General features: G+C 59.5%; 52 protein-coding genes and 2 pseudogenes. 40 read left to right on the top strand and 14 right to left on the bottom strand.

Going from position 1 to position 54,004, the window contains the following annotated elements; all coding sequences use genetic code 11:
- Window positions 1-281: pseudogene (locus tag ASD54_RS06110) on the bottom strand (alpha/beta hydrolase); the annotation flags it as partial.
- Between the two features lie 149 nt (window positions 282-430).
- On the opposite strand from ASD54_RS06110, the gene ASD54_RS06105 reads away from it, so the two are divergent.
- Window positions 431-1,444, top strand: a complete 1,014-nt coding sequence (locus ASD54_RS06105; RefSeq protein WP_062553735.1) for a GlxA family transcriptional regulator — start codon at window positions 431-433, stop codon at window positions 1,442-1,444.
- A 437-nt stretch (window positions 1,445-1,881) separates the two neighbouring features.
- Here the strand turns inward: ASD54_RS06105 and ASD54_RS06100 are convergent, their stop codons facing one another.
- The 3 genes and pseudogenes from ASD54_RS06100 to ASD54_RS06090 form a co-directional block, all read right to left on the bottom strand.
- Entirely contained in the window at window positions 1,882-2,229 is a 348-nt protein-coding gene (locus ASD54_RS06100) for a type II toxin-antitoxin system VapC family toxin (protein WP_062553734.1), read from the bottom strand.
- A gap of 372 nt (window positions 2,230-2,601) precedes the next feature.
- Window positions 2,602-2,778: pseudogene (locus ASD54_RS27220) on the bottom strand (beta-ketoacyl-[acyl-carrier-protein] synthase II); the annotation flags it as partial.
- A 206-nt stretch (window positions 2,779-2,984) separates the two neighbouring features.
- Entirely contained in the window at window positions 2,985-3,575 is a 591-nt protein-coding gene (locus ASD54_RS06090) for a TetR/AcrR family transcriptional regulator (RefSeq protein WP_062553732.1), read from the bottom strand.
- A gap of 97 nt (window positions 3,576-3,672) precedes the next feature.
- Between ASD54_RS06090 and ASD54_RS06085 the strand changes: the two genes are divergently transcribed.
- From ASD54_RS06085 to ASD54_RS06075, 3 genes are all read left to right on the top strand, one after another.
- Complete coding sequence (locus ASD54_RS06085; protein WP_062553731.1) at window positions 3,673-4,782, top strand: efflux RND transporter periplasmic adaptor subunit; 1,110 nt, start codon at window positions 3,673-3,675, stop codon at window positions 4,780-4,782.
- Window positions 4,782-7,895 carry an efflux RND transporter permease subunit gene (locus ASD54_RS06080; RefSeq protein ID WP_062553730.1) on the top strand — a complete coding sequence of 1,038 codons (3,114 nt, stop codon included), beginning with the start codon at window positions 4,782-4,784 and terminating at the stop codon, window positions 7,893-7,895. The genes ASD54_RS06085 and ASD54_RS06080 overlap by 1 nt, the downstream gene beginning before the upstream one ends.
- 95 nt (window positions 7,896-7,990) lie before the next feature.
- Window positions 7,991-8,626, top strand: coding sequence for a TetR/AcrR family transcriptional regulator (locus ASD54_RS06075; protein ID WP_162249558.1), 636 nt, complete (start codon window positions 7,991-7,993; stop codon window positions 8,624-8,626).
- A gap of 3 nt (window positions 8,627-8,629) precedes the next feature.
- Here ASD54_RS06075 and ASD54_RS06070 read toward each other — a convergent pair whose 3' ends face one another.
- Both ASD54_RS06070 and ASD54_RS06065 read right to left on the bottom strand, forming a co-directional pair.
- Window positions 8,630-9,031 (bottom strand): hypothetical protein, encoded by a 402-nt coding sequence (locus tag ASD54_RS06070; protein ID WP_062553728.1) that lies wholly within the window; start codon window positions 9,029-9,031, stop codon window positions 8,630-8,632.
- 21 nt (window positions 9,032-9,052) lie between these two features.
- Window positions 9,053-9,541 (bottom strand): PaaI family thioesterase, encoded by a 489-nt coding sequence (locus ASD54_RS06065; RefSeq protein ID WP_062553727.1) that lies wholly within the window; start codon window positions 9,539-9,541, stop codon window positions 9,053-9,055.
- Between the two features lie 246 nt (window positions 9,542-9,787).
- On the opposite strand from ASD54_RS06065, the gene ASD54_RS06060 reads away from it, so the two are divergent.
- Window positions 9,788-10,603, top strand: coding sequence for an oxidoreductase (locus tag ASD54_RS06060; protein WP_062553726.1), 816 nt, complete (start codon window positions 9,788-9,790; stop codon window positions 10,601-10,603).
- 102 nt (window positions 10,604-10,705) lie between these two features.
- Here ASD54_RS06060 and ASD54_RS06055 read toward each other — a convergent pair whose 3' ends face one another.
- Window positions 10,706-11,725, bottom strand: a complete 1,020-nt coding sequence (locus ASD54_RS06055) for a LacI family DNA-binding transcriptional regulator (RefSeq protein ID WP_062553725.1) — start codon at window positions 11,723-11,725, stop codon at window positions 10,706-10,708.
- Between the two features lie 163 nt (window positions 11,726-11,888).
- On the opposite strand from ASD54_RS06055, the gene iolG reads away from it, so the two are divergent.
- From iolG to ASD54_RS06025, 6 genes are all read left to right on the top strand, one after another.
- The gene (gene iolG / locus ASD54_RS06050) at window positions 11,889-12,881 is read left to right on the top strand and encodes an inositol 2-dehydrogenase (protein ID WP_062553724.1); all 993 of its coding nucleotides are present in this window, start codon (window positions 11,889-11,891) and stop codon (window positions 12,879-12,881) included.
- 143 nt (window positions 12,882-13,024) lie between these two features.
- On the top strand, window positions 13,025-13,948 hold the full coding sequence (locus tag ASD54_RS06045; RefSeq protein ID WP_062553739.1) for a sugar ABC transporter substrate-binding protein: 924 nt from the start codon (window positions 13,025-13,027) through the stop codon (window positions 13,946-13,948).
- Window positions 13,949-14,009: 61 nt separating this feature from the next.
- Window positions 14,010-15,116 carry an ABC transporter permease gene (locus ASD54_RS06040; RefSeq protein WP_062553723.1) on the top strand — a complete coding sequence of 369 codons (1,107 nt, stop codon included), beginning with the start codon at window positions 14,010-14,012 and terminating at the stop codon, window positions 15,114-15,116.
- A gap of 1 nt (window position 15,117) precedes the next feature.
- Window positions 15,118-15,897, top strand: coding sequence for an ATP-binding cassette domain-containing protein (locus ASD54_RS06035; RefSeq protein WP_062553722.1), 780 nt, complete (start codon window positions 15,118-15,120; stop codon window positions 15,895-15,897).
- Window positions 15,898-15,907: 10 nt separating this feature from the next.
- Window positions 15,908-17,029, top strand: coding sequence for a Gfo/Idh/MocA family oxidoreductase (locus tag ASD54_RS06030; RefSeq protein WP_062553721.1), 1,122 nt, complete (start codon window positions 15,908-15,910; stop codon window positions 17,027-17,029).
- Window positions 17,030-17,101: 72 nt separating this feature from the next.
- Window positions 17,102-17,890, top strand: a complete 789-nt coding sequence (locus tag ASD54_RS06025; protein ID WP_062553720.1) for a TIM barrel protein — start codon at window positions 17,102-17,104, stop codon at window positions 17,888-17,890.
- A gap of 134 nt (window positions 17,891-18,024) precedes the next feature.
- Here ASD54_RS06025 and ASD54_RS06020 read toward each other — a convergent pair whose 3' ends face one another.
- The 4 genes from ASD54_RS06020 to ASD54_RS06005 are packed head-to-tail and all read right to left on the bottom strand — an operon-like array spanning window position 18,025 to window position 22,890.
- Window positions 18,025-18,870: an inositol monophosphatase family protein gene (locus ASD54_RS06020; RefSeq protein WP_062553719.1), complete on the bottom strand. Its 846-nt coding sequence runs from the start codon at window positions 18,868-18,870 to the stop codon at window positions 18,025-18,027.
- Window positions 18,871-18,873: 3 nt separating this feature from the next.
- Window positions 18,874-19,935, bottom strand: coding sequence for an ABC transporter ATP-binding protein (locus ASD54_RS06015; protein ID WP_062553718.1), 1,062 nt, complete (start codon window positions 19,933-19,935; stop codon window positions 18,874-18,876).
- Window positions 19,928-21,934, bottom strand: coding sequence for an iron ABC transporter permease (locus tag ASD54_RS06010; RefSeq protein WP_062553717.1), 2,007 nt, complete (start codon window positions 21,932-21,934; stop codon window positions 19,928-19,930). Before ASD54_RS06010 ends, ASD54_RS06015 begins: the two co-directional genes overlap by 8 nt.
- Window positions 21,931-22,890: an extracellular solute-binding protein gene (locus ASD54_RS06005; protein WP_062553716.1), complete on the bottom strand. Its 960-nt coding sequence runs from the start codon at window positions 22,888-22,890 to the stop codon at window positions 21,931-21,933. Before ASD54_RS06005 ends, ASD54_RS06010 begins: the two co-directional genes overlap by 4 nt.
- A 209-nt stretch (window positions 22,891-23,099) precedes the next feature.
- On the opposite strand from ASD54_RS06005, the gene ASD54_RS06000 reads away from it, so the two are divergent.
- From ASD54_RS06000 to dmpG, 18 genes are all read left to right on the top strand, one after another.
- Complete coding sequence (locus tag ASD54_RS06000) at window positions 23,100-24,341, top strand: ROK family transcriptional regulator (RefSeq protein ID WP_062553715.1); 1,242 nt, start codon at window positions 23,100-23,102, stop codon at window positions 24,339-24,341.
- Between the two features lie 28 nt (window positions 24,342-24,369).
- Window positions 24,370-25,530 carry a Gfo/Idh/MocA family oxidoreductase gene (locus tag ASD54_RS05995; protein WP_062553714.1) on the top strand — a complete coding sequence of 387 codons (1,161 nt, stop codon included), beginning with the start codon at window positions 24,370-24,372 and terminating at the stop codon, window positions 25,528-25,530.
- An 11-nt stretch (window positions 25,531-25,541) separates the two neighbouring features.
- Window positions 25,542-26,159, top strand: coding sequence for a GNAT family N-acetyltransferase (locus ASD54_RS05990; protein WP_062553713.1), 618 nt, complete (start codon window positions 25,542-25,544; stop codon window positions 26,157-26,159).
- A 419-nt stretch (window positions 26,160-26,578) separates the two neighbouring features.
- Window positions 26,579-28,084: an AMP-binding protein gene (locus tag ASD54_RS05980; protein WP_200958452.1), complete on the top strand. Its 1,506-nt coding sequence runs from the start codon at window positions 26,579-26,581 to the stop codon at window positions 28,082-28,084.
- Window positions 28,085-28,116: 32 nt separating this feature from the next.
- Complete coding sequence (locus ASD54_RS05975; RefSeq protein ID WP_062553711.1) at window positions 28,117-29,166, top strand: TRAP transporter substrate-binding protein; 1,050 nt, start codon at window positions 28,117-28,119, stop codon at window positions 29,164-29,166.
- A 13-nt stretch (window positions 29,167-29,179) separates the two neighbouring features.
- Window positions 29,180-29,674, top strand: coding sequence for a TRAP transporter small permease subunit (locus tag ASD54_RS05970; protein WP_062553710.1), 495 nt, complete (start codon window positions 29,180-29,182; stop codon window positions 29,672-29,674).
- On the top strand, window positions 29,668-30,960 hold the full coding sequence (locus ASD54_RS05965) for a TRAP transporter large permease (RefSeq protein ID WP_062553709.1): 1,293 nt from the start codon (window positions 29,668-29,670) through the stop codon (window positions 30,958-30,960). Before ASD54_RS05970 ends, ASD54_RS05965 begins: the two co-directional genes overlap by 7 nt.
- 16 nt (window positions 30,961-30,976) lie before the next feature.
- The gene (locus ASD54_RS05960) at window positions 30,977-31,804 is read left to right on the top strand and encodes an alpha/beta hydrolase (RefSeq protein ID WP_062553708.1); all 828 of its coding nucleotides are present in this window, start codon (window positions 30,977-30,979) and stop codon (window positions 31,802-31,804) included.
- Window positions 31,801-32,058, top strand: coding sequence for a hypothetical protein (locus ASD54_RS05955; RefSeq protein WP_062553707.1), 258 nt, complete (start codon window positions 31,801-31,803; stop codon window positions 32,056-32,058). The genes ASD54_RS05960 and ASD54_RS05955 overlap by 4 nt, the downstream gene beginning before the upstream one ends.
- A gap of 3 nt (window positions 32,059-32,061) precedes the next feature.
- Complete coding sequence (locus ASD54_RS05950) at window positions 32,062-32,892, top strand: protocatechuate 3,4-dioxygenase (protein WP_062553706.1); 831 nt, start codon at window positions 32,062-32,064, stop codon at window positions 32,890-32,892.
- Window positions 32,892-33,221, top strand: a complete 330-nt coding sequence (locus ASD54_RS05945; RefSeq protein ID WP_062553705.1) for a Rieske 2Fe-2S domain-containing protein — start codon at window positions 32,892-32,894, stop codon at window positions 33,219-33,221. Before ASD54_RS05950 ends, ASD54_RS05945 begins: the two co-directional genes overlap by 1 nt.
- A 29-nt stretch (window positions 33,222-33,250) precedes the next feature.
- Window positions 33,251-34,663 (top strand): SRPBCC family protein, encoded by a 1,413-nt coding sequence (locus ASD54_RS05940; protein ID WP_062553704.1) that lies wholly within the window; start codon window positions 33,251-33,253, stop codon window positions 34,661-34,663.
- Window positions 34,664-34,667: 4 nt separating this feature from the next.
- Window positions 34,668-35,216: a 3-phenylpropionate/cinnamic acid dioxygenase subunit beta gene (locus tag ASD54_RS05935; RefSeq protein WP_082547105.1), complete on the top strand. Its 549-nt coding sequence runs from the start codon at window positions 34,668-34,670 to the stop codon at window positions 35,214-35,216.
- Between the two features lie 7 nt (window positions 35,217-35,223).
- Window positions 35,224-36,036 carry a 3-(cis-5,6-dihydroxycyclohexa-1,3-dien-1-yl)propanoate dehydrogenase gene (hcaB, locus tag ASD54_RS05930; protein ID WP_062553703.1) on the top strand — a complete coding sequence of 271 codons (813 nt, stop codon included), beginning with the start codon at window positions 35,224-35,226 and terminating at the stop codon, window positions 36,034-36,036.
- On the top strand, window positions 36,033-37,019 hold the full coding sequence (locus ASD54_RS05925) for a nitronate monooxygenase (protein WP_062553702.1): 987 nt from the start codon (window positions 36,033-36,035) through the stop codon (window positions 37,017-37,019). Before hcaB ends, ASD54_RS05925 begins: the two co-directional genes overlap by 4 nt.
- Window positions 37,016-37,801 (top strand): fumarylacetoacetate hydrolase family protein, encoded by a 786-nt coding sequence (locus tag ASD54_RS05920; protein WP_062553701.1) that lies wholly within the window; start codon window positions 37,016-37,018, stop codon window positions 37,799-37,801. The genes ASD54_RS05925 and ASD54_RS05920 overlap by 4 nt, the downstream gene beginning before the upstream one ends.
- On the top strand, window positions 37,798-38,742 hold the full coding sequence (locus ASD54_RS05915; RefSeq protein ID WP_062553700.1) for an acetaldehyde dehydrogenase (acetylating): 945 nt from the start codon (window positions 37,798-37,800) through the stop codon (window positions 38,740-38,742). The genes ASD54_RS05920 and ASD54_RS05915 overlap by 4 nt, the downstream gene beginning before the upstream one ends.
- Complete coding sequence (gene dmpG / locus ASD54_RS05910; protein ID WP_062553699.1) at window positions 38,742-39,752, top strand: 4-hydroxy-2-oxovalerate aldolase; 1,011 nt, start codon at window positions 38,742-38,744, stop codon at window positions 39,750-39,752. The genes ASD54_RS05915 and dmpG overlap by 1 nt, the downstream gene beginning before the upstream one ends.
- A 47-nt stretch (window positions 39,753-39,799) precedes the next feature.
- Here the strand turns inward: dmpG and ASD54_RS05905 are convergent, their stop codons facing one another.
- Complete coding sequence (locus tag ASD54_RS05905; protein WP_062553698.1) at window positions 39,800-40,480, bottom strand: TetR/AcrR family transcriptional regulator; 681 nt, start codon at window positions 40,478-40,480, stop codon at window positions 39,800-39,802.
- A gap of 69 nt (window positions 40,481-40,549) precedes the next feature.
- Here ASD54_RS05905 and ASD54_RS05900 point away from each other — a divergent pair, with 69 nt between their 5' ends.
- On the top strand, window positions 40,550-41,764 hold the full coding sequence (locus ASD54_RS05900; RefSeq protein ID WP_062553697.1) for an FAD-dependent oxidoreductase: 1,215 nt from the start codon (window positions 40,550-40,552) through the stop codon (window positions 41,762-41,764).
- Window positions 41,765-41,971: 207 nt separating this feature from the next.
- On the opposite strand, the gene ASD54_RS05895 is transcribed toward ASD54_RS05900, so the two are convergent.
- Complete coding sequence (locus ASD54_RS05895) at window positions 41,972-42,874, bottom strand: LysR substrate-binding domain-containing protein (protein ID WP_062553696.1); 903 nt, start codon at window positions 42,872-42,874, stop codon at window positions 41,972-41,974.
- A 202-nt stretch (window positions 42,875-43,076) separates the two neighbouring features.
- Between ASD54_RS05895 and ASD54_RS05890 the strand changes: the two genes are divergently transcribed.
- The 10 genes from ASD54_RS05890 to ASD54_RS27420 all read left to right on the top strand — a co-directional run bounded on the left by ASD54_RS05890 (window position 43,077) and on the right by ASD54_RS27420 (window position 53,602).
- The gene (locus tag ASD54_RS05890) at window positions 43,077-43,787 is read left to right on the top strand and encodes an isochorismatase family protein (protein WP_062553695.1); all 711 of its coding nucleotides are present in this window, start codon (window positions 43,077-43,079) and stop codon (window positions 43,785-43,787) included.
- Between the two features lie 102 nt (window positions 43,788-43,889).
- On the top strand, window positions 43,890-45,428 hold the full coding sequence (locus tag ASD54_RS05885) for an ABC transporter substrate-binding protein (RefSeq protein WP_062553694.1): 1,539 nt from the start codon (window positions 43,890-43,892) through the stop codon (window positions 45,426-45,428).
- A gap of 17 nt (window positions 45,429-45,445) precedes the next feature.
- Window positions 45,446-46,393: an ABC transporter permease gene (locus ASD54_RS05880; protein ID WP_062553693.1), complete on the top strand. Its 948-nt coding sequence runs from the start codon at window positions 45,446-45,448 to the stop codon at window positions 46,391-46,393.
- 15 nt (window positions 46,394-46,408) lie between these two features.
- Window positions 46,409-47,296 carry an ABC transporter permease gene (locus ASD54_RS05875; protein WP_062553692.1) on the top strand — a complete coding sequence of 296 codons (888 nt, stop codon included), beginning with the start codon at window positions 46,409-46,411 and terminating at the stop codon, window positions 47,294-47,296.
- 30 nt (window positions 47,297-47,326) lie between these two features.
- Window positions 47,327-49,306 (top strand): ABC transporter ATP-binding protein, encoded by a 1,980-nt coding sequence (locus tag ASD54_RS05870; protein ID WP_082547104.1) that lies wholly within the window; start codon window positions 47,327-47,329, stop codon window positions 49,304-49,306.
- A complete protein-coding gene (locus ASD54_RS05865) occupies window positions 49,296-50,546 on the top strand; it encodes an MFS transporter (RefSeq protein ID WP_062553691.1) in 1,251 nt (416 codons plus the stop codon). The genes ASD54_RS05870 and ASD54_RS05865 overlap by 11 nt, the downstream gene beginning before the upstream one ends.
- A 1-nt stretch (window position 50,547) precedes the next feature.
- A complete protein-coding gene (locus tag ASD54_RS05860; protein ID WP_062553690.1) occupies window positions 50,548-51,309 on the top strand; it encodes an isochorismatase family protein in 762 nt (253 codons plus the stop codon).
- Between the two features lie 66 nt (window positions 51,310-51,375).
- Entirely contained in the window at window positions 51,376-52,098 is a 723-nt protein-coding gene (locus ASD54_RS05855; RefSeq protein WP_062553689.1) for an isochorismatase family protein, read from the top strand.
- Between the two features lie 56 nt (window positions 52,099-52,154).
- Window positions 52,155-53,417: an MFS transporter gene (locus tag ASD54_RS05850; protein ID WP_062553688.1), complete on the top strand. Its 1,263-nt coding sequence runs from the start codon at window positions 52,155-52,157 to the stop codon at window positions 53,415-53,417.
- 53 nt (window positions 53,418-53,470) lie between these two features.
- Window positions 53,471-53,602 carry a hypothetical protein gene (locus ASD54_RS27420; RefSeq protein WP_280139166.1) on the top strand — a complete coding sequence of 44 codons (132 nt, stop codon included), beginning with the start codon at window positions 53,471-53,473 and terminating at the stop codon, window positions 53,600-53,602.
- 144 nt (window positions 53,603-53,746) lie between these two features.
- On the opposite strand, the gene ASD54_RS05845 is transcribed toward ASD54_RS27420, so the two are convergent.
- Window positions 53,747-54,004 (bottom strand): tyrosine-type recombinase/integrase (locus ASD54_RS05845; protein ID WP_156379095.1); only part of this gene is annotated, 258 nt, incomplete at its 5' end.

The raw sequence follows: 54,004 nt of genomic DNA, 5'->3' as shown, positions 1-54,004 counted from the left end.
ACAACGCGGTAGCCCTTCGACAGGAAGAACAGCATCTGGGCATCCCAGTCATCGGAGGACAAGGGCCAGCCGTGGTGGAAGACGATCGGCTGGGCGTCCTTCGGACCCCAGTCCTTGTAGAAGATGTCAACGCCGTCTTTTGTGGTGACGAAACTGCTGGTCATGTCGGTCTCTCCTTGGTTCGTGGAAGCGGTTTGGGTTTTGGCGAATGCAGGGATTTCGAGGGCTACGAGCGACACGGCTGCGCCGCCCGCGATAAGCAGGCCGCGGCGGGTGGCCATCGGGCCGAAGCCTTGTTCAGTTGATGCCATGGTCGTTCCTCTCTCGGATGGTTCGCGGTCTGTCGTCGTTTCGACATGGACAGATGTATGCCATTCGTATTTGATAGAGAGGTGGCGAAAATGACTTTAATGATGCAGAAAGTGACAATATGGTGGAGCAGGCCGACGTCGTGGCGGAAATCGGGCTGCTGATCTATCCTGACTGTCAGTTATCAGCGGTCTACGGTCTGACCGATCTGTTCCGCATTGCCAGCCAATGGGCGCCACAGCAGACTGTACATCCCCGCATGATCCGGGTTTCGCACTGGCAGATCGCCGAGGACGACGTCGTTTGCACGTGGGATAGTCATCCTGGAACGCCGAACCGTCTCGGCTATGTCCTCGCGCCACCGAGCATCATCATGCCGGCGCAGATGCAACCCATGCCCGTCGCGGCCCGCTGGATGGCGAACAAGCATAAGGAAGGAGCCACTATCGGCTCCATCTGCGCCGGCGCATTTGTTCTGGCCGAGACGGGACTGATCGATGGCCGTCGTGCAACCACGCACTGGGCCTTCAGCCACGAACTGGCGAAGCGCTATCCGAAGATCGATCTGGCGGCCGAACAGATGGTGATTGACGACGGCGACATCATGACGGCCGGCGGGATCCTGGCTTGGACAGATCTAGGACTGACGCTCGTCGAAAAGCTCATGGGCGTCGGGACGATGCTGGCGACGGCAAGGTTTCTTCTCGTGGACCCGCCTCGCCGCGACCAGGATATTTACAAGGCCTTTGTCCCTAAATTCGACCATGGCGATACCGCCATTCTGGGCGTGCAGCATCACATCCATGCGCAGGCTGCCGAGGCGCATGACATTCCGGAACTCGCCGACCGGGCAGGGCTTGCGGATCGAACCTTTCTACGTCGCTTCGTCAAGGCAACCGGGCTTCGACCGACGGAATATCTTCAGCAGGTCCGCGTCATGAAAGCGCGCGACGCGCTAGAAACCACCAGTCTTTCCGTCGAACAAATTTCCTGGGATGTCGGCTACTCGGACGTGACAGCCTTCAGACGGGTTTTCCAGCGCATTGCGGGGCTGACGCCCACGCAGTATCGGCAAAGGTTTGGACCACGAGCTGATGAAAGCCTCGTCAAACCCAAAACGAAGAACTCTGATTAACATACATGTCGCAAGCTCCTCGAAGTCGTGCCAAGGACCTGCATCGCGAGCTTGGGGCAACAATTGTCTACGTCACCCATGACCAGACCGAGGCCCATTCGCTTGCCGATTAACTAGCAGTGATGAAGGATGGTCAACTGCAGCAGTCGATCGACCTGAGATGATCTGTGATCGCCCCGCGAACCGCTTTGTCGCCAGCTTCCTTGGCGTGCCACCCATCAATTTCCTAGTCGCCCAGCGGCTGCCGCCGCTACAGAGCATGAAGGGTCTAACAGTCAGTCAAGGTCCGGATATACTGACCCTGCATGTCGCACCGCCAAAGAAATCATCGCTGCCCTTACGTTCGGCCAGTTCGTCGCGACGTTCCATTGCTAGGACGGCGGAGATCGTGTCGAGTTCATGCACACGGCGATCAAGAGCCTTTTCAGGAGCCCCCATCATGTAATTGAAGATCCCGGGTGCAGTTTCAGCTCGGTTTGGGAAAAGTCTCCTCCCTTGAAGAGCAGCGGCACTTTGGCCACGGCAGCCACAGCAGGAGAAACAATCTCCCATGTTGCAAAGTAGTGGCGCTCGTCAAACGCGACGGTGACCAAGTTCGGCAACGCGGCCAGCTGTCGGATAATTGTATCAGCGTTCTGAAATTTGCGGCCGGCAAGCACCATCCGGGCCTCGACAAGCGTCGGCCAGCAACCGGGATTTCCTCGCGTGTGACAAGCGACCGAAAGAGGCGCTTCAGGTTCATCCAGTGCCGTCGCCAGAATGACAGACGCATTGATGGCAATCATATGGGTACGCCGTTTTCATCGTAGATATCGTCATGTGCCGACGTGGTGCCGGCTGAACGGGACGTCGACCTTCAGCCATGAAGCTCTCACAGCGCTTCGGCTGGCGTTTGCGCAGCCTTTTTGTGCAGTTCCTGCTCCTAGCGTTCAAGCGCCAGCTCACCCAATCGATCGATCGTCTCACCAGTGCGGCGGGCAAGGGAATGCGCCAGATCGCGAGCTTTGCGGCTACGAATGGAAGGCTGGGGTTCGGACATAGTGGCTTCAGCTGTTCTGTCAAAGATGGCAGCTAATTCGCTCCAGATGGCCAGCATGTGATAACGGCAATCTTCGGCGTCCAGGCGCGAACCTCAAGGGAGGGCGTTGGCGGATGTTTCATGACGTCGAGGCGTCCCAGCGTCGGAATAGTGCACTGGCATTCACGCCGCCGAAGCCGAAGCCATTGGTGATTGCAAACTGCATGGGGTGTGGCCTTGCTGTGTTGGCGACGAAATCGAAGCCATCACCTGCGGGATCGGGAGCATTGAGGTTCAGGATGGGTGGCGCGACCCGTGCGGTGACGATCTTCCTCTGAGACCGGCCGCCAACCCGCCTGTGTCAGGGCTTCGTCTGCAGCCGCGAGCGCAAACTGAATGAAGCGATCCACCTTGCGCTGATCCTTTGGCGGCAGGACACGATCGGTGTCGAAGCCTGCTTCGGGATCTGCGGGCGCGCAGAGGCCGGGCGTTCAAAACGTGGAAAGGAAAAGCAGAAGGCCGCTATTCGGTTGCCTCCGCGGTGGCCACGCGTCTGGCTTCCGCAGCAGCCGTTTCCAGCAGGCGCTCGGCAAGTGTTTCATCCGTCACGATGCGCGACAGCGTGACTGCGCCGACCATCAGTGCAAGCATGACTTCAGCTTTTTGCGTCCGGGTCTCTCTGCTGTCTGTGGCAGGCAGCAGTTCCGAAAGCACCTGCAGGTGAGCCTTGATCCCGTCCTCGAATGGCTTGCGAACGTCTTCACTTTGGCGAGCAGCATCGGAACCGAGCGCCACCAGAGGGCAACCGTCTCCGATTTCTCCGCGATGACCTGCCGAAAGGTAGAGGTCGATAATGCCTTGGATTGGATCGGCACTCGATGCCGCGACAGAGGACCATCGACGGGTGGCGCTCTCCAACGCGCGCCGGGATGCCAGTGCTGCGAGATCATCCTTGGATTCAAACTGCTTGTAGAAACCGCCTTGGGTGAGGCCTGCTCCCTTCATCAAATCCTTGAGGCCGATCCCATCGAAGCCATGCTCGCGAAAGAGTCGGCTTGCGACGTTGATCACCGTCTCCCGATTGGCTTCGGCCTGTGCGCGGCTCACCCTCATAGTACGCTCCCTTTAGATTTCATTTGACATCTATAATGCTTTTAGAGTTAGGATGCAATCTATAAATTGAGATGCTCCCGTCAAGAAGGATGGTGCCATGAAACGAAAACTCCTGCTTGCGACAGCCGCGGTCGCCATATCCGGCGGTGTCGCTGCCGCCATTTTTCTCCTCCCGCCGGCAGCGCACCAGGCGAAAGCCTCGGATCCCCGTACGCTTGCGCCTCTTGTGCATCTGGCGAGTGTCGAAATTCCTGATGCGGTGGAGAGAAGCTTCACCGGCACTGTCGCAGCGAGAGTCCAAAGCGATCTTGGATTCCGGGTTCCCGGAAAGATCGTGGAGCGACTGGTCGGTGTGGGAGACCAGGTGAAGGTGGGGCAGCCCCTGCTGCGCATCGATAGCAACGACCTCAACCTCTCGCTGACCGCAAAACGCAATGCGGTGATCGCAGCCCAGGCGGCCTTTGTACAGGCACAGGCAGATGAGAAGCGTTTTGCCGCTCTCGTAAAATCCAATGCGGCGTCCACGCAGCGGTACGAGCGCGCAAAGCTTTCTCTCGATACCGCTGCAGCCCAAGTGGCGGCCGCGAAGGCGGATGCAACGGTGGCCGAGAACGAGGTGACCTACACGGTATTGCTGGCTGATGCCGATGGTACGATCGTCGACACTCTCGCTGAGCCGGGCCAAGTGGTTCCGGCAGGACAGCCCGTCATTCGGCTGGCGAAGGCAGGGCCGCGTGAAGCGCTGGTTTGGATGCCGGAGCATCTGAGACCCGCGATCGGCGCGAAAGCACGCGCCACGATCTACGGACGGACCGGGGCAGAGACCGCCCTGCTCAGGCAGGTTTCGGATGCCGCCGACCAACAGACGCGAACATTCGAGACGCGTTGGGTGCTGCAGGGCTCCGCGGCCACGGCCCCTTTGGGAGCAACGGTGACCATCAGCGTTGACGGTGGCACTCATGCCGCCTCCGTAGAGATTCCCATCGGAGCAATCCTCGACGACGGTTCCCGGACCGGGGTCTTTGTCTTCAATGACAGCACGTCGACCGTTCAATTTCGCGCCGTGAAGATCGAGACGCTGGGCGAAGAGACAGCCATCGTCAGAGACGTGAATCCTGGTGAACGGGTTGTGGCTCTTGGAGCGCACCTCCTTCAGGACGGGGCGAGCGTACGCACGGGGCAACAGACTGCAGAGGCGGTGAACTGATGAGCTTCAATCTTTCTGCGCTTGCCGTTCGAGAACGCGCTGTCACCTTGTTCTTCATCGTCCTGCTGGCGGCAGCCGGCGCTTACGCGTTCATCAAGCTGGGGCGAGCTGAAGATCCGTCCTTTACGATCAAAACCCTTACCGTCACCACGGTTTGGCCCGGAGCCACGGCCCGTGAGATGCAGGATCTCGTGGCGGAACCGCTCGAGAAGCGCATCCAGGAACTGACCTGGTACGATCGTGTGGAGACCACGACCCGCCCGGGCTTCGCCTATATGACGGTGACGCTGAAGGACAACACGCCGCCTTCCGTGGTCGAGGACGAATTCTATCAGGCGCGCAAGAAGCTCGGCGATGAGGCGCGCAACCTGCCTCAAGGCGTCCTCGGCCCCTTCGTCAATGACGAATATTCCGACGTGAGTTTTGCCCTCTATGCTCTGAAGGCACAGGGCATGCCGAAGCGTGAACTGGTGCGTCAGGCCGAGACGATCCGGCAAGATCTGCTGCATGTGCCCGGCGTCAAGAAGATCAACATTCTCGGCGAACAGCCGGAGCAGATCTTCGTCGAATTTTCCTATCCGAAGCTGGCAACACTCGGCATCTCTCCGCAGGATGTCGCGGCCGCTCTGCAGCGCCGCAACACGGTCACGCCTGCCGGAACAATTGATACCCGCGGCCCGCAAGTCTTCATGCGCTTCGATGGCGCCTATGACAGCGTCCAGGCGATTGCGGACACACCAATCGTCGTCAATGGCCGTACCATCAAGCTGTCGGACTTTGCGGAGGTTCGCAGAGGGTATCAGGATCCGGAAACCTTTGTCATCCGGCACAATGGCGAACCGTCCATCATGCTCGGCGTCGTCATGCAGCAGGGCTGGAATGGCCTCGATCTGGGCAAGGCCCTGGAAGAGCGTTCCTCGAAGATCGCTGAGGCGCTGCCGCTCGGGATCACCCTTGCGAAAGTCAGCGACCAGGCAGTCAACATTCAGGAAGCCGTCGGCGAGTTCATGCTGAAATTCGCGATGGCGCTGGGCGTGGTGCTGTTCGTCAGTCTTGTCAGCCTTGGCTGGCGTGTCGGGATCGTGGTCGCGCTTGCGGTGCCTCTCACCCTCGGCGTCGTGTTCATCATCATGCTCGATACCGGGAGATTCTTTGACCGTATTACGCTTGGCGCGCTTATCCTGGCGCTCGGCCTGCTCGTGGACGATGCGATCATTGCCATCGAAGTGATGGTCGTCAAAATGGAAGAGGGCATGGACCGCATCAAGGCGGCTGCCTATGCCTGGAGCCATACGGCGGCTCCCATGCTGTCCGGCACGCTCGTTACCATCATCGGTCTGATGCCTGTCGGCTTTGCGCGCTCGGCGGCCGGCGAATATGCTGGAAACATCTTCTGGATCGTTGGCTTTGCGCTGATCGTTTCCTGGCTCGTAGCCGTGATCTTCACGCCCTATCTCGGCGTCAAGATGCTGCCGAACATCAAGCCCGTGCAAGGCGGACATCACGCCATCTACAACACGCCCAACTATCGCAGGCTACGCGGCGCAATCGAGTTTGCGGTACGCCACAAGTTCATGACCTGCGGCATCGTCGTCGTGATGATGGGTGTGTCCGTTGTCGGCATGGGCTCGGTCAAACAGCAGTTCTTTCCAACGTCCGACCGCCCTGAGGTGCTTGTTGAGGTTCGTCTGCCGGAGGGAACCAGCATCAAGACGACGACTGCCACGGTTGCGAAGCTTGAGGATTGGCTGCAGCAGCAGCCGGAGACGAAGATCGTCACCAGCTACGTAGGGCAGGGGGCACCCCGCTTCTTCTTTGCCATGTCTCCCGAACTGCCGGATCCGGCATTCGCGAAGATCGTTGTCCTGACCCCGAATGCTGAAGCCCGTGAAGCTCTGAAAGCCCGCCTGCGCGAAGCCGTCTCAGGCGGGCTCGCTCCGGAAGCCTTCGTACGCGTTACGCAACTCGTCTTCGGCCCGTTCACGCCGTTCCCGGTCGAGTTTCGGATCATGGGCCCGGACCCGGAAAAGCTTTACCAAATTTCCGAGCAGGCGATTTCTTTGATGCAGGCCGTCCCGGACGTTCGAAACGCCAATCGTGACTGGGGCAACCGGACACCCGTTGTCCGCTTCATTCCGGACCAGGAACGTCTGAATCTGATCGGTCTCTCGCCTGCCGAGGCGAGCCAGCAGCTCCAGCTCCTGCTGACGGGCGTTCCGATCACGCAGGTCCGCGAAGATATTCGCAATGTGGCCGTCGTGGCGCGGAGCGGAGGCGATGCACGTCTCGATCCTTCCAAGCTTTCGAACTTCTCGCTGATCGGCAGGCAAGGCCGGGCAGTTCCGCTCGACCAGATCGGCCATGCCGAAGTGCGCTTTGAAGAACCGGTGATGAAGCGACGCGACCGCACGCCAGTCATCACCGTCCGCTCTGACATCAACGAGGCAACCCAGCCTCCGGAAGTCTCGATGCAGGTCATGCAGGCCTTGCAGCCGCTCATTGCGTCGCTGCCTGTAGGATACCGTATCGAAATGGGTGGCAATATCGAGGAATCCCTGAAGGCGAATGCCGCGCTTGTTCAGGTCTTCCCCGTCATGATCGCAGCAATGCTGATCGTCATCATCCTGCAGGTGCGCAGCCTGTCGACGATGACGATGGTGATGCTGACAGGTCCGCTGGGGCTCGCCGGCGTCGTGCCGGTCCTGCTCCTCTTCAACCAGCCGTTCGGGTTCAATGCCATTCTGGGGTTGATCGGTCTTGCTGGCATCCTGATGCGCAACACACTCATCCTGACCGAGCAGATCAAGGAGAACAAGGCGGCAGGTCTGGATGATTACCATGCCGTGATCGAGGCAACGGTGCAGCGAACGCGGCCTGTTATCCTGACGGCACTTGCCGCCGTGCTTGCCTTCATTCCCCTGACACACTCCGTCTTCTGGGGTTCGATGGCCTATACGCTGATCGGCGGCACGGCGGTCGGCACGATCTTGATCCTGCTCTTCCTGCCCGCGCTTTACGCGACCTGGTTCAGGATCAAGCCTCCCGTGACAGGTGCGGGGCCTCAGTCCGAGGAAGAGGCGGAGCATCAGCCGCTGCGCCTTGCGGCGGAATGAGCCGCAGCGGACACACTTATGCGCAGTGATACTTGAGCGGGAAGATGGTCTTGAACGTCCCAGGTCTGTCAAATGGTGTCGTGGAGAAGGTGAGCATGCCTCTCCTCGACGCCGCAGGTCGGTCGGACCACGGGATGCACGACGCACTTCTGGATGTGGCGGAACAGCTCTTCCGCCACATCGGCCACCGGAAGACCACGATAGAGGATATTGCCGCCGAGGTCGGCAAGAGCCGTGCGAGCGTCTACCGCTTCTTTCCCACCCGTGGTTCGATCAACCATGGTGTCTATGCACGATGGGCACAAAGGGAACTGGACGTTCTTGATCAGGACGCGGAAATGGCAACTTCGGCATCGATAAGGGTAGCCCATGTTCTGACGAGGCTAAATGGCCGCGCGCGGGAGCGGGTCATCTGTCAGCCAAACGTCCATGCCCTGTGGGTGGCAGCGGCGCTCGAAGACTGGCCGGTGCATCATGCCTATTTTCGCACCCTGACGACGGGCTTTGCCACCATCATGGGGCGAGACGAGGGCACCTCGCACCTGCAAGGTTCATCTGCCTTCTACATGGCTCAAGGGATTGTCACCGCCATGATGGCCCATCTGCATCCCGTCCTCTTGGAGGAGCGGATGAAAAGACAGAAAGACGCAGAAGCGGATCTGAAGGCGCATATTGCCTTCGTCCTGAAGGCGCTCAATCCGCCGTGCCTGGGCGGAACCTGTGGTCGTTGAATGTCAACATGCGAGATCGAGTTCTGTCTTTGCGTGAGCTTCAAGGATCCACTCGTCCTGGGTGGCGGCGGATAGTGCGTCTTCCAATGTCGGGAAGATAAACGGATAGATGACGGCGCCGCGCCATAAAACCACGCCAAGGCAGATGTTCCTGCGCTCCATGCGTACAAATACTGAAAAGCCCGATGGTAGCGCATCCGGGAAGACCTGTGTGAACACCTCGGTCGCCACCTGTTCCCATTGTTCGATTGGGGTCCCTCGAGCGAAAAAAGCCTGCGTCTCCTCCCAGTACGGGTGGGGCTCGATTTCTCCACTCTGATCCTGGACCGCTATGACATATCGTTTTCCGCGAGCGAGGCGCAGAAGCTTGTAGTTGATTTCGGGGCTGGCTTCGGAATGGTCCATGACGGGCTCGAATGGCCTACGCTAACCACGCGTCCTTGCGGTCACGACACAGGTCGATGTGCCATGCGCATGAACCTTCCCGCCAAGTGTTTCTATCCTGCCTTCCAATGTGATGATCATTCGGCTGCGCGCGACAACCCGGGCGCTGATCCGCAATTCGCCACAGTCAGCGGCGATCGGGCGAATGAACTTCACCGCAGTTTCAAGGGTCGGGCACCATTCCTCCGGTTCCAGCAATGTGTGAGCTGCAAGCGCCATCGCTGTATCCAGCATCGTCATGCTCCAGCCGCCATGAACGGTTCCAAGTGTGTTGAGGAAGCGTTGTTCAGGACAGGCTCTGATCTCGACGGCGCCCAACTCGGGCGGCATCAAAGTGAAGGGAAGCAGATCCGCCATGGGCGGCCGCTGATGGATGCCAGCGGCCAATCCCGCAACATAGTCAAGACCGGTTAAGGGCAGGGACTGCGCCCCGTGTGACGGGTGCGAATGGGGAGTGTCCGTCTTGGTCATGTTCGTTCAGCCTTCTTCATCTCTGCTTCTCCCGGGAGTTCTGGGTACGAGTGGCCGGACCTAAGGATCGAAGCCCTTAGCGATACCGAACCTGACTTCGGAAAATCCGAGGAGGATCCTCTTGATTTTTTATATTACGAATGACATCTAATATCGCGTTAGATGTCAAGTGGTATCTTAATCGAAGGCAGGTTTCGTGAGAAGCCGCGGATGAGTTTCGGGTGAACCTGAATAGAGGAGGCCGCAGTGGCCCAAGGAAAAGTAGTAGCAATAACCGGCGCTTCCTCCGGGATTGGAGCCGCGACTGCACGTCTGCTGGCGCAGCGCGGGTATCGTGTGTTCGCCGGTGTGCGTAACCCTGACAGTGTAAGCCCCATACCGGGCGTGACGTTCGGAGCCTTGGATGTGACGAGCGATGACCAGGTCGCAAGTTTCGTTGATTGGGTGCTGGCAGAAGCGGGCAGGATCGATGTTCTTGTCAACAATGCTGGTGTGTCGCTGGTGGGTCCCGTTGAAAACACATCCGTGACTGAGGCTGCCAAAGTCTTCGACGTGAATGTTTTTGGCCCGCTACGGATGATCCGGGCAACTCTGCCGGCCATGCGCAGTGCTCGCAGCGGACTGATCATCAACGTCAGTTCCGTCCTCGGCTTCCTGCCTGCCCCATTCATGGGCATCTACGCCAGCAGCAAGCATGCGATAGAGGGACTATCGGAGTCGCTTGATCACGAGATCAGGGACTTCAATGTGCGTGTTGTTCTGGTTGAGCCGACTTTTACCAATACCAATCTGGACGTGAATGCAGCAGTCACCGAGGCTCCTCCAGGTGTTTACGCACAGCAGCTCCATGCCACGACAAGAGCTGTTCTGGCTCAAATCAAGTCCGCACCCTCCGCAACGTGGGTTGCAGACCAGATCCTTGCGGCCATTGAAGGATCGTACAGGATGCGCCAGCCGGTTGGCAAACACGCGACGCTTCTCAGCCGGTTGCGGCGCTTCATGCCTGCCAAGGCTGTCGACGGCAGCCTGCGCAAAACATTCGGATTTGGAAAACCTTCATGAATTGACGGTCACAGGCGTTTGTCTATCCCGCCCATCTTTCTCCAGATGGGCGGTACGGAGGCAGCATTTGTGTACCCGTTCCATTGATTGGACCAAATGTGCCTATGCGCTATCCCTGACGACAAGTGACCCTGAGAACAGACGGTTTCGATCTTGCCTGTCAGGGTGCGCGAGAACCTCGATCAGGTAGTCGGCCATTTCGGACAGTGGCTGTCGGTATGTCGTCAGGCGATAGTTTGGGTTGTCGGCTTGTGGAACATCATCGAAGCCGGTTATGGCTATGTCTTCCGGGACCGAGAGGCCAAGCGAGTATCGGACTGCGTCGGCTGCGCCCATCGCAAGCGCATCATTTTCGCAAACCAGAACGTCCGGCAGGTTCTTTCTGGCACAGTTCTGCAGGGTCTCCGCGACGACCTTTCCAGCGAGTGCCGGGTCATACGTACTCACCGTGACCAAGTCCGGTTCACGTTCAGTTTTCGAAAGCCAGAAGGAAAAGAAGGTCTCTTTCCGCAGAAGATGGGCAGAGTAGTTTTGCGGACCCGCGACAAAGAGCGGCCGCCTGTAGCCTCTGGCATAGATGTATTTGGCCAAGTCATTCATCGCCCTGATGTCGTCTACGGCAATCGAAATCGTATTGGGGCGTTCGGAGGTTCTGGCAAAAATGATCAGTTCGCGGAACTTGCGGGCGTGTGCAGCAGCCTCAAGAACCTCGTCGTCGAACTGGAGACCGATCAGGACGACGGCATCCACCCGCCTCTGGCTCGCACTCAGAAGTGCGTGACTTGCATCATCGCGATCCAGCGTATTGACGAGCAGAGTGTCCCAACCACCGCGTCTCAACGCGCGCGTCAGGCATTCCATCATCACGAGTTTGTGCGGATTGGCAAAATCGTCAATGAGCAACGCCACCAGATTGGACCGGTCCGAAGCAAGGCTGACGGCCCTCAGGTCGGGCACGTAGCCCAGCCGCTCCGCTGCAGCCATGACCTTCTCGAGGCTTTTGCGCGAAATCGAGGCGTCCTTGCGGAAGGCTCTGTTGACCGTCCACCTGGAAACACCTGCTGCCTCCGCCACATCGTCGGCCGTGACATTGGCAATTACGGGATTTTTTCCGTCTGTCATCCTCTCCCCGACATCCTGACAATGCCTCTCTTCTCCCATTGATCATGGGTGCGATCTCCAGTCCAATAAGAAATTTTGCTCGCGCGTGCAAATTCCTCTTGCTCGCGCGAGCAAAATCGAAGATGGTCCCTGTCGAAACGGCTCAAGCCGCAGGGAGGTTAAATTGCTTAGAATTGGATTGCTTGGTGCGGGCCGCATAGGACGCGTTCACGCGACGAACATCGCCGCACATCCCAAGAGCTGCCTGGCGGCGGTCTCCGACATCAATGTGGGGGCCGCAAAGGATCTGGCTTCTGCCTACAATGCAGAGGCCACGGACGTTGATGCCGTGATCAACAGTCCGGTCATTGATGCTGTTTTGATCGCAACATCCACTGATACCCATGCCGATTTGATCGAAAGGGCGGCAAAGGCTGGAAAGGCAGTCCTTTGTGAAAAACCGGTCGATCTGTCGCTCGAAAGGGCGAAGGCTTGTCTGGCGACAGCATCCGTTGCGAGCTCGCCGATCATGATCGGGTTCAATCGACGCTTCGACCCCAATTTCTCTGGCATCAAGACGGCACTGGCGAAAGGTGAGATCGGCAAGCCCGAGCTGCTGTCGATCACGTCCTTCGATCCGGCGCCACCGCCGGTCAGCTATATCAAAGTCTCCGGCGGGCTGTTCCGCGATATGATGATCCATGACTTCGACATGGCCAATTTTATCATGGGAGATCTGCCGAAAACCGTGCATGCCGTTGGCAGCTCGATCGTTGATCCGGACATCGGCGCCGCCGGCGACGTGGACACTGCGGTGGTAACCCTGACTTACGCCGACGGACGCATCGCAGTCATCAAAAACAGCCGTCGTGCAGTCTACGGCTATGACCAGAGGGTCGAATTGCTCGGCTCAGCCGGTCTGCTCTCCGCTGGAAACATGCTTGAGCACACGATTTCCAAGTCTACTGTTTCAGGTGTGACGAGCGCCAAGCCGGAGTTCTTCTTTCTCGAACGTTACATGCGGGCCTATGCAGCTGAATGGGATGCCTTTGTGCGCTCTGTTGTAGAAGGCAGCGCTATCCCGGTCACATTACAGGATGGAGTGGCCGCATTGGCGCTGGCCGAGGCCGCAGCAGATTCGCTTGTCTCGGGGCGCCCGTCATCGGTGTCTGTCTGACGGACAATAGCAGCGCTCAACACAAAGGTTAGCCGCAGTGCATTGGAGGGATAATGCGCTGACGGCATTCGGTTCTGGCTGTTCTGGCTGGAGAACGGGCGTGTGGAGTTGCGCCCGTGGTCAATGTCAACTGGGAGGTTATCATGAAGACACTACTCGCATCCGTGGCAGCAGCAGCGATGATCGCTGTGGCTGCTCCTGCATTCGCCACCAACATTATTGTCGTTGCGCATGGCCAAGCTAACGACCCGTTCTGGTCCGTCGTGAAGAACGGCGTCGAAAAGGCTGCCAAGGACACTGGCGCCCGTGTCGAATTCCGGTCGCCGGAAACCTTCGATATGGTCCAGATGGGCCAGATGATCGATGCAGCCGTCAACCAGGAGCCTGATGGTCTCGTGGTCTCGATCCCGGACGGCGACGCACTGGGTCCGGCAATCAAGCGCGCCGTGGCTGCCGGTATCCCTGTCATCTCCATGAACTCTGGTTCGAACGTGGCGCACAAGCTCGGCGCTCTGCTCCATGTGGGCCAATCGGAGTTTGATGCAGGCAAGGCTGCAGGCAAGAAGCTGGCAGAGATGGGCGGAACCAAGGGGATCTGTGTCAACCAGGAAGTCGGCAACGTGGCGCTCGATCTACGCTGCCAAGGCTTTGCCGAAGGCTTCGGCAAGCCGGTTACGGTTGTACCTACCCAAAACGACCCGTCTGAGGTCCAGTCCAAGGTTCGTGCGGCACTCGAATCCGATCCGAAAGTCGACACCGTTCTTGGTCTTGGCGCATCTTTGGTCGGCGAACCGGCGGTCAAGGCGGCTCAGGCGCTTGGTCGCGACAAGGTGCTGATCGCGAGCTTTGATCTGTCGGCCGGGTTTCTCAAGAACGTAGCTGACGGCAAGGCCGCCTTCGCCATTGACCAGCAACAGTTCCTCCAGGGTTACCTGCCCGTCGTCTTTCTATCCCTCAGAGCTCAATACGGTCTCGTTCCAGGCGGTGACGTACCCTCCGGTCCAAACCTTGTGACCAAGGAAAAGGCTGCGAGCGTCATCGAGTTGTCGGCAAAGGGCATTCGCTAAGAAAGCTGCCGGGCTGCGTCTTTGGCAACGTGGCTCGGCTACTCACAAGAGGAGGAGCGAGATGTCCCAAGGCATCCAGACGCACCGCGATGAGCGGATCAAGACGGAATCCGTCATCACGAAATTAATGAAGAGGCCGGAACTGGGCGCGATCGGAGGGCTGGTTCTTGTTACGCTCTTTTTTATCGCGACAGCAGACCGCACCATGTTCACCTTGTCCGGGATCATGAACTTCATGACACCGGCAGCACAGCTCGGCATTTTGGGTATCGCCGCAGCGATGTTGATGATTGGCGGAGAGTTCGATCTCTCGATCGGGTCGATGGTTGCGTTTTCCGGAATGCTTTTCGGGGCATTCACCGTTAACATCGGGATGCCGCTTATCCTCGCCATCCCGCTGACCCTGATCTTCGCCGCTATGCTCGGCGCCGCGAATGGGCTTGTGGTGATCAGGACGGGACTGCCGTCGTTCATCGTCACTTTGGCCGGATTGTTCATTCTGCGCGGCGCGACCCTGGTTGGTCTCAAGCTGCTCACTGGTGGTGCGACGCAGCTTCGCGGGATCAGGGAAGCCGTGGGCGACGATTTTCTCGCTCCGCTCTTTTCGGGAGATGCATTTGGCTTTCTCATGCGCTGGCTTGCTTCAGCCGGACTTGTCGACAGCTTCAAATCCGGATTACCCAAGGTGCCGGGCGTGCCGGTGGAGATAGTCTGGTTCGTACTGTTTGCACTGGTTGCGACCTATGTGCTGCTGCGGACCCCCATCGGCAACTGGATTTTCGCCACCGGTGGCGATGCTCACGCTGCCCAGAACTCTGGCGTGCCGGTGCGCAAGGTTCGGATTGCGCTGTTCATGCTGACCGCTGTCGCGGCAGCGCTCGTTGCAATCATCACGGTCATGGATGCCGGTTCCACCGATGCCAGACGTGGTTTCATGAAAGAATTCGAAGCCATTATCACTGCCGTCATCGGAGGTTGCTTGCTGACTGGCGGATACGGTTCTGCGATCGGAGCGTTTTTTGGCGCGATCATATTCGGCATGGTGACCATCGGCCTGACCTACACGAAGTTCGACCAGGACTGGTTCCAGATTTTCCTTGGCGGAATGCTGTTGCTTGCCGTCATCTTCAACAACATCATTCGCAAACGTATGACCGGGGAGCGCTGAGATGACCGCACCGATCATCCATATGGAAAATATCAAGAAACACTACGGCAATGTCATTGCGCTGAACGGTGTGACATTCGATGTTCGCCCCGGAGAGTGCCACTGCCTCCTCGGCGATAATGGTGCCGGCAAATCGACCTTCATCAAGACAATGTCCGGCGTGCACCAGCCGACAGAGGGCTCGATCACATTCGAGGGGCGACCCCTGTCCTTTAACAGCCCGCGTGACGCCATGGAAGCGGGCATTGCTACCGTGTTTCAGGATCTTGCCATGATCCCGCTGATGTCCGTGACGCGAAATTTCTTCATGGGGCGCGAGCCGACGCGAGGTCGCGGTCTCTTCAAGCGCTTCGATATCGCCAAGGCGAATGAGATCACCATGACGGAAATGCGCAAGATGGGCATCAACCTGCGTGGTCCCGATCAGGCAGTCGGAACCTTGTCTGGCGGCGAACGTCAAACCGTCGCAATTGCCCGCGCTGTCTACTTCGGCGCCAAGGTTCTGATCCTGGATGAGCCAACATCTGCTCTTGGTGTGCGACAGACTGCCAACGTGCTCGCCACGATCAAGCGGGTGAGGGCGCAGGGCGTTGGCGTGGTGTTCATTTCACACAATGTTCGTCATGCCATGGCGGTCGGCGATCGGTTCACGGTTCTCAATCGAGGGCAGACGCTCGGGACTGCGACCCGAGGAGAAATAGATGCGGCCAAACTTCAGGATCTGATGGCCGGCGGCCAGGAAATGGCCGAACTCGAAGGATCCCTGGGCGGAACGATCTGAGGCATGTTCGATGACAACCACATCTATCCTGCCTGACCGTCCGCTCGGTATCGCGCTCATTGGCACCGGCTTCATGGGCAAATGCCATGCCATGGCCTGGCGCAATGTCTCGGCGGTTTTCGGCGGCGCGCATCACCGGCTTGAGGTTCTTTCGGATGTCACTGCCGACAGCGCAGATCGTTTTGCGCGTCAGTTCGGCTTCGCTCACGCGACAGCACGCTGGGAAGAGGCAGTCAATGATCCGAGTGTCGATGTTGTGTCGATTACCGCGCCGAACGGGTTGCACCGACCGATGGCAGAGGCGGCGCTGAAGGCTGGCAAGCATGTCTGGCTGGAAAAGCCGATGGCGCTGACGATTGCCGACGCCGAGTCTATGGCGGCAACTGCTGCAATCCATCCCAACCAGAAAACTATGCTTGGCTACAACTATCTCAGAAGCCCCGCCTTCCAGGCGGCGCGCAACCTGATCCGCCAAGGCGGCATCGGCAAGCCCGTTGCATTCCGCGGCGTCTACGACGAAGACTATTCCGCCGATCCTCTCCTCCCTTGGTCCTGGCGGATGACGCACGAGGGTGGTGGCCTGGGCGCCCTTGGTGATCTCGGCTGCCACCTCGTGAGCCATATGCTTGCCCTCATGGGCCCGGTGGCGGACGTCGTTGCGCAGACCCACGTCGCTATCCCCACGCGACCGTCGCCAGAAGGCCCGAAGGTGGTGGAGAACGAGGACAGTGCCCTGGCGCTCATCCGCTTCATCTCGGGTGCACATGGATCCTTCGCCACCTCGCGCGTGGCGCGTGGCAGGAAGTGCAGGCTGCAGTGGGAGGTTCACGGCAGCGAAGGGACGATCGTCTTTGACCAGGAAAACATGAACGAGCTCTGGGTGCATCGATCAGGCGAGGCCGGGTTCGTGCGTCACCTTACTGGCCCGGACCAGCCAGATTTTGCGGCCTTCTGCCCGGCTCCGGGCCACAACTTTGGTTTCAACGAGCAAAAGATCATCGAAGCGCGTGATCTGCTTATCGCGATTGGCGGCGCTCCCAACACGGGGCCGGACTTCGCCTACGGGCTGCAGATCGAACGCGTTATCCATGCGATGGCGAATTCGAATGGCGAGCGGATAAAACTCGCCTAAGCGATATGACGAGTGGGCAGCGAACGCACATTCGTCGAAATCTATGACTTATCCAGTTTGAGGGAATATGACATGCAACAGCCGTTCGTCCTCGCCGCCTGCGCTGAAATGATCTGGCGTGATCGCCCCATTGAGTGGCGGGCAGCCCGCCTGACCGAGATGGGATTTCAGGTGGGGCTGTGGAATTGGCCCGACCACGATCTGGACGCATTGAAGCGATCGGGCGCTACCTTTTCGATCATGAATGGTTACCTCACCGGAAGACTGGCCGATGATGAGGGGGCAGATGAACTGCTGCGGTCCGCAAGAGAAACAGCACAGATTGGCAAGCGTCTCGGCGTGGCAAGGCTCAACCTGCATGGAACCGGTCTCGGACCCGGTGGCCTGCCTCTGCGTCCAACGGAAACCGTGACCGGCGCCATGTGGCTAAAGGCACGCGATACTCTATGCCGGATTGCGGATATGGCTGAAGAGGAAGACGTCGTCTTCACACTTGAAAACCTCAATCTCCCTGTTGACCATCCGGGGACACCATTCGGTAGGGCGGCCGATACCCTTGCCCTGGTATCTTCGGTCAATCACCCACGTTTAAGGCTGAACCTTGACCTGTACCATGTGCAGATCGGTGAAGGTAATCTCATCGAGACCTGCCGGGCCTGCCTGCCCTGGATCGGTGAGGTTCAGGTTGCGGATGTGCCTGGGCGCTTTGAGCCTGGAACAGGGGAAATCAATTACACTATGATTGCACAAGCTCTGTACGACATGGGCTATCGCGGGCCTGTCGGTATGGAAGCCTTTGCAAAAGAAGATCCGGATGTGGCTCTGGAAAGGTTTAGGCAGGCGTTTACGATCAACGGATAAGCGCGATGACGAGCAATCCTGTCTAAGCGGGTGGTTGGCAGAACGCCTGGGCTCCGATCTGATTTAATTGCCTGCTCAGTCAGGAGCGCAATTCCCGTTCAACGGATACACATCAATCAGGATAATCCGCGCCGTTAAGCCGGCGGGGAGCCTGTTGTGCTTTGATCGTGCGAGACATCGCTGTCTTCTTGCAGGCGTGTTGCAAGCCACGCATGGAGCATGCTGGAGCCTGCCAAGAGTGACCCACCTTCTTCCGGAGGCTTGCCGGAGAGTGAGGTCACGCGCGCTCCAGCCTCCTCGGCCATGAGCTTGCCCGCCGCATAATCATAGTAGCTGAGGCCGTCTTCGAAATAGCCGTCCAGCCGACCAGCTGCGATGTAGGCGAGGTCCAGAGCAGCCGAGCCCAGGCGACGCACGCCGGCAGTTGTGTTGGTTATCTCGTCCACGCCGCGAAAGAAGCGCTCTCTGCTGATCGCCCTCAATTGCCCGCGAACCGGCATGGACAGCGAGATGATGGCGTCTTCCGGCTGCTTGTCTTGAAGCGGCGCCAAGGAAACCCCGTTCAATCGTGTGCCCTGCCCACGGATCGCGGTAAACATTTCATCGCGCAGCGGATCATAGACGACACCCAGCAACTCACCTTCTGCATTGCAGAGCGCAATGCTGACCGCGAAATAAGGAATACCCCATATGAAATTGCTGGTTCCATCGAGAGGATCCACGACCCATCGAAGAGCGGCATCCGCCTGACGCAAGCCGGTCTCCTCACCCTCGAAGCCAAAAGCATCGCCTGCTTTGGCCAAGACAGTAGCGATTGCTTTTTCAGCAGCCAGATCGGCCTTTGACGCATAATCGCCGAGTGCCTTTCGCTGAACGGCAGTTCGCGGCATATGGCCGAAATGCGCCATCAGCTCATTGCCTCCGGCCTGTGCTGCCGAGCCGGCAAGCTCTAGCAATTCATAAAGCGATAGCTCTGTCATGGTTCAAACCTCTGCCGGCAGGAAAGTGACGTTTTCGAAATCGACACCCACCCGCGTTCCCAGATCGAGCGCGCTTCGGGTTTCGACAAAGACGAGCGGACCATTCTCAAGCCGCAGGCCTTGCGCCCATGCCTTGCCCATGTAGCGCCTGTCCTCAACCACGGCATCGAAGAGACCGTGGCCGCATTCCTTGACAACCACCTGCTCGGGCCGCACGACAAGGGTGCCGGTACCTCGATGGCTTTTTCCCGTCAAAGCCAGCCTCTGACCGGTTGCGAGCCGGAACCCTGTTTCGTCGAACGCGCCCTCCATGAAGTTCGCGCTGCCGACGAATTCGGCGACGAAGCGATTGGCGGGTCTGGAATAGATCGTTTCGGGGTCTGCAAGCTGCTGGACCAGACCGTGTTGCATGACGGCAATCCGGTCTGACATTTCCAATGCCTCTTCCTGATCGTGCGTTACATAGATCGCCGTCAGCCCGAGGCGTTTCTGGAGGGTGCGCAATTCGTGGCGCAGCGACACGCGAAGGCGCGCGTCGAGATTGGACATCGGCTCGTCCATCAAAAGTAGAGGAGGATCAATGACAAGCGCGCGTGCAAGGGCAATGCGCTGTTGCATTCCCCCGCTCATCTCGGCGGGAAAACGGGCCTCCACACCGTGTAGCTCGACTTGCGCCAATGCCGCACGCACTCGCTCGCCAATCTGGGTCTTGGGGACTTTGCGCAGCTTCAGGCCATAGGCCACATTGTCGAACACGGTCTGGTTCGGCCACAGCGCATAGTTCTGGAAGACAAAACCGATATTTCTGTCCCATGCGGGAAGCGGGCTGACATCCTGTCCGTTAAACAAAATGCGTCCGCCATTGATGGGATGAAAGCCGGCAATGGCACGCAGCAGCGTTGTCTTGCCGCAGCCGGATGGGCCAAGGAGGGTAAAGAATTCGCCCGGCCTGATCGTGACATTGATGTCCTTGAGCACGGCGGTCTTGCCGAAGGTCTTCGAGACACCGTCGATGGTGACTTCGCAGCCTCGGGTCTCGACTTGCTGGGATCTGGTTTCAACCACCGGATTTTCCTTGGATTTGGCCGTAGCGTACGATGAAATAAAGCGGAACGTAGATGATCAGCATCAGAAGAATGGTCTGCGCTGCCGAGACGCCGAAATCCGCATCGACAAGCGTGTTCTCGAAGATGACAGCCGTCATCGGCTTCCATGGTGGGCGATAGAGCACGATGGTAGAGGACAGCTCCGTCACGATATGCAGGAAGGTCAGGGTCGCTCCGGTCACTGCGCCCGCCAGCACAAGCGGTGCCGTGATGGTTACGAACACTCGCAACGGCCGTGCGCCCAGGCTGAGGGCCGCCTCTTCAAGCGCGGGATGAACGCGCCGCAAGGCAGCTTCCGAGGCTTTCACCGTGAAGGGCAGGTTGCGGATAAGATAGGCTAGCGCCAGGATGAACCATGTGCCGGTCAGTTGCAGCGGCGCCTTGTTGAACATCATGATGAGACCGATGCCAAGCACGGTGCCGGGAATGACATAAGGCATCATGACGGTGAGGCTGAGAACCGGGGCGATGACCCTGTACCGCTTTCGAATGATCACATAGGCGATGCCAAGGCCGAGCGCGCTCGCAGCCAGCGTTCCGGCAATGCCGAGGGATAGGGTGACCCAGGCCGGTCCAAGGCCAGTGCTGAGCATGGTCGTATAGTTGGCCAGTGTGAAATTGGCGCGCGGCAGGCCCACCCGCCATTCCATGAAGCTGGAAACGAGTACCGTCAGATGCGGGGTAAACGCCATCAGGAGGGCGAGCGAGACGCCGATCAGCACAAGGGCGTGGCCGAGGGAAGATAGCCGCTTTCGTTCCAGCGCACGAGATGCGACCACGGCGAAGCCGCGACGTGCGAGATAGATCTGTTGCGCCATCAGGAACAGGCTGGAAATGGTAATCAGCACCACCGAGCCTGTTGCCGCCAGCGCCGGATTGCGGCCAGCCTCGCTCAGAAATGACGTATAGATGAGAACCGGGAGGGCGTTGACATCAAGGCCAATGATGCGCGGCGTTCCGAAATCCGAAAGGGCTGCCATGGTGGCCAGGTAGAGGCCGGTGATGATGCCGGGAAGCGCCAAAGGAATCTCGACCGAAAGGCGCACATAGGATGGTTTGGCGCCTAAGCTCTCCGCCGCTTCGATATGGCCGGCATCCAGGCTCTGAAAGGAAGTGTGGCTAAGCAGGAAGATGATCGGAAAGACCAGCCAGGTGATGACCCAGATGACGCCATGCAGGCCGACAATCGAGATATCCCAGCCAAAATAGCTGGTCAGCACGCCGTTGCGGCCAAGAAGCAGGCGCCAGGCATAGGCTCCGAGAAACGGTGGGGAGACCGAGGCCATCGTCACGAGGAAGACGATCGCCGTACTGCCCGCGACCTGATAGCGCGCAACGAGATAAGCCAGCGACACGCCGATCATTGCGGCCAGGCCAGTGGAAACGAGCGCAATCAGCAGGCTGTTGAATGTTGCCGATAGCGTTTCCGAGCGCGTGAAGAAATCGAGATAATGGACCGCCGAAACCGACAATGCCTTGTTCTCGAAGGTGATATAGGCGTTGGCGGCGTGCGAGAGCAGGACGGAATTGACCGATTGCGCCTTGATTTCGAGAGGGGCGGGTGCAGCGGTGGCAAAGAGGCCACGCGGTGCCTGCTGCGATAGCGAAAACCGGGTCTGCCCGAAGGCAAGTTCCAGTGCTCCAGCCTCATCCTTGCCGACGACCAGCGCCTGCAGTGCGGTGAGGCGCAGCGTTCGATCATTCTCGACCTCGACGCTCAGGTCCTTTGTGGCGTTCAGCGATACGGACAATCCACTTGCCGCTTTTGCAACAGTGTATCGGCTGGTCATTTCCGGGACCGATTGCAGGCCGTCTTTATTGTGAAGCAGTGTAAAGCGACCTCCCTCATCGAGAAGGGAGGCTGCCATCAGGCGCAGTTGCGGGACGATGATCGTCAGGCCGCAAATCATGAGCGCGACGATTGAAAAAAGAAGCCAATTGTCGCGCAGTATCTTCATTTGCCGCGAACTTCCTGGAAGCGGGCGACCACCACAGGTCGCGGATCCATGGCCGACACGATGCTGAGCGAGGTCATGTCGGGAAGGGCGGCAGGAGGGGCGGTATCCTTGCGGGCAGAACGGCGCACTGTCGCATCACGAACGATTTCATGTGCGGCCTTGGTGCCGAGGAAATCGATAAAGCTCTTGGCATCCGCCAGATGTTGCGCACCTTTGACGATGGCCTGGGCATCGATCTGGCCGGTAACGGCATCGCTGGGATAGACGATCTCGATCGGCAGGCCCTGCGCCTTCCACTTGGCACCCAGATCTTCGTTGATCCAGCCGACCGCAGCTTCCCCGTCACGCACGGCGTTGAAAGCGTCATCGGAGCCGGGGGCAATGCGTGCACCCTTGGCGAGATTTCCGACGAAGTCCCAGCCGAAATTGCCGGCCAGCGCCGACAGGATTGTGTAGCCCGTGCCGGATTTTGCCGGATCTGGAATGATCAGTCCGCCTGACTTGGCGAAGTTGGGCGACAAGAGATCCTTCTGCGTCTTCGGGACCGAACCCGCTTCCACGCGTTTGGTGCTGACGATCACCGGCTGCAGAAGTACGGTAAAGGGATGCCAGATATGGTTAGGATCGGCCGTTACCATGTCAGCATCGGTTTTGCTCTCATACGCCTGGAACAGCGCAGCGTTTTCCTCAAAGGTCTGGGTTGGTCCGCCCCACATGACGTCTGCCGAGGAATTGCCGCCTTCTGCACGAAGACGTTCTACCAGCTCTCCCGTGCCGCCGCGCACGACCGTTACTTTCACATCGGGATGAGCCTTGGCGAATGCGGCCAGGATGGGCGAGGATGTTGCTTCACCGTGGGCGGTGTAGACCACCAGTTCCCCGGCATTGGCAATGCTGAAGAGTGATGCCGACGCCAAGGCGCCCGCTATGAATCGCTGCAAGGTCCATTTCAGCATGACTATGTTTCCCTTTAAGTCACCGAGGAGGAGGCGGGCTTATTAATTCCATTTACCGGATTAAAAAGCAAGTCGCCTTTTCGGCTTAATAGGAGCGCATCTTTGCAGTTTTATGACGAGGTCTGAGGTATCGCTTCTGCTGCCTTTGCTTGACGTTTCCGGATCCGGCTGATAAATTCCATTTAATGTATTAAATACGGATCCATCGCATGACCCTGTTGGGCAGCAACCACACTTATTCCGGACGCTATAATCGCCGTCTTGTTTTCGATCTCATCCGGTCGGGCAAAGGTGTCAGTCGTCGCGATTTGGGGGATGCCACGGGTTTGAAGCCTCAGACCATGTCCAACATCTGCAAGGACCTGATTGATCGGTCGCTGGTCGAGGAAACAATCCGTCTTGAAGGTGCGCGCGGTGCTCCCCAGAAGGAGCTTCGTATCCGTACAGACGCAGGCTCTTGTCTCGGCGTTCACATCGATCGCGATGGGCTTCTCGGGATTGTGTGCGATCTTTCCGGTCATGAGTTGGGGCGGGAAAGGGCATCCGCCTCGCTGGAGGATCCGAAAGATACCATTCGCGCCATCGCAGATATGACGCGTCGCTTGCAGTTCGCAGCTCCCGACCTTCCGGCCTGGGGGCTAGGCGTTGCGATGCCGACGTTGCAGGAGGCCGAGTTCGAGCATCCTGTCGGTCCACCCGGGTGGAATGCCTGGAACAGGCTGCCGGTTGCCGAGGCGATTGAAGAGGCGTGCGGCCTGCCTGCCATTATCGAAAATGATGCGACGGCCGCCGCGATAGCCGAATTGAGGGCCGGGCGCGCTGTCGGCCTCAGCCATTACGTGCACATCTTTGTCGGGCACGGACTGGGGGCGGGCATCATCAATGATGGAATGCCTTTGCAGGGGTTCTGGAGCAATGCCGGTGAAATAGGTCTTCTGACTTGGCCGTCCGAACTCGGTGGTGAGGTGGCGCAGCAGACGCCCTTCTCAATGGATGAGCTTGCCGCAATGCTTGGCCGCGAAAGCCGGGACATTGCCACGCCCGGTCAGCTGGAGGGGCTTTATCGCCAGCGTGACAGTGTGCTGATGCGCTGGCTCGACCTCAACGCAAAGCGCCTGCGTCTGCTGGTTTCGCTTCTGGAAAACATTCTCGATCCACAGACTGTAGTGGTGGGTGGACACTTTCCGGCGGTGCTGATCGATTCCCTGATCGACCGTGCCTATCCTCTCCTGCCATCTGTCAGCGCGCGCGGTCACAGGGATGTTCCCCGGCTGTGTGCAGGCGCATTGGGCCCGGACGCGGCGGCTGTCGGAGCGGCCATGCTTCCCGTCATCGCTCACGGTAGTCCCGATTTCCGACGGCTGTCCTTCATGCGCGGACGAAGCCAGACAATTGATTTCGAACGTCGTTTCGATCGCGTCGCCGGTGCGCCGGCAGACGACGAAACCTGATACTCTTATTCGCCAACAGGACTCTCTCATGAAGATCGCCGTCGTCGGGCTTGGCTTCCGGCTTGCCAATGTCATTGCCTCATTCCGGAAAGCATGCCCGGATCTCGAAATTGTCGGCCTGGTCGATCCGGGCCCTGCAGGGCTGCCCGCTCTTCTTGCTGCGGGATTGCCCGAGCCCCGTCGTTTCGAGATGGTGCCTGAGATGCTGTCGGCAGTCCGTGCAGACCTTCTGATGGTAGGCTCCCCCAACCTCTATCATCTGGAACATGTCACTGCCGGATTGCGGGCAGGCGTGCGTGTCTTCACGGAAAAACCTGTCGTGATCAATGAAGACCAGACCATGAAAATGGCCGCACTCCTGGCGGAATATGGCAGTGACAGCGTTCTTGTCGGGCTGGTGCTTCGCTATTCCGATCTCTACCGGGACCTGCGCACGGCACAGGCGCAAGGGCAAATCGGCACAATCACCTCCATTGAGGCATCGGAGCACATTGCTCCGTATCATGGTGCCTTTTTCATGCGCGACTGGCGCCGCCACACACGCTATGCCGGCCCCTTCATCCTGGAAAAATGCTGCCACGATATCGATCTTTACAGCAGTGTAGTGGGGCAGCGGGCATCGGCTGTCGCAAGCTTCGGAGGCCGCAAATCCTTTGTTCCGGAAAACAGGCCGGATCAGTTGTCACCATTTCAGCAGGAGCAATACTACCAGAAGCCGAGCGGCTGGCTGGAAGGTCAAAGCGTGTTTGAGAGCGATGGCGATATCATCGACTACCAGACCGCTATCGTTGAGTATAAGGGTGGGGCGACGATGGCCTTTCACACCAATCTCAATGTGCCCGACCAGTTCCGGCGTTTCTGCGTGGTGGGCACCAAAGGCATGGCCGAAGGCGACTTCATTCGCAATCGTTTCCAGGTTCATTCCGCTGTCTCGGGTGAAAAGCTCGTGGAGCGCAGCTATGCGGGCCATGAAAGCGATCATTATGGAGCAGACGACCAGATGGCGTCCGATATCTTCCTGCATCTGACGCAGGGCGCGCCTTTGCCGGTCAACATCGTTGCCGCCCTTGAAGCGGGTCTGGTAGCGATCAAGATCGATGAAGCGCGCAGAGAAAGGCGTACCATCGAACTTGCTGAAACATGGCAGCGGTTCGACGCGACCCTCAATGCATCACATCGTGCGCAGTGATGGGGCTGACTATGCATGACGTCACATCGGCCGCGCCTATTGCAATCCGAACCGCACGCCCAACGGACGAGGCAGCCATTCTGGACATCTGCCTGCGCACATCCGACCGCGGGCAAGATGGCTCGCAGTGCTATAGCGATCCCCGCCTGCCGGGTTTTGTCTGGGCTTTGCCTTACGTTCGCCTCTGCCCTGAGTTCGCTTTTGTGCTGACCCGTGGCGATGAGGTGATGGGCTATTGCGTGGCCGCACCCGATACAGAAGCCTATGAGCAACGCCTCGATAAGAAATGGTGGCCGATGTTGAAGGTCATGCTTCAGCACTTTACAGCGAGTACGGAGCAGGACCGGAGCGTCCTGTCCTACATTCTGGACGCGCCACGAACCCCCGGCGAGGTGACGGACCTTTATCCCGCCCACTTGCACATCAACCTTCTGCCTGAGCTGCAAAAAGGCGGATATGGTTCGCGCCTCCTCAGCCACCAGCTGCAAAGTCTTCAGGAGGCAGGCCTGACTGGTGTGCATCTGGGTGTTGACCCGCGCAATGAGGGCGTAACGGGCTTTTACAGCAAGTTCGGCTTCGTCGAGATCGACAGAACGCCATCGATCATCATGGGCATGAGATTTGCGTGAGACTGGTGCTGCGACCCTCAATCGCCCTGCGCCGGCCCAAACTGTCTGAGCCGCTCGCCCGCGCGCAGCAAAGCGTCTTTTTCGGCGAGGTCAAAAGGTCACGGGTAACGGTCGATGACGGGGCTCCGGTGTTCGACCACCCGATTCGCTCGCTCAACGTTACCGCCAAAAGTCAGCGTTGAATCAAGAAGCGACTCCACGATTAGCCTTTGTCCACGAAGTCCAGCAGACGCTGGCCTGACGAGCCTTCCATTGCGATACAGCGGTGGATCAAGGTTGACCGCCTATCTGAACCCTCTTGCCATTTGAAATCACGAAACAGTCAAATCTCAGGATCATACCGATAAACATACCACAGAGTATTGACTCACATCAAATTCTGTCGTTGACTTCAACGGAGATTTGGGAGGAGGACCCACGTGTCACAGCATGTACGCATTGCGCAGAATGAATCTGCGCATGAGCATAATACTATTGTCGATATTTTTGCTCATTCACTTGAAAAGGCTGCTGACAGGCGTTTTGCCAGGAGTAGCAGTGTAGATTTAACGTATGAGGGGGTTGCCTTCGCTGCTGGCGCAATCGCAGAACGCTTGAGTGCAACGGTCCGTGGGCGTCCGGTCGCCATTCTGATGCCCAACTCCGTTTCGTTGATCGCAACATACCTTGCGGTATTGTCTCTGCGTGCGGAACCGGTGCTGTTGAACCCACAGCTTCCTGTCGCCACCCGTCAACATCTCATCGACAAGCTGAAACCTGCGGCTGTGGTCACTTCAGAGAACATCGACTGTCCGGGCGAGACATTGATTGTAGCGGATAGTCTCCTTGGCCAGCTGGCACTTGAACGCAGAATGCTCAGTCTCGATGCGCATCCAGACGATGTAGCCGTCAATCTCTATAGTGGTGGCACAACCGGTGTGCCAAAGCGGGTTGTCCACTCTCATCGCTGTTTGGTGCGTGCGGTTGAACGTATGGAGTGGGGCTGGCCTACGACTGACGGAGACGTTTGGCTGCCGGTTGCACCATTTACCCACGTTTATGGTTTCCTGATGGGGATCACCAATCCGATGCTGAATGCAGGCAGCATCATCATTCCGGATCGATTTCATCCGGCCACCGTGCTGGAACTTATGCGAGAACACGCGGTGACCGTATTTGGCGGTGGCCCGCCTGCAATCTATCAGGGGCTTCTATCCGTTCCGGGCATCAATAGAGACAGCCTTCCCTCACTGCGGGTTTGCCCTGGTGGTGGTGCGCCTTTTCCGCTGGAACTGCATCGTCGTTGGTATGATGTGACCAGTCTCGCGATCCACGAAGGTTACGGCATGACCGAGGTCGCACCGATTGCAGTCAACACGCAAGCGGCAGGCGTCCGGATCGGCTCGGCAGGCAAGCCAACTCCGGGAACGGAAGTTGAGATCGTCGACACAGTCGAAGGGAAACAGCGTCTGACCCACGGAGAAGCCGGGGAGATCCGCGTACGGGGACCCCATCAGATGATTGGTTATGCCGACAACGCCGAAGACTTGGGTTTGATGGTACGGGATGGCTGGGTCTACACCGGCGATATCGGCGTGCTGGACGAAGATGGCTTCCTGACGATCACCGATCGCAAGAAAAATGTCATCTTCCACAAAGGCTTCAATGTGTTTCCGCGTGAGGTCGAGGAGGTGCTGGTAGCCCATCCGTCGGTCTCGGCCGCGTGTGTCGTCGGCACAGCAGACCTGCGGTCTGGCGAAATCGCCGTCGCTTTCGTCGTCACTCGTGGCGAAGTCACCACCGAAGAGCTGCAGGCGTTCTGCGCTGAAACGCTGGTGCCTTACAAATTGCCCAGCCGGATCGTGTTTATCGAGCAACTGCCGCTCACGCCCGCCGGCAAGCCGGATCGCATGGGCATGCAGAAAATGGCAGCGCAGTCGGATTGAACTTTACACAAAGCAGGGGAGGATGCTTGTTCATGACATACTCAAAAGTATTGAGCCGCCGCCAGGTTCTAGCGGGTACGGCGGGCGCTGCGGCCATGGTTGCCATGGGTCGGCCCGCGCAGGCGCAGACGGTCGTTCTGCGCTACAATCAGTGGTTCCCCACCGCGCACTGGTCGCAGTCGGGTGGCCTTTACAAGTGGTTCGAGCAGGTCAAGGAGGTCACCGGCGGGCGCGTGGTCGTGGAGCCTTCCGCAAAGCCGCTGGCACCGCCGAACCGCAACTATCAGGCGGTGGTGGATGGAATTGCCGATCTGGCATGGGGGCCGCACGGCTACGCGCCTGGTGTATTCCCGCTGACGGAATTGGTGGAACTGCCCTTCATCACCAAACACGCCGGCGTTTCTTCTGTCGCCTATTGGCGCCTGTGGAAGGAAAAGCTGGAGCCGACCGGTATGCAGAAGGATGTCGTGACATTGGCCATGCATCTGACTGCCGGTGGCAACATCCACATGAACAACAGCGAGATCCGCACCGCCAAGGATCTGGCCGGCAAGAAGATGCGCGTGCCGACGCCCGTTGTCGGTCGCGTGCTTCAGAAGATGGGTGCCGTTCCGATCAACGGCTCCCTCAACGAACTGCGTGAAATGATGTCGCGCGGCATCATCGACGGCACCGCGATCTCGTCCGAACTGACGGTCGGCTTCAAGGTGGACAAGTTCGTCAAGTCGGTCACCGAGGTGCCCGGCGGCATCTTCGCGAACTCGGCCTTCATCATCGTCTCCAGCGCCAAATGGAAACAGATCTCGCCGGACGACCAGAAGGCCATTCTTGCCATTTCGGGCGAGCCGCTCAGCCGCTTCATGGGAGATCTGTGGCAGAAGTTCGATGACGAGGCCAAAGCCGCCTACCGCAAGGACCTGGGCGCCGCCTACATCGATGCCTCGCCGGATTTCATCAAGGCATTGCAGGTCGAGTTCGAGGGCGAGCAGACGGCCTGGCTGAACCAGGCCAAGGGACTGGGGCTGGATGGCAAGGCGGCGCTCGATTTCTATCAGGCGCAGATCGCCTCAGTCGGCAATTGAAGGATCGATCCGGATGCTCAAGGCTTTTCTCACCATTGCCGGAGGCTGTCGTCTGCTGACCCTTATCAGCCTCTTCCTGCTGGTGATTGTCACGGCCATCGATGTCTGCGGTCGGGTGCTGTTCGGCAGCCCGCTCGGCTTTGCCTATGAATTGATCGGCGTTCTGCTCGGCCTGTCCGTTTATGCCGGACTGGTCGAGGCAAACTGGAAGCGTCAGCACATCCGGATCGACCTTGCCGACGCGCTGCTTGCCCGTCACCCGAGGCTTGATCGCGCGGTGGACCGCTTCGTCTGGCTGCTCGAATTCAGCTTCTCGCTGCTGCTCGCCGTCATGGTCGCGCGACAGGTCCTTGTTCTCTACGACTACCAGGAAAACTTCATGTTCCTTCCCATGGCGAAATGGCTGCCTCTGGCGGTGGTCGGCGGACTGCTGGTCACCTCTCTCGGGTCCTTCCTTGCCCACCTTGGCGGCAAGACCGTCACCGGAAAGGATGGCGCCACATGCTGATCAGTCTTGTCTGCTTCATTGCGCTCGCAGTTCTTCTGTTTCTGCGCACACCGATTGCAGTGGCGACCGGTCTCGTCGGTCTTGTCGGTCTGGCCGTTCTTCAGGGGTGGACGGCAGCCTTTTCCCAGGTTGGCATCATCGCGACCGAGACGGTTCTGACCTACGAATTCGCGGTTATTCCGCTGTTCATCGTGATGGGCGCCTTCATTGCGCGCTCAGGCATCGCCGAAGAACTTTTCAATGCCTGTTATGCGATCGTCGGGCATTATCGCGGCGGCCTGGCGCTCTCCACCATCGTCGCCTGCGGCGGTTTCGGGGCGGTGTCCGGCTCCAGCCTCGCCACGGCGGCCACCATGTCGGGTATCGCCTACCCGCAGATGAAGCGTTATAATTACGCCGACACGCTGGCCACGGGATCGATCGCGTCCGGCGGAACGCTCGGTATCCTCATCCCGCCGTCCATCGCGCTGGTTTTCTACGGCATCATGACCGAAACGGACATTGGCGAATTGTTCATGGCAGGCGTCGTGCCGGGCCTGATCGGTATCGCGCTCTACTGCCTCGCTGTTCTGTATGTCGTCTACCGCGATCCGGCGGCAGGTCCTTCGGGTGTCAAACTGTCCCTGCCGGAGCGCTTGAAGGCACTGGCAGGCATATGGTCCACCGTCGCCTTGTTCGGGCTCGTGATGGGTGGCATCTATGCAGGCCTGTTTTCGCCGACGGAAAGCGCCGGCATCGGAGCGGCCGGCGCCCTGCTGATTGCCTGGGTCCGGGGCAAGGCAAGCTTGGAGATGATCTCGGCCTCCCTGCGGGACGCGATGAATACCACCGTCTCGCTGATGATGATCCTCATCGGATCCTTCATCTTCGCCAATCTGGTGAATGCCGCGCGCCTGCCGCAGGCACTGGTCGGCTGGGTGGAAGGTCTGGGCGTCGCGCCGATCGTGGTGATCCTGCTGATTGTCGGCATCTACGTGATCCTCGGCTGTGTGCTCGAATCCATCTCCATGATGCTGCTGACGGTGCCGGTCTTCTACCCTCTGGTGGCGAGCCTTGGCTACGATCTCATCTGGTTCGGCATCGTTGTGGTTGTGGTAGTGGAAATCAGCCTGATTACGCCACCGGTCGGCCTGAATGTCTTTGTTCTGAAGTCGGTGCTTCCCGAGGTCCGGCTGACGACGATCTTCCGCGGTGTCATGCCCTTCGTAATGGCGGATTTCATCCGGGCCGGCCTCATCATCGGCCTGCCCTCCCTTTCACTCATGCTGCCGGCGCTGATGCGCTGAACGACGAGGAAAGCTCATGCTTGACAGAACCAACCACACACTCACCCTGATGGCCGCCGGCCACAGGACGAATGTCCACCGGCAGGGCGCCGGACAGCCGGTTGCCCTGCTGCACGGATCCGGCGCCGGAGTTTCGGCCTGGGCCAATTGGCGAAAAGTCATAGGTCCGCTCTCGCAGGATTTCGATGTCATCGCGCCCGACATTGCAGGCTTTGGTGCCACCGAGCTCAAGCCGGATACCCAGTACAACATCATGTTATGGGTTGAACATTTCATCGCCATCCTGGATGCCCTGGAAATCCCGAGGATTTCCGTGGTCGGCAATTCCTTCGGGGGCGCGCTCGGCCTGATGACGGCAATCAACCATCCGGAGCGGATCGACCGTTTGGTGTTGCTCGGCACGCCGTGCGGACGTTTTCCGATGACTGCCGGTTTGAAGGCACAGGGCGATTTCGATGGCACGATGGACAGCCTCCGTCATGCCATGAGCTTCTTCCCTTACGATGCCTCCATCCTGACCGAGGATCTGATTGCAGCCCGCTTCGAGGCCGCCACCCGCGACGGCGCGCTGGAAGCCTTCCGCAAGCTGATGCCGCCGCCATCCGGCGAGCATCCGGAAGTGCGCGGTATTCCGGAAAAGCTGCTGCGCCAGGTGAAGCACAAGACGCTTATCCTGCACGGGCGCGAAGACCGCGTGGTGCCTTACGAGCGGGCGCTCGACATGCACCAGTGGCTGGAAAATTCAGAGCTGCACTCCTTCGGCAAATGCGGCCACTGGGTGCAGATCGAGCGGGAGGCGGAGTTCATGACATTGGTAACGAGGTTCCTGGGAGGAGAGGCATGAGCCGCAATTCACTGGAGAAGGTCCTCTACGACCTGTCCACATCCGGCGCAAACAAGAAGGCTTTCGGTACCGAGCCGGAAAAGTTCCTGTCGCGGTATCAACTGACCGACGAAGAGCGGGCGCTGATCATGGGCTACAAGGTGCGCGAGATCGCCGATCGTGGCGTGAATACCATGTTGACTTGGGGCTTCTGGCTGCAAAGCGGCCGCGGCCAGACAGACTATATGAAAGTTATGAAGCGAGAGGAGGCTTGAGCCATGGCTGAGATCGTCGGCGGTTTCGTCGTTCCCCATAATCCCATCATGTTCCACGTACCCGATGCGCCAAGCGCTGAACAGAAGCAGGTGGTGCTGGATGCCTATGCGGCAACGGCTGCACGCATCTCGGAGCTGAAGGCCGACACTGCCATCATCATTGGCTGTGACCACTACATACTCTATGGTACGGAATGCCTGCCGCCCTATGTCATCTCCACCGGCGAGCTCGATGGACCGGTCGATCAGTTACCGGGCCTCAAGCGCGGACCCATTGCCTGCCACGCGGAGCTTGGCACCCATATCTGCCGCGAAGGCTTTGAAAGTGGCTTCGACTGGACCGTTGGGCGCGCCATGGCGGTGGACCATTCCGTTGCCATTCCGCATCACTACATGATCAAGCCGAATGCTGGCATCAAGACGGTCGCCGTCATGCTCGCCTGTGGGGTCGATCCTTACCTGCCAATGAAGCGAGCCTGGGAACTGGGCGAGCAAATTGCCGCCGCCGTGAAGAGCTTCCCCGGCAATGAACGGATCGTCGTGATCGGTTCCGGCGGCATTTCGCACCATGTGGGTGATGAGCGGATGGGCGAGGTCAACCCGGATTTCGATCAACGGGTGCTGGCCGCCATTACCTCGGGCGACAAGCAGGCCATGCTCGGTTTTACCGACGAGATCATTCTCTCGGAAGGCGGCAATGGCGCGATGGAGATCCGCACCTTTGCCTGCGCCATGGCAGCTGTGGGTGCTGCAGGCGGGCAGGTCGTCGCTTATGAACCAATTACCGAATGGGTGACCGGCATGGGCTTCGCCGAGTTGAAGGCGGCAGCGTGATGGCGGCTGACACTCTCGACATGGTTCGCCTCTGCGATCTTTCCGCGGTGAGCGACGAGATCTTCAAGATTACGCTGGAGGGGCACAAGCCCCTCGGAGCCACCTGTCTCGACGGGACCTACTACGTCTTCCCCGACACCTGCCCGCACGCCAACGAATCTCTCTCCAAGGGCTGGATCGAGGAGGGGCGCGTCGTCTGCCCTGTGCATTTCGCCGAGTTCGAGCTGGGCAGTGGCACGGTCCATAACGGTCCGTCCGGCTGCGGCAAACTCACCTTCTACGATTGCGAGGCCCGCGCTGACGGGCTCTACGCCCGACTGACGTCCTGACGTCGCGCGCTGCAAGCAAGGAGCACCGCATGTGTGAAAACGATCAATGCACCAGCCATTCCGGTCAGGCGCCGGACATGCGCCCAGTCTATCCCAAGGCCTCCAGCTATCCGCAATTCGCCGCCCTGGTCGATACGCAAAAGGCCCAGGTGGATCGCAAGGTTTTCCATGATCAGGAGATCTACGAGGCAGAGCTGCGCCAGATATTCGGGCGGGCCTGGCTGTTCCTGGCGCATGAGAGCCAGATTCCGGAACCGGGCGATTTTCTGCGCACCTATATGGGCGAGGACAATGTGATCGTGGTGCGCCAGAGAGATCGCTCCGTCAATGCCTTCCTGAACTCGTGTCCGCATCGTGGCAACCGTGTCTGCATGGTGGATGCCGGCAAGAAGGCGCGCGGCTTCATCTGCAATTATCACGGCTGGTCGTTCGGCATTGATGGCGGCCTGCGCGGCACCGATGGCAAGGTCTATGATACGGATGCTTCCTTCGACAAGGCCAGCATTGGCCTGACGCCCGTCGCCCAGATCGCCACCTACAAGGGCCTGATCTTTGCGACCTTTGACCCAGAGGCGCCGAGCCTTGAAGAGTTTCTCGGCGATTTCACCTGGTACCTTGATGTCATGCTCGACAATGACGAGGGCGGCACGGAATTCATCGGCGGCGCAATCAGGTCCGTGATTGATTGCAATTGGAAATTCCCGGCCGAAAACTTCGTGGGCGATATCCTGCATGCCTTCTGGACGCACCAGTCCGGCGCGCAGGCCATTCTAGGCGGCGGTGTGGATCTTGGCGCGCGCTATGATGAGCTTGCCTTCCAGGCCTCCGTCTACGGTCACGGCATCGAAACCAATCTCGACAAGGTGGGCAATACCCGCACGCTCGGCTATCCGGAACTCGTGGACTATGTCTTTTCGCGCCAGAAGGCGATGACGGAGCGTCTGGGTGAAGTCCGTGCCCGCATGGTCGGTGCCGTGTCTTCCGCCACGGTTTTCCCGAATTTCTCGTTCCTGCCCGGTCAGGCTACCTTCCGTGTCTGGCATCCGCGCGGCCCGGACAAGATCGAGCTGGTGGTCTGGACGCTCGTCAACAAGAACATGCCGGACCACATCAAGGAGCTTTACCGCAAAGGCGTGATGATGACCTTCTCGCCGGCCGGCGTCTTCGAGATGGATGATGGCGAGAACTGGGAATATTCAACCCGCGTCAACCAGGGTTTCGTCACCCGCCAGCAGCCCCTGCATTATGCTCTGGGCGTTGGCACGCGCGACGACAGCAGAGACCTGCCGGGAATCATTCACAAGGGCTCGCTGAATGACGCCAACCAGCGCCTGTTTTATACCCGCTGGGCCGAGTTCATGCGTCATGACAATTGGCATGATCTGCAGAACGGGGAAACCGCGCCACCGCGGCGTGCCGTGCAGCAGCAGGCGGCGGAGTAAGGCGATGCTGGATATCGCAAGACCCTTCTCTGACTTGACCCGCTATGCCGATGCCGAAACGGAGCGGCTCGCCACCCGTTTCCTGCACGCAGAGGCCCGGACACTTGATCGTGAGGCCTATGAGGAATGGCTGGAGCGCTTCATCGACAGGGACATCCGCTACTGGATGCCGGATATGGAGACCCGTCGCCGTGATGATAAGCGCGGCGCCTTCTGCTACGGCGAATCCGCCTATTTCGACGATAGCTGGGAGGAGCTTCAGGTGCGCGTGAAGCGCTACAATGAGCCCTCAGCCTGGGCGGATAATCCGGCCACCCGCCATGCCCATCTGATCAGCAATATCGAGGTTTTCGAAACGGATGATCCGCAACTGGTCGCGGTATGCTCTGCCTTCACCAATGTGCGCAATCGCAACGAGACCGATCAGGACATCATTCATGGCCGGCGTGAGGATGTGTTGAGGCGCTACGGCGACGGTTTCAAACTGGCCCGTCGGCGCATCTTCATCGTGCAGAACGTGCTTCTGTCGAAAAACCTCAACACCTTCCTGTGAGCGCGTCATGACCGGAAGACTGGAAGGATATGGTGCAATTGTTACCGGCGGCGGCAAGGGCATCGGTCGTGCCGTGGTCGATCGCTTCGTGGCGGAAGGTGCGCGTGTCGGCGTGCTGGTGCGGTCTGAAGACGATGCCAGCGCTCTGCTTGCGCAGCACGGGGACGCGGTTTTGCCTGTGCTCGGCGATGTACGGCGCTGGGAAGATAACAAAAGGCTGGTGGATGAGACTGTCGCAGCCTTCGAACGACTGGATGTGCTGGTTCCAAATGCCGGCGTCTATGATTTCTCAGATCGCTTCGAGACATTGGCGGGAGAGGAGTTGGAAGCGCGCTTTCATGAACTGTTTTCCGTGAATGTCCAGGGTTACCTGCTGGCGGTGAGGGCGTCGCTGGAGCCTTTGCGAGAGAGCAAAGGCTCGGTGATCTTCACGCTGTCGTCCTCCAGCTTCTATGCCGGCGGTGGTGGTGTCCTGTATGTTTCGTCGAAGCACGCCCTCGTAGGCACGGTCAAGCAGTTGGCCTTCGAACTGGCGCCGGAAATTCGCGTCAATGCGGTTGCTCCCGGTGGCACCCGCACCAGCCTTGGCGGCCTGAACGGAGCTGGCGACAACCGCTCGCTCGCCGACATTCCCGGCTTTGATGCCATGGTGTCAAAAACCGTACCACTCGGCTTCCTGTCCGAACCCGAAGACCATGCAAGCCTCTATGTCACGCTCGCATCCCGCAACGAATCCCGTTTCGTTACCGCTGAAATCATCCGCTCTGATGGAGGGTTGATGGTGCGCGGTGGCGGCCGCAAACGAAAGGAAACCGCATGACCTCCACACGAACGGCTATTGAAACGCTTCAGTCCCGCATGAAACTGCCGGTCATAACAGCCCCGATGTTCCTTGTGTCCGGGCCCGAGCTGGTCATTGCCGCCTGCAAGGCCGGCATCATGGGTGCCATGCCCGGCCCCAATGCGCGAACCACGGCCGACCTTCGCCAGTGGTTCGAGACGATTACAGCCCGTGTCGGCCCGCAGGATGGTCCCTGGGCGTTCAACATGATCACCCATACCAGTTATGGCCGGTTCGATGAGGAGATTGCTTTGGTCGAGGAGTTCCGGCCGAACCTTGTCATCACGGCACTTGGTGGACCGCATCGCGTGACCGACACTGTCCATCGCTATGGCGGCCTTGTATTCGCCGATGTCAATTCTCCGACCTATGCCCGCAAAGCGATCGAAAAAGGTGCCGACGGCCTTGTTCTGGTCTGTTCTGGTGCCGGTGGCCATACCGGCGAATATGCCATGTTGCCCTTCATTGACGAGGTGCGTTCCTTCTTCGATGGTCCGCTGATCGTTGGCGGCGGCATTTCAACCGGTCGGGCTGTGCGGTCGGTGGAAAATCTTGGTGTCGATTTTGCCTATGTCGGAACCCGCTTCCTCGCCGCTCGCGAAACGATGATTTCCGACGAATATCGCCAGATGGTGATCGACAGCCGTATGGAGGACCTGATTGCCTCGCGTGCCATCACTGGTGCCCTCGGCAACTGGATGAAGGCAAGCGTTGCGCGCGCCGGAATTGCACTCGATGCCATGAAGGCCGAAGCAAAGATCGATTTTTCGGGCGACATGCATGCCGGCTCCAAGGCCTGGAAACATGTGTGGAGTGCTGGTCAGGGTGTCGGCGTTGTGGCCGGTCTCGAGACGGTTGAAGACATCGTGGAGCAGTTTGTCGGCAGCTATCTCGACGCCGTCGAGCAGGAGCCGCAACGCAGCCATTTTGCTGTCAAGAACAGGCAGAGGGCAGCAGCATGACCATTTATCAGGAAGCTGCCGACCGCATCTGGCATGCGCGCCTTTCCGGCACCCCTTGTGCCCCGATTCGCGATCTTCTGGGCGACAGCGATGTCGACGGTGCCTATCGTGTCCAGGAAATCAACACAGCACGCCGCCTTGAGGAAAGCCGAATTGTCGGTGCCAAGATCGGCCTTACCTCCAAGGTGGTGCAGACGCAGCTTGGCGTGCATCAGCCGGATTACGGCCTTCTGTTTGCCGATATGGATGTGCTGAATGGCGGCACTGTCGCGTGGAGTGAACTTCACCAGCCAAAGGTGGAGGCGGAAATCGCCTTCATCATGGGACGGGACATCCTGCAGGCGGATGCCTCTTCCGGCGAAGTGCTGGCTGCCATCGAATGTGTGGTTCCAGCGCTGGAGATCGTCGGTTCGCGCATTGCCGGCTGGGATATCCGCATCACCGATACGATTGCCGACAACGCCTCCTCCTCGCATTTCGTACTAGGACCTTCCGCGCGGCGCGTAACGAAAGTCGACATGCTCAATTGCGGCATGGTGCTGTCCCTGAATGGCGAGGAAAGGTCCAAGGGCCAGGGCCGCGCCTGCCTTGGCTCGCCCGTCTCTGCGCTGATCTGGCTGGCACGCACCATGGCGGCGCAGGGGCGACCTCTGCAGGCCGGACAGGTGGTGTTGTCGGGTGCACTCGGGCCGATGGTCGCGGTCAATCCCGGTGACCGGTGCGTCGCGCATATCGAAGGATTGGGAGAGATCAGCGTTGATTTCGGGGAGACGTCGGCATGAGCAAGGTTAAATGCGCCATCATCGGCTCGGGCAATATCGGCACTGACCTGATGATCAAGATTATGCGCCTGTCCAAGGTGCTGGAATGCGCTGCACTGGTCGGTATCGACGCGGCGTCGGACGGATTGGCCCGTGCACAGCGTCTGGGCGTTGCCGTAACCCATGAGGGGCTGGAGGGTCTGCGCGCCATGCCCGTCTACAAGGATATCGCTATCGTCTTTGATGCCACATCGGCAGGTGCCCACAAACGCCACAGCGAGACCCTGATTGCCGACGGCAAGCAGGTCATTGATCTCACACCCGCTGCCATCGGACCCTACACCATCCCGCCGGTCAATCTCGATGCCAATCTGGACGCGCCGAACGTCAATATGGTGACCTGCGGTGGTCAGGCCACGATCCCGATCGTTGCCGCGATTTCAAAGGTCGCGAAAGTGCATTGGGGCGAAATCGTTGCCTCGATTGCCTCCAGGTCCGCAGGTCCCGGCACGCGCGCCAACATCGACGAGTTCACCGAAACAACAGCCGCTGCCATCGAACAGGTGGGCGGTGCCGACAAGGGCAAGGCCATCATCATTCTCAACCCCGCCGAGCCGCCGCTCATCATGCGCGACACGGTGATCTGCCTGACGGATGATGCCGACCGAGAGGCAATCCGCGCCTCGATCCTGTCAATGGTCGAGCAGGTAAAGACCTATGTTCCGGGCTACCGCCTGAAGCAGGAGGTGCAGTTCGAGCGGATCGGCGGCAACGCGCCGCTCTGGATTCCCGAGCTTGGCCGCCATGTCGAGGGTCTCAAGGTCACTGTTTTCCTTGAGGTGGAGGGTGCCGCACACTACCTGCCTGCCTATGCCGGCAATCTCGACATCATGACCTCTGCGGCACTGAAAACCGCTGAACGCATCGCAATCCTGCGCAACTGGGTCAAGGAGGCTGCTTGATGGCAAAGCTTTTCATTCATGATGTGACCCTGCGCGATGGCATGCATGCCATTCGCCACCAGTATGATCTCGGTCATATTCGCGATATCGCACAGGCGCTGGATGAGGCAGGTGTCGATGCCATCTCCGTCGCCCATGGTGATGGCCTGACCGGCTCGACCATGACTTACGGCTTTGGCCGCCACACGGATAGCCAATGGATCGCCGAGGCTGCCAAGGTGATCAAGCGCGCCAGGCTTGCCACGCTTCTGCTTCCGGGCATCGGCACCATCCATGATCTGAAGAAGGCCCGTGATCTGGGCGTGACCTCGGTGCGCATCGCCACCCACTCCACCGAGGCAGACGTTTCGGCGCAGCATATTGCTGCCGCGCGCGAGATGGGCATGGATGTCGTCGGCTTCCTCATGATGTCGCACATGACCGCACCCGAAGTCCTGGCTGGCGAAGCGCGGAAGATGGAGAGCTACGGCGCCCATTGCGTCTATGTGACGGATTCCGGCGGCGCCATGACCATGCGGGATTATGCCGCCCGCATCACTGCACTGCGCGAGGCCCTGAAGCCGGGAACGGAGGCCGGTGTTCACGCGCACCAGAACCTGTCGCTGGCGGTGGCGAATTCCATCACGGCCATCGAGCACGGTGCAACGCGCGTTGATTGCTCGCTGGCTGGCATGGGCGCCGGGGCCGGTAATACGCCGATCGAGGCCTTTGTGGCGGTGGCCAACAAGCTGGGCTTCGATCATGGCTGCGACCTCTTCAAGCTGCAGGATGCCGCCGACAATCTTGTGCGGCCGCTGCAGGATCGTCCGGTCCAGGTGGATCGGCAGACATTGTCGCTTGGCTATGCCGGGGTCTATTCCAGCTTCCTGCGCCATGCGGAAAAGGCCTCTGTCGATTATGGCGTCGATGCCCGCGAAATCCTCATGGAACTTGGCCGTCGCCGCATGGTGGGCGGTCAGGAAGACATGATCGTGGATGTGGCCCTCGATCTGGCGCGCAAGTCGGCCTGAGGGAGATCCCGCCCGCAAGCCCGGCGGGCGGGAGCTTCCCGATGATGTCAGGGGCGCATGCCGTCTTCGCGGGAGCTGAGGAGCTGCATTGCCTTTTCAACAAATTCCTCATCACTGAGAGGCTTCAGCGTTTTATGCAGAATGGAATCGCCCATCATCAGGCAATAGGCGAGGTAGGCACGGCTGTGGGCTTCGGCTTGCGAAAACCCTTCGGCCCGGAACAGTTCGGCAAAATATTCCAGGCGAATATGGTCAACCTCCTCGACCGCCTGGTGCGGCAGATCAACCCGTCTCCCCCAGTCGCGAATGCTCATCTCCACCTGGGCAAAGGCCGGGGAGCGTGGCATGCGCGGCAAGGCCATCAGGTTGCGCAGCCGCGAAAAGCCGGTTTCGTTGGTGCGCGAGATATTCTGGATCACGTTCAGCGTCATGCGGCGCTGCCAGTTCTTCAGCATGGCCGCCAAGAGGTCGGCACGTGTCTTGAAGTGCCAGTAGAAACTTCCTTTCGTGACGCCGAGCTTCTGGCACAGCGTGTCGATCCGAATACCGCGTACGTTTTCCCGAACGAGAATGTCTGTGGCCGCCTCCACCCAGTCGCTTTCGGTCAAAGGACTGTCCTTCAGCCTTCTCGTCCGGCTACGACTGGCGTTTGGCTGCGGAGCAGCGGCATCAGGATGGAGTGTATCGTCAAGCGTACCGGATTGCTTGTCTGGGGCGCTCTTACTCACGGCAGTACCTTCATTTGAAATTTCAGCATTCCAAACCTTACGGTATGGTGGGAAAATTTGCGAGGGACCATGACTGCAAAAAGCGTTGTTATCGTCGGGGGAGGCCAGGCTGCGGCGGTCTGTGCAATAGCTCTGCGTGAACGGGATTACAAGGGAGAGATACTCATCATAGGGGATGAGGTTCACCCACCTTACGAACGGCCGGAGCTTTCCAAGAAGCTGGTCACTGGCGAATGCAGTCTGGAAAGCGTGACCATCCTGAATGACGTTCGAGCCAGGGAGCGCGGAATTCGGCTACTGACAGGTTGCACCGTGCAAGCCATTGATCGTGCTGCCCGAACGGTGCAAACGAACACGGGGGTGTTCGGCTATGATCGCCTCGTGCTCGCAACCGGCGGCCGTGCTCGGCGTCTGGAGCAGGCGGTGGCGACAGGTTTGCCCGTCCTGACCATTCGCACTGCAGCCGATGCCGAACTGCTAAGGCAACAGATCAGGCCGGGCAGCCATGTGGCGGTGATCGGCGGTGGATGGCTCGGCCTCGAAGTTGCCGCCAGCTGCCGTCAGGCGGATATGCAGGTCGATGTTGTGGAGGCATCGGCGCGTCTTTGCAGTCGCGTAGCTCCCCCCGTACTTTCTCGAACTCTGGAGACGCTGCATGCACAAAACGGCGTGCGTCTTCATTGTGGTGCCGTCATCGGCTATGAGCCAGGCGGCCTTGTGATCAACGCAACCACGGAAATTCGACCCGATTTTCTGGTCGCTGCCATCGGCATGGAGACCAATGATGAGCTTGCCGCCCGAACAGGCCTTGCAACCGAGCGCGGCATTCTGGTCGACGACCTGTTCCAGACGGAAGATCCTCATATTCTCGCCATCGGTGACTGTGCGGCGCGCCGCATGCCAGAGGGCGGCGCGGTGCGTCTGGAATCCTGGCAAAATGCCAATCATTCGGCTCTCGTGGCCGCCTGCCAGATAGCAGACGTAACCCCACCTTCGGCAGAAATCCCATGGTTCTGGTCCGATCAGTTCGGTAAGAAACTGCAGATGGCGGGTAATCTCTCCGCAGACGACGACATCATCGAGAGGATAACCGGCCCGGACGAGCGCATGGGCCTTCACCTCCGCGATGAGGTGATCGTAGGCGTCTGGGCATTGGGATCGGTACGCGACTTTGCGCATGTCAGACGTTGGCTTGGCCAGCAGACGCGCGTCTGCGCCACCAGGCTGTCCGACCCGAGCCTGCCGCTCAAGGCAGCTCTGATGCCAGAAATCCCTTCAAGCTGAAAAGAGTTCCGGTGCTTGTCAACGAGATCCATGATGAGGGATTTCAAGTTGCGTCGGTCTCGGAGATACTTGCGTGTCTTCTGGACGCCGTGGCCTTCGGCGACGGTGTGCTTACCTTTGCCTCGCTTATTGCGGCGTGTGGACACAAAACCTTCGCCCAACTGACTTTGTTGGCAAAAACGCTCATTCCCCCAGAGGAGTTGCGCGTCAAATTTGATCCAAGCCCGGAGAATGATTGAGAGTCTTTGTGTGCTCCGAGAGCCAGATGCGAAACTTCTGGATGGCTGGGCGGGCAAAGCGGCTGCGGGTATAGGCGATATGAAAGTGATGTTCGGAGTTGACGACGATCGGCGATACCGGACGAAGCCTGCCCTGTGCAATCGCCTCGGCGACGAATTCGACTTCTGCCATGACGATCCCCAGGCCATGCTCGGCCGCTGCATAGGACATGCTCGAACTTTCGAAGGACCAGCCATGATCAAGCGGCACGGGGGGAATGTCTGCCGCATCGCACCAGACTTTCCAGTCATTATAGCGTCGCAGCGTATGGATGATGGGATAACTCGATAGGCGCTCGATATCGACAGGTCCGAAGTCGGGCGATGCGACGGGGCAAAGTGCCGTCATGAACAACGGTTCGACAATGAAATCAGAAAGTTCGCTTGGGCGGGCGCTGGAGAGAACTACGGCGTCGCTGATATTCGCATCCAGGTTATCGCCTGGATTGAGATAGAGAGATGTCACCGAGATATCAGGATGGCGACGCGCCAGTTCCGGCATGCGCGGCATCAGCCAGTTGAGAGCGAAGGATCGTGACAATCTCAACACTACGGAATTACGGCCGGTCATGGCACGCAACGCCGTATGGCCCTCTTCCAGCGCGGCAATCGGTCCGCGGACCAGTTCCAGATAGAGCCGGCCAAAATCTGTCAGCGTCACCTGCCGGCCCACCCGCTGGAAGAGTGGCGTGCCAACCAATTGCTCCAGCTGGCGGATCTGCTGGCTGACTGCCGACTGCGTCACGTTCAAATTCTCGGCTGCCTGCGAGAAGCTGCCCAGGCGGGCCGCCTCGGAGAAGGAGCGCAGAAGATGAAGCTGGGGCAGATGCATGATCCATTAGTAAGCCTAATGCAAACCGATGTGAATACTCGTTTGACCATCTGCTGCTAAAATTATTAGCATAATAGTTAAGTGATGCAAATTTAGGCAAAACGCTGTGCATTGCAGCATTTTGGAGCAGCATTTCCTGGCATGGCGCTCTCACCGACGCATTACGACCGTGCCTAGATGACAACCACAAAGGAGTTGGATCATGGAATACGGATGGGAGCCCTATCTCTCGGAGCGCGACAAGAAGCATTCGGAGCTTTGGGGAAAGAAGGAACTGAACGGCTTCGGAGAAAAACCGGCACTGCTTCTGATCGACATCTACTATTCTGTTCTTGGGCTGAAGCGCGAGGACATCTTCGAATCCATGAAGACCTGGCGCGGGTCCACCGGTCTCGAAGGCTGGGAAGCCGTCGATAAGACCGCCGAGCTTCTGGCCGTTGCACGGGCGTCCGGCATTCCTGTCATTCACGTCAAGGGCCTGCATTCGGGCGTCAATTCCTGGGGCCGGCGTAACCGCCCGAAGCCGACCATGCCGCAGGAGATGATCGAGAAGGGGCAGCAGATCGTCGATGAGGTGAAGCCGATTGCCGGGGAACTGGTGATCGAGAAGGCTGCACCCTCGGCCTTCCAGGGCACGCCGCTCGCATTCCAGCTGCAAAGCCTCGGCATCGATACGCTGATCGTCTGCGGCGAAACCACGTCGGGTTGCGTCCGGGCCTCCGTGGTCGATGGCGCAACCGCCCGCTTCCGCATGGGCGTCGTCAAGGAATGCGTCTTCGATCGCACCGAAGCCTCCCACTACATCAACCTCTACGACATGCATCACAAGTATGCCGATGTGGTCAACCTCGACATGGCAAAGCAGTATCTTGCCGGCTTTGCGAACAAAGCACCGATGCTGAAGGCCAGCTGACATCCATGCTGCGGTCCTGCGCGCGAAACGCGCAGGCCATCCCGTTTTACCGTTCGTCGCGGCCTTTTCCGACCCACTGCCGCGCGCTGCAGGGAGACTGAGATGACATTCGTGATTTCTTCCAAGCTGTTTGCCGTCCTTCTGAGCGGCGCTGTTGCATGGACCACGCTGGCGTATGCTCCAGCACTTCACGCGGCAGAGGAAAAGGCGCTGGTGGTGCGCTTCTATGATGATCCTGCAGGCTTCGATCCGGCCAATATCTTCCGCATCGAGAACGAGAACATCGCCTTCAACATCTTCAGCGGCCTGACCTCCTATGACAGCAAGACCGGCAAGATCATCCCGGATCTGGCAGAATCTTGGGAAACCAAGGACAACCTCACCTGGACCTTCCACCTGCGCAAAGGCGTCCAGTGGCAGAAGGGATACGGAGAATTCACGGCAGCCGACGTGATCTACAGCTACAAGCGCGTTCTCGACCCTCAGACAGCCTCACCTTACGCTTCGGAACTCGCCGGCGTCGACACGATGGAGGCACCGGACCCCTACACACTGATCATCCGCCTCAAGGCACCCAATGGTGGATTCCTGCACACCGTGGCGAACTACCACCAGGGCCAGATCGTCAAGAAGGAGGCGATCGAAGCTGCAGGAAACCAGGTGCGGTGGAAGCCGGTCGGTACCGGTCCCTATTACCTCGACTCCATTGATGTGAATTCGCGGATCGTGCTGAAACGGCACGAGGGCTATTACAAGGGGCCTGCTCCCATCGCCACCCTCGACTTTCACATCATCAAGGACGATGCCACCGCCGCGATTGCCTTGCGTAATGGCGAGATCGACGTGCTGATGCGCCAAAGTAAGGAGGAGCAGCTTCAGATCCTCAAGGAGGCCGGGTTCAAGATGAATCACGTCGATAACTACGCCTCCTCGCTGAAGGTCATGAACCTCTCCGATCCGATCCTGAAGGACGTGCGGGTGCGCCAGGCGATTGCCCATGCAATCGATTATGCGGCGATCACCGAGGCAATTGCGCCCTCGCTGCAGGGCACCGCAACCTCGCTGCTGATGCCGTGGATGGAGGTCTATTCCAAGGATGCGCCGACCTATGGCTACAATCCGGAGAAGGCCAAGAAGCTCCTGGCCGAAGCCGGTTATGCAAACGGTTTCGTCCTGAAGACGCTGGGCACCTCGGCTCAGGGCGTAACCGAGCAACAGCAGTTCGAGATCGACTACCTCAGCCAGGTGGGGATCAAGATGGAGCTCGAACTCGTCGACACGCCGACCTTCAACCAGCGCCGCAACAAAGGCGACTTCATGACGGCGAGCCGCCTCCTGCCGGCCATCAATCCCGACATGATCCTGTTCAGCTATCTGCACCCCTCGAACATCGCGCCCAAGGGCCTCAATGGCGCGCGCTACGACAATGCGGAACTGACGGCGACAATCGAGGCCGCCCGAGCCGAGGCCGAGCCGAAGCGCCGCATGGAGCTTTACGCCAAGGCGCAGAAGATCGCGATGACCGATCTGCCCTACCTTCCGGCAACGTCGAGCAATGTCTTCTGGCCCAGCAAGCCCGAGGTCAACGGCGTGACCATCAACTACCTTGCCCAGGTAAATTTCTGGGAAGTCACCAAGTAACGGAAGGGCTACCCGCCATGCTGACTTACAGTTTCAAGCGCGTTGTCCAACTCCTGATCACCGTTCTCGGTGTCGTAACCCTCGTCTTCTTCACAATGCGGCTCATTCCGGGGGATCCCATCTCCGCCATGGCGGGCGACAATCTCTCCGGTGCGGCACTCGACCGGATGCGCAGCCAGATGGGCTTGAACGATCCGCTTCTGGTTCAGTACCTCGCCTATCTGGCGCGGCTTGCAGTGCTCGATTTCGGCAATACGGTCACCACCAAGCTGCCGATCATCGACCTCATTGTCAGCGCGCTGCCGATCACCGTTTCAATCGCAGTCGGAACGATTATTCTGACCGTCGCGATCGCAATCCCGCTTGGAACATTGGCGGCCTACATGGCGCACAAGGGTAACCGCGTGCTGGACAATGTCATCACCGGCATTGCCATGGTGCTCGACCTGATGCCGCCCTTCTGGACCTCGCTGGTCTGTCTTCTCATCTTCTCGCTGACGCTTGGCTGGTTTCCCGCCAGCGGAACGGTGACCATTGATGATCCCGTCACGCTTCTGCGTCGGGTCGCGCTGCCGGTGCTGGTACTGTCCATGGCCCAGGTCGCGACGCTCGCCCGCATCACCCGGACCGCGGTGCTGGAGGTTCTGAACGAGGATTATGTACGTACCGCCCGCTCCATGGGCTGGTCGGAACTGCGCGTACTGTTTCGTCATGCCCTGAAGAATTCGGCATTGCCGATCGTGACCGTGATCGGGCTCAGCTTCGGCAATCTGCTGAACGGCACCGTGATCGTCGAGTTCATCTTCACCCTGCCGGGCATCGGCAACCTTCTCGTGGGCGGCATGAACAGCCGCGACTACCAGATGGTCCAGACCCTCATCGTCTTCTACGCCATGATCTTCGTCGTCATCAATTTCACGACGGACCTGATCTACCGCGTCTTTGACCCCCGCGTGCAGTTCTGATCGGAGACGTCAACCATGGCCCATATTCCGCTTTCCCTTCCCGCGCTACGCTCGATCCGGTTGGATCTCTGGCACATGCCGGGCCTGATGCGGCTCTTGACCAACCGGCGCATTCAGGTGGCCCTGCTGATCCTTATCCCGATCCTGCTGCTGACGGTGTTTCGGCCGTTGCTGCCCATTCCGGGGCCGCTGGAAACCAATCTGCGGGCGATGACCAGGCCGCCGTCATTCGAGCATCTCTTTGGCACCGACCGCATGGGACGCGACCTTCTCAGCCGGACGCTCGCCGGCGTGCAGATCTCGATGTTCGTCGGTTTTGCCGTAGCCCTCCTGTCGCTCTCGGTCGGCCTCGTGATGGGAACGCTTGCCGGCTTTTTCGGCGGCGTCATCGACCGGCTGATGATGACGATCACCGATATCTTCCTGGCGTTTCCCTCGCTGCTCCTGGCGATCGGCCTGGTCTCGGTGATGGGAACCGGAATGCTGCCCGTTGTCCTGGCCATTTCGCTCTCGGACGTGCCGCGGTTCATCCGCCTTCAGCGCTCACTCGTTCTGGGGCTGCGCTCGCGCGCCTATATCGATGCCGCCCGCACCGTCAAAGCCTCGCAGATGTGGCTGATGACCCGGCACATCATCCCGAACACGCTCGCGCCGCTTCTGGTCGCAGCCTCGATTGCGGCAGCGAACGCCATTCTCGTCGAGGCGGGGTTGAGCTTTCTCGGCCTCGGCATCATGCCGCCCGCCCCTTCGCTCGGCAACCTGATCCGTGATGGCCAGACCTATCTCGAACAGGCGTGGTGGATTTCCACGCTGCCCGGCGCCGTCATCCTGCTGATCGCCATCAGCCTGCATTTCCTCTCGGACGGCATCCGCCAGGTGCTCGATCCACGGTCGCGCAAGTAACCATTGCCACAGCACAAGGGAGAAATCTCCATGAACGAAATGCGTCCTTTCCGCAATTCGCTGCTCGATGTGCGCGATCTGCACACGCACTTCCTCACCGATGCCGGCACCGTCAGGGCAGTCAACGGGGTGTCCTTCCAGATCGGGGAGGGCGAGCGCGTGGCGATCGTCGGAGAATCGGGCTCCGGCAAGAGCGCCATGGCCATGTCGCTGCTGCGTCTGCTTGCCTATCCCGGCAAGGTCGTTTCCGGTGAAATCATGCTGGATGGGCGCGATCTGAACGGCTTGACCGAACACCAGCTGAACGAGATCCGCGGAAAGGACATCGGAACGATCTTCCAGGATCCGATGTCGTCCCTCGATCCGGTGATGCGAATCTCCAAGCAGATGATCCCGCCGATCATGCGGCATCTTGGCGTAACCCACGAGGAGGCGAGAGCCCAGGCGGTCAACTGGCTGGACCGGGTGGGCATACCGGATGCCGCACGCCGGATCGAGGCCTATCCCTTCGAGATGTCCGGCGGCATGCGCCAGCGCGTCATGATTGCCATGGCGCTGTCCTGCCGGCCGCGGCTGATCATTGCCGACGAACCGACGACCGCGCTCGACGTGACGATCCAGGCGCAGATCGTCGAGCTACTGAAGGAACTCACTGCCGAAACCGGCGCCGCCATGGTTTTCATTACCCACGATCTCGGCCTCGTGGCGCGGTTCGCCCACAAGGTGGGCGTGATGTATGCCGGCAAGCTGGTGGAATTCGGCGGCGTTCGGGAGATCTTTGCCCGGCCTCGACATCCCTATACGCAGAGCCTTCTCGACACGATCCCGCCGGTTCATCAGCAGGAGCGCCGCCGGCTCGTGCAGATCCCCGGTTTCCCTCCCGACATGAAACAGGCGGTGCAGGGTTGCGCCTTCAAGGAGCGCTGTGCCGGTGCGCACCGACGTTGTTTCGAAACCGCCCCTGAGCTTGAAATGCGGGAGCCGGGCCATTCCGCCGCCTGTTGGCTGCCCGAGGGGCTGGGCAGTGACCGCTTCGTGGAGCAGGGCCTGATCCCCGCGCTCGAGCCGTCGCAGGATCCGGCGGAGTCCCGCGTCGTGGTGGAGATCAACAACCTCCACAAGCACTTTTCTTCCCGCAGTTCCCTGCCCTGGCGCAAGCCGCCGGTGGTGCGCGCGGTCAACGGCGTTTCCTTGCGCATCAAGAAGGGCGAGACGCTCGGCATCGTCGGTGAATCCGGTTGCGGCAAGAGCACGGTGGCACGTCTCCTGCTGGGTCTCGACCCGGCGACCTCCGGCGACATCTTCATCGAAGGCATGGCGCAGATGGTGTTCCAGGACCCGTCCTCCTCCTTCAATCCCAAGATGACGCTGTCGAATATCATTCAGGAACCCCTGGTGGTGACGGGCTGGGGCACCAAGGCGGAACGGCTGGAGCGCGTGCGGGAACTGCTGTCGCAGGTGGGGCTGGATGAAAGCTACCTGTACCGTTATCCAAGCCAGCTGTCCGGCGGCCAGCGCCAGCGCGTTGCCATTGCACGGGCCCTGGCGCTCAAACCTTCCGTTGTGGTGGCTGACGAGCCGACATCCGCCCTTGATGTTTCGGTCCGTGCCCAGATCATCAATCTGCTGGTGGATCTCAAGCAGAAGCTGCGCGTGAGCTTCGTTTTCATCTCCCATGACCTGCTGACGGTGAGCTACATCTCCGACAAGATCGCCGTGATGTATCTGGGCGAGGTGGTGGAGTACGGACCGGCAGATGAGGTCTTCCGCAATCCCGCCCATCCCTACACGCAGGCCCTGATCGCCGCCGTGCCCATCCCAGACCCGCAGGCCGAGGCATCACGCATGCAGAAGCCGCTCTCGGGCGAACTGCCAAGCCCCCTCAACCTGCCCGCCGGCTGTTCGTTTGCCTCCCGCTGTCCGAAAGCCACCGATTATTGCCGCACCCACAAGATGGTGCTGAAGCCCTTTTCCAAAACTCGAGAAACGGCGTGCCATTATGCAATCTGACACATTTCGGCGCTTCGGCATTTTCGGTGGCGGGTTATTCTTTGCCATCACGGGCATGGCCGCGCCGTTCTTCACGCTTTACGCAGCTGAAATGGGGGCCTCCACCCTCGCCATCGGCTTTATCGTCACCTCACGGGCCCTGCTGCCCATCATCATCGCCATGCCGACCGGCCAACTGATCGACAGCGTCGGGTCCGTGAAGATGCTGCTGATCGGGTCTGTGCTGTTGCTGATCTCGCTCCTGAACACCGTGTTTGCGACGAGCGTTCCCATGCTGGCCGTCTCGCAACTGTTCATGGGCGCCTGCATCATCATCATGGCGACGGCGCTTCAGGTCATGGTCTCGACTGGCAACAGGGAGACCCGCAACAAGGCAATCACCACCTATTCCATGTGGATGTCCGGCGGCAGCATGGTCGGACCGCTGATCGGCGGGCTGATCACCTATTTCTTCGATCATCCGGCGGACGGCTATCGGTTCACCTTCGTGGTGGCCGCCGCGGCGACAGCCGTCTTCATGCTGCTGCTCGTCTGGCTCAGCCGCATCTATCCGCATCCGGTGCCGGCCCCCGGCGAAATCCGTTCGATCCTCTCTTTCCGTGGCGTCACCGCCAGCTATCGGCAGGGGATCGATCTTACCGTGCACAGACCGGTACAGTTCGGGCTCGTCGGCACCTTCGTCATCATGTACATCCAGGCGCTCTACAGCGGCTTCCTGCCGGTCTATCTGGATCAGTTCGGCTACTCGGCATTTCATATCGCGGCGATCCTCTCCTGGCAGGGCATGGCCGGCATGCTGAGCCGCTTCGTCATCAAGGCCCTGATGCGCCGCTTCTCGCTGGAGCGCATCCTCAGTGCCGCCGGTCTGCTTGCCGCGATCTGCGTGGTGCTGACCCCGCTTGCCGCTCCCAATGCCATCCTCACCTATCTGCTGATGTTCACGCTGGGCGCATCGGCCGGCGTCAACCTGCCCGTCAGCATGATGATCATGGTGGATGCCGTGGGTGAAAACCAGCACGGCAAGCTGATGGGACTGCGCCTGCTCGTCAACCGCTTCTCCCAGACCATCAGCCCCGCACTCTTCGGCGTGCTTGGCAGCGCCATTGGATTAACCGCCGCCTTCCTCGCGGGCGGTGCGGTGCTGGTTGCCACCATGTTCGGCTTCTCGGCCTATGCCAGCCACATGGTGCGCGCCAGCGCTGCGAATGCAGCGAGCAACCCCAGCCAAAAGGACGACTGACATGACGGAACGCATATGGGACAAGTATCTCACCGAGCGCGACAAGCACGTATTCGCAGCCTCCGGCTTCGGCGCCATGGCCGACTGGGGCAAACGGCCGGCCCTGATCATCATCGACGTGAACTATGCCTTCTGCGACGAGGAACCGAAGCCCATTCTGGAAAGCATCAAGAAATGGCGCACATCCTGCGGCGAGGACGCCTGGGAAGCCATTCCCGTGCTTCAGAAGCTGATCGGCGTGTGCCGCGCCAAGGGAATCCCGGTGATCTACACCACCGGCATCCGGCGCGCCGACAACTGGGACTCCGGTTCCTGGAGCTGGAAATCCAGCCGCCGCGGGGAAACGCCGGTGGCGGAGGTGAGCAATCGCGACGGAAACGACATCGTCGATGAGATCGCACCCGGACCCAGCGATATCGTGGTGCGCAAGCAGAAGCCCTCAGGCTTTGCCGGCACGCCGCTGCAATCCTATCTGCAATTGCTGGGCTGCGACAGCCTGCTCGTCACCGGGACCACCACATCCGGCTGCGTGCGCGCCACCGTTCTCGACGCGTTTTCGCAGAATTTCCGGCTGACCGTGGTCGAGGATGGCTGCTTCGACCGAAGCCAGGCCAGCCACGCCATCAACCTGTGCGACATGCACGCGAAATACGCCAATGTGCGTCCGAGTGGCGAGGTCCTGGATTACCTTGCCACTCTAGACGACGGCATGTTCGATCTGCCGTCCGGCAACGGCATGACAACCAGAATGGCTGCCGAATGACATCTGGCCTCGTCCGCCCGGCCGGGCGAGGCTCTCCCTCATTCCCACATCAAAAGGAAAACGCGGATGACCCCCGATCGCTTCGAGGACCACGCCTGGGCGGATATCGTTCCCGCCGACCTGATCGAACTTTATGCCCCTTATCAGCGCGAAACCTTTGTCGGACCACGTCCGGCACTCGTGCTGATCGATCTCTACAACCTGGCCTACCGGGGAGGTGCGGTGCCGCCCGCGAGCCTGTTGGGCCAGTATCCGAGCAGCTGCGGCATCTATGCGCATCGGGCGATCGAGCCGACGAAACGGCTGATCGCGGCAGCGCGCGCGGCGGGCGTGCCGATCTTCTACTGTACCTCCGACCACCGTCCCATGGCCTCCCCGAAGGGCGTTGGGGCCACGCGGCGCAAGAAGCCTGCCGCCGCCGAGCGCTTGCCGGACGACTTCGAGATCTGGCAGGATTTTGCGCCCCAGGATGGCGACATCATCATCCGCAAGCAGCGCGCCAGCATCTTTCAGGGAACACCGCTGGTCTCGCACCTGAATCTCTTGGGCGTACAGAGCCTAATCGTCTGCGGTGAAAGCACCAGCGGCTGCGTCCGGGCAAGCTGCGTCGATGGTTATTCCAACGGGCTGCATGTGAGCCTTGTCGAGGAATGCACCTATGACCGGCATGAACTGGTCCACAAGATGAACCTGTTCGATCTGCATCACAAATATGCCGACGTGATGCATGTAGAAGAGGTGGTCGCGCACCTGACGTCGCTTGAACCGACCCGGATGGCGGCAGAATAAGGTGCTGCGAACGGGCGTACCAAGCGAAGATCGATGTCCATTGCGAGACCATCCCCATGACCTCACCTGATACGACGACGGATGTCGAGCCGACGCCCTCTCCAGCCGTGCGCAACGGAACGTTTTCGGCGCTCCGCTACCGCAACTACCGTCTGTTCTGGTATGGCAATTCGATCTCTTTCGTCGGCGACTGGCTGGACCAGATTGCGCTGAACTGGTTGGTGATTTCGACGACCAACGACCCGGTGATGCTCGGCCTCGTCAACCTGTGCCGGGGGCTGCCGATCATGCTGTTTGCGATGTTCGGCGGCGTCGTGGCGGACCGGATCGATCGACGGACTATGCTCATCTGGACGCAGGCGCTCGCCATGTGCGTCGCCATTGGTCTTGCCTGCGTCGTGGCATTTTTCAACGCCTCGATCTGGCTCATCCTGGTGCTGGCGGTTTGCCGTGGCATGATCGTGTCGTTCAACCTGCCGGCCCGCCATTCGCTTGTCTATCAGCTGGTACCGCACGCTGCGATGGCCAGTGCGGTCTCACTGAATTCCATCACGCTCAACCTTGCCAAGATCATCGGACCGCTCGCCTCGGCAGCCCTGATCGCGAGCTTCGGCATCACGACCTGCTTCATCGCCAATGCTTTGAGCTTCACGGTGGTGATGGCGATGCTGCTGATGCTCGATCTGCCGCCGCAGAAGGTGACGCGCAAGCAGGAAAGCTTCCTGGCGAGCCTCACCGGCGGGTTTGCCTATATGGGCCGCGAGCCGATCTTGCTGATGCTGGTTCTCGTGGCCCTGGTTCCGACCTTCTTCTGCCAGCCCTATATCCAATTCCTTGCGGTTTTTGCCGCTCAGGTCTTTCATACTGGTGCCAGCGGCCTTGGCCTGATGACGGCACTTGCGGCGGCCGGATCGATCTGCGGTGGCCTGCTGGCAAGCCGCTTGCAACGCGATGCACGGCGTGGTTCGACCATGCTGATTTTCATGGCAGGCTTCGGCGCCTCGCTGATCCTGTTCTCAATGGCGCCAACGATGTATGTGGCGATTCCGGTGCTGTTTGCCGCGGGCGCGATGCACATTGCCTACAATTCGTCGAACAACACCATTCTGCAGCTGACCGTGGACGATGCCTATCGGGGCAGGGTCCTGTCATCCCTCTTCATGACGCGTGGTCTGATGCCGCTGGGAACGGCCACCATGGCGCTTCTCTCGACTGTGACAGGACCGCGGCTTGCCATGGCGTTGATGGCTTTCGTCGTTGTCGCCTTTGCCGCCATCTTGTGGATGAGAATGCCGAAGTTGCGTGCGCTCAGGGTTTGAGCTGTAAGAGCGGCTGTCGAAGATTGATCCAAACGTGACACAAGCGGGATAACGTGGCGCATGATCATCTCGAGCTTGGCGAGGCACTTCGGGCCGCCCGTGACAGCTTTACCGATCTCGTATCCGCAAATGCAGCCTCGCGCAGCTGGGACGGATTGACCGCCAGTATGGCGGCAGTCAGGTGATTGCCCCAGGCTGTCGTCATCTTCTACGAGCGGAATTTTGTTCCGCTCGTTACCTCGCAAGTATCAGAGTGCAGCGGGCAACGGTCCCAGTTTGCTAGATCCAAGGATGCGAATGATATTTGCCATGGCTCATGTGGTATTTCCTCACTCGATCAGGCGTGATGCCCTGCCACTGCGCCTTTGAGCGTGGTTATAATACTCTGACGCCTGCTGCACTGAGCGGTGTCTTGACTGCTCCATGGCTTCCGGTAGCGGAATGCCGCGATTGGCTGCTTCGGTGAGATAACCGGAGCGCAGGCCATGGGCGGAGAATTCTGTAGGATCGAGACCGGCCATTGCAGCGCGCTGCTTGACGATATCGCTGATCGCCTTCGGATCTAGCGCACGGGCTGAGACATTGCC

It is taken from the genome of Rhizobium sp. Root149, from assembly GCF_001427345.1.
Lineage (GTDB): Bacteria > Pseudomonadota > Alphaproteobacteria > Rhizobiales > Rhizobiaceae > Neorhizobium > Neorhizobium rhizoryzae.
Note: the sequence above shows the minus strand (reverse complement) of the source record. Positions and strands in the feature narration are given on the sequence as shown.

Excerpts from the sequence above, each read along its gene's own strand:
- ASD54_RS05940 (WP_062553704.1), top strand. The coding sequence starts at position 33,251 with ATGTGTGAAAACGATCAATGCACCAGCCATTCCGGTCAGGCGCCGGAC.
- ASD54_RS05890 (WP_062553695.1), top strand. The coding sequence starts at position 43,077 with ATGGAATACGGATGGGAGCCCTATCTCTCGGAGCGCGACAAGAAGCAT.
- ASD54_RS05975 (WP_062553711.1), top strand. The coding sequence starts at position 28,117 with ATGACATACTCAAAAGTATTGAGCCGCCGCCAGGTTCTAGCGGGTACG.
- ASD54_RS06005 (WP_062553716.1), bottom strand. The coding sequence starts at position 22,890 with ATGCTGAAATGGACCTTGCAGCGATTCATAGCGGGCGCCTTGGCGTCG.
- ASD54_RS06040 (WP_062553723.1), top strand. The coding sequence starts at position 14,010 with ATGTCCCAAGGCATCCAGACGCACCGCGATGAGCGGATCAAGACGGAA.
- ASD54_RS06000 (WP_062553715.1), top strand. The coding sequence starts at position 23,100 with ATGACCCTGTTGGGCAGCAACCACACTTATTCCGGACGCTATAATCGC.
- ASD54_RS05935 (WP_082547105.1), top strand. The coding sequence starts at position 34,668 with ATGCTGGATATCGCAAGACCCTTCTCTGACTTGACCCGCTATGCCGAT.
- ASD54_RS06105 (WP_062553735.1), top strand. The coding sequence starts at position 431 with ATGGTGGAGCAGGCCGACGTCGTGGCGGAAATCGGGCTGCTGATCTAT.
- ASD54_RS06100 (WP_062553734.1), bottom strand. The coding sequence starts at position 2,229 with ATGATTGCCATCAATGCGTCTGTCATTCTGGCGACGGCACTGGATGAA.
- ASD54_RS06045 (WP_062553739.1), top strand. The coding sequence starts at position 13,025 with ATGAAGACACTACTCGCATCCGTGGCAGCAGCAGCGATGATCGCTGTG.
- ASD54_RS06075 (WP_162249558.1), top strand. The coding sequence starts at position 7,991 with ATGCCTCTCCTCGACGCCGCAGGTCGGTCGGACCACGGGATGCACGAC.
- ASD54_RS05960 (WP_062553708.1), top strand. The coding sequence starts at position 30,977 with ATGCTTGACAGAACCAACCACACACTCACCCTGATGGCCGCCGGCCAC.
- ASD54_RS06030 (WP_062553721.1), top strand. The coding sequence starts at position 15,908 with ATGACAACCACATCTATCCTGCCTGACCGTCCGCTCGGTATCGCGCTC.
- ASD54_RS05865 (WP_062553691.1), top strand. The coding sequence starts at position 49,296 with ATGCAATCTGACACATTTCGGCGCTTCGGCATTTTCGGTGGCGGGTTA.
- ASD54_RS05995 (WP_062553714.1), top strand. The coding sequence starts at position 24,370 with ATGAAGATCGCCGTCGTCGGGCTTGGCTTCCGGCTTGCCAATGTCATT.
- ASD54_RS05955 (WP_062553707.1), top strand. The coding sequence starts at position 31,801 with ATGAGCCGCAATTCACTGGAGAAGGTCCTCTACGACCTGTCCACATCC.
- ASD54_RS05870 (WP_082547104.1), top strand. The coding sequence starts at position 47,327 with ATGAACGAAATGCGTCCTTTCCGCAATTCGCTGCTCGATGTGCGCGAT.
- ASD54_RS05925 (WP_062553702.1), top strand. The coding sequence starts at position 36,033 with ATGACCTCCACACGAACGGCTATTGAAACGCTTCAGTCCCGCATGAAA.
- ASD54_RS06020 (WP_062553719.1), bottom strand. The coding sequence starts at position 18,870 with ATGACAGAGCTATCGCTTTATGAATTGCTAGAGCTTGCCGGCTCGGCA.
- ASD54_RS06010 (WP_062553717.1), bottom strand. The coding sequence starts at position 21,934 with ATGAAGATACTGCGCGACAATTGGCTTCTTTTTTCAATCGTCGCGCTC.
- ASD54_RS05915 (WP_062553700.1), top strand. The coding sequence starts at position 37,798 with ATGAGCAAGGTTAAATGCGCCATCATCGGCTCGGGCAATATCGGCACT.
- ASD54_RS06055 (WP_062553725.1), bottom strand. The coding sequence starts at position 11,725 with ATGACAGACGGAAAAAATCCCGTAATTGCCAATGTCACGGCCGACGAT.
- ASD54_RS05945 (WP_062553705.1), top strand. The coding sequence starts at position 32,892 with ATGGCGGCTGACACTCTCGACATGGTTCGCCTCTGCGATCTTTCCGCG.
- ASD54_RS05895 (WP_062553696.1), bottom strand. The coding sequence starts at position 42,874 with ATGCATCTGCCCCAGCTTCATCTTCTGCGCTCCTTCTCCGAGGCGGCC.
- ASD54_RS06035 (WP_062553722.1), top strand. The coding sequence starts at position 15,118 with ATGACCGCACCGATCATCCATATGGAAAATATCAAGAAACACTACGGC.
- ASD54_RS05850 (WP_062553688.1), top strand. The coding sequence starts at position 52,155 with ATGACCTCACCTGATACGACGACGGATGTCGAGCCGACGCCCTCTCCA.
- ASD54_RS05920 (WP_062553701.1), top strand. The coding sequence starts at position 37,016 with ATGACCATTTATCAGGAAGCTGCCGACCGCATCTGGCATGCGCGCCTT.
- ASD54_RS06085 (WP_062553731.1), top strand. The coding sequence starts at position 3,673 with ATGAAACGAAAACTCCTGCTTGCGACAGCCGCGGTCGCCATATCCGGC.
- ASD54_RS05950 (WP_062553706.1), top strand. The coding sequence starts at position 32,062 with ATGGCTGAGATCGTCGGCGGTTTCGTCGTTCCCCATAATCCCATCATG.
- ASD54_RS05965 (WP_062553709.1), top strand. The coding sequence starts at position 29,668 with ATGCTGATCAGTCTTGTCTGCTTCATTGCGCTCGCAGTTCTTCTGTTT.
- dmpG (WP_062553699.1), top strand. The coding sequence starts at position 38,742 with ATGGCAAAGCTTTTCATTCATGATGTGACCCTGCGCGATGGCATGCAT.
- ASD54_RS06090 (WP_062553732.1), bottom strand. The coding sequence starts at position 3,575 with ATGAGGGTGAGCCGCGCACAGGCCGAAGCCAATCGGGAGACGGTGATC.
- ASD54_RS06080 (WP_062553730.1), top strand. The coding sequence starts at position 4,782 with ATGAGCTTCAATCTTTCTGCGCTTGCCGTTCGAGAACGCGCTGTCACC.
- ASD54_RS05880 (WP_062553693.1), top strand. The coding sequence starts at position 45,446 with ATGCTGACTTACAGTTTCAAGCGCGTTGTCCAACTCCTGATCACCGTT.
- ASD54_RS06065 (WP_062553727.1), bottom strand. The coding sequence starts at position 9,541 with ATGACCAAGACGGACACTCCCCATTCGCACCCGTCACACGGGGCGCAG.
- ASD54_RS05990 (WP_062553713.1), top strand. The coding sequence starts at position 25,542 with ATGCATGACGTCACATCGGCCGCGCCTATTGCAATCCGAACCGCACGC.
- ASD54_RS05855 (WP_062553689.1), top strand. The coding sequence starts at position 51,376 with ATGACCCCCGATCGCTTCGAGGACCACGCCTGGGCGGATATCGTTCCC.
- ASD54_RS05970 (WP_062553710.1), top strand. The coding sequence starts at position 29,180 with ATGCTCAAGGCTTTTCTCACCATTGCCGGAGGCTGTCGTCTGCTGACC.
- ASD54_RS05900 (WP_062553697.1), top strand. The coding sequence starts at position 40,550 with ATGACTGCAAAAAGCGTTGTTATCGTCGGGGGAGGCCAGGCTGCGGCG.
- hcaB (WP_062553703.1), top strand. The coding sequence starts at position 35,224 with ATGACCGGAAGACTGGAAGGATATGGTGCAATTGTTACCGGCGGCGGC.
- ASD54_RS05885 (WP_062553694.1), top strand. The coding sequence starts at position 43,890 with ATGACATTCGTGATTTCTTCCAAGCTGTTTGCCGTCCTTCTGAGCGGC.
- ASD54_RS06070 (WP_062553728.1), bottom strand. The coding sequence starts at position 9,031 with ATGGACCATTCCGAAGCCAGCCCCGAAATCAACTACAAGCTTCTGCGC.
- ASD54_RS05875 (WP_062553692.1), top strand. The coding sequence starts at position 46,409 with ATGGCCCATATTCCGCTTTCCCTTCCCGCGCTACGCTCGATCCGGTTG.
- ASD54_RS05860 (WP_062553690.1), top strand. The coding sequence starts at position 50,548 with ATGACGGAACGCATATGGGACAAGTATCTCACCGAGCGCGACAAGCAC.
- ASD54_RS06025 (WP_062553720.1), top strand. The coding sequence starts at position 17,102 with ATGCAACAGCCGTTCGTCCTCGCCGCCTGCGCTGAAATGATCTGGCGT.